Origin of the sequence: Paenibacillus sp. FSL k6-2145 (genome assembly GCF_037976585.1) — a bacterium.
GTDB lineage: Bacteria > Bacillota > Bacilli > Paenibacillales > Paenibacillaceae > Paenibacillus.
The window spans coordinates 4,152,119-4,209,789 of the sequence record NZ_CP150267.1 but is presented as its reverse complement, the minus strand read 5'-3'; the positions used below and the strand labels follow the sequence as shown (position 1 = coordinate 4,209,789).

The following is a 57,671-nucleotide window of genomic DNA, read 5'->3' as shown; positions in this document are numbered from 1 at the left end:
TCCCTACACCCAAGGAAAAGAGCAACTTATTACACTAAGAGATGAACTTGCTGCTTTAATTTCGGATAATCCGGCTCAACTTGCACTTTTGGAAGACATACATACTAATATGGAGAACTGGGTCCAAGTCGCTGGTGAACCTATGGTCGCCCTTCGCCAAGCCAATAATACGCAGGCCATTCGAGATTTTTTCGCAGATGATCCAGGTAAAAGAGACATGGACCAGATTCGGACTGCTCTCGATACGTTTCGAACCAACGAGCATACGTTAACCGATAACCGCACAGAAGCACTGAAGCAAAAAAACACACTACTGAATCTGGAACTGTATGGCGCACTTATCGTTGTGGCCATTATCTCGTTCATTACTGCATTGGTCCTGTCACGTGCCATTGTTAGAAACATTCGTACCGTAAAACAGGCATTAAATGACATCGGTTCTTCCAATGGTGACCTGACACTGAGAATCGCTACGCCAATGAAAGACGAAACTCGTGAACTTGCGGAGGCAGCCAATACAATGCTCACTGGTTTGCAGCAAATGATGCTGGACGTTCAGAGCAATGCCATGATTCTGAGCACAGCTTCGGATCGATTGGATAAAGGGGTTGCCGATAGCCATCTTGCAGGAAAAGAAGTTGCCACTGCCATGGAACGCGTCGCTGAAGGCGCTGATGAACAGGTTACTCTTACGCAAACCATGGTAGCTGCGATGCAGCAATCCCTCAACGGGCTTAATCGTGTCGCCTCCTCGGCAAGTGACGTGGCAGGCCGTGCAGTTCGTACCGAATCCATTGCCGTGGATGGCCAACAGCGCATTGATAATGCTGTAGGTAAAATGAGTTCCATTGAACAATCCTTCCGCTCTGTACAGGAAGCCATTAATGAAATTTCGAAGATGTCTGATCAAGTGATCAACATTGCAGATTCAATGTCGGGTATTGCGAGACAAACCAATCTGCTTGCACTTAACGCCGGAATTGAAGCTGCCCGCGCTGGGGAAAATGGACGCGGCTTCGCTGTCGTTGCCGCGGAAATCCGTAATCTTGCAGACCAAAGTGCAACATCAGCCAAAGAGATTACAAGTATATTGGAAACCGTGGTAACAGGTGTTCAAAGTACGGTGCAGGTGGTTGATGAGAGCACTCTACATGTGAATGAAGGATTGCGGACCATTGAGGATGCAGGTAATGCTTTTTCAACCATTACTCAGCATATTCATAACCTTAGTGGTGAAATTATGGAGGTATCTGCTGTTGTCGAAGAGTTAACTTCCGGTAGTGAGGCTGTGATGAAGTCCATCAATGAAGTATCGGCTGTTGTGGAGGATACTGCATCAGCCACGGAAGAAGTATCTGCGATGACGGAGGAACAGCTTGCTTCTCTGCAGGAAATGTCTGACACGTCCAAGCAGTTGAATGAAATGTCCGATGCACTTGATCAGCTGGTTAAGCGATTCAAGCTTAAGTAAAACTCTTGCTGATACGGCTGAGTTGAAAGAAAAAGATGATTTCTGTATTTACAGAAATCATCTTTTTTCATTCCATTTCAGAAGCATATAGAAACACCCTCAGAGTGAACGCTCCTCAACTCCAAGGGCGTATTTGAAGAGGAATGCTCGTTATTTTTATTTTTGCAAAACAAGAAAATCATTAAGCTTGTTATTCGTGCCTGAATCTACAGGCTTCGTAATCCACTCCGATAACAACCCCTGTAAAGTTTCTACCTCTGACACAGTCAACTTATGCTGGTAACGTGGGTAATCTCTAAAAAATCGTTCAAGATTCATAGAAACATTACTTACTAACGACTGCTCACGATAATAGGTTGTTCCTGTAGCTACCGCATTTAATTTGGAAGCTTCCGCTTGATACTGGTAGATTTCTTCCTCCAAACCCCGTTCAGCATTTTTTCGCAATTGATCCTGAATATTCTCCGCATACGTTGTGAAAGATTGATTCATTTTGTCCTGAAGTCGATCATACTGAGTGTTCGAATTCCAAAGCATATAGGTTACAGTCAAATTTGAGAGAATGAGTAGGATGATGATATAGAAAGGCCATTTTTTTGCCCCCATCTGCTTCACTCCCTTGAAAGTATATTATTTATATTGTAGTTGAGCGAAACTATCCACTTCTGAAAACATATCTTGTTGATTTAAAGACAAAGAACCTCCTTTTGGAATAGAAACGCTAATGGAGTTAGTCACATTATTTAATTTCGCAACGCTTCCAGTATCAATTGTGCCTGATACCCATCGTTAAAGTCATATATTTTAGCTGGTTTGCCTTGTATACGGGCAATGACATGTTTCAGAACTGGCAATTCACTGGCGGATTCAAGCACTTCTACTCGAGACAGTGGCTGTCCCACCCGACCCGTCTTCAATTCTTCCCAATTTTCCAGAGCAATCGTGCCCTTCGTACCGTACACCACCATGGATACACGTTCTTCCCCCGCAAATTGAGAGATGCCGTTTAGCTGAATTCGAGTCCCGTCTTCCAATTCCATTGCAGCCTGTACTTCGAGTTCACAGTCTCCATTCTCAGGATATTGAACCTGAGTGCTCACTACCCGGATGGCACCAAACACCTTTTGAATCATATGAATCCAGTGAATTCCCACTTCAAGAATAAATCCACCCTGTTCCCGGCTCGTAATCCATGCATTCTGTTGCCATGATCGTGGCCACTGCGGGAATTGCAAAATGAGATCTATTTTGCGAATTGCCCCCACAGTACCCTGCTCGATCATCTCTTGCAACTTCAGCACAGAAAGTTCATGCGGCATCGAGAAGTGGATGGCATGAACAATGCCCGCCTGCTCCGCTGCATCCAGCATCTCTTTGGCTTCTTCTACACTATTGGCAAGCGGTTTCTCGCAGAACACATGAATTTTGCGCTCCAGCGCTTCCATGACAACCGGATAATGAAATTTCGGCGGAACTGCAATATACAACAGATCAATCTGATGTTCATTCATCAATTGCTTGTAATCCGTATACGTCCTAACTCCCCGATGAGAAGCTGCAAAAGACGCCAAACCGTCCTCATTCGCATCACACACCGCTACAATCTCAATCTTTGTATCCATCTTTGTATTCTCGATTAGATGAACCATATGTAGTCCCATTTTACCCAGCCCAATCAGAGCCATCTTGATGATTGTCATTCCATCCCCTCCCAATTCCTTTCCAGTATAGCAGAAAGCAAAGAAATGCGAATGCGATGATGCGTTGATACGAAAAAAGATAAATCTCAAGCTTTCAAGTCGCTATTTGTGGCTGAAATTCATCATTTACAGTCATCATTTTACATTATTTGTAACTTTGTTGCGATTGGGTAATTCGTTGCAGGGATATATAACCAATTATTTTTACTTTATCCAGCAACACTTAAAGCGTTACCAACTTAAGAATCAGGAATTTAGACTCACAAAAACAGGTTGACAAAAAACCACAAAAAAAGATACTCTTCCTAATAACAATGAATATTTCCTCTTACAACCTTAGACAGTAACTTGCATTCAACAAATGGAATATGCGTATGGTTCTAATAACCTATTTCATGAAGCGAGGTGTCCCGCATGAGAACAGTTGCGGACTATTTGGCAGAAACTCTGCGTAATCTAGGCGTTACTCATGTCTTTGGTATTATTGGTAAATCCATCTGTCCTGCTGTACTGAAAATGGTGGATTACGGATTAGAGTTCATTCCAGGCCGTCATGAATCCAGCTCAGGTTTTGCCGCATCCGGTTATGCATTACAGACGGGTAAACTCGGCGTTGCCTTTGCCACATCCGGTCCAGGCGGAACCAATCTGCTTACTGCAGCAGCCCATGCAAAGGCCAACAATCTGCCGGTACTGTTTATTACGGGCCATCAATCCATTCAGGAACTGGGGCTACCCCAGTGCCAGGATTCCTCTTCCTATCTGGCTGATCTGGCTGAGATGTTCAGGCCTGCTACGCTATTCAGCAAACTGGTTGAGCGTGGAGATCACTTCGGCACACTTTTGAATCACGCCCTTTCCATTGCACTCGGCCCTAATAAAGGCCCTGTTCACCTCTGTATTCCTTTTGACGTACAGACCGAGTTGTTATCCCAATGCCGGATTGTCATTCCCGAACCGGAACCTCTGCTTAGCGTATCTAATCTGAATCGCATTCTTCCTCTCATTGAGCAATCCAACCGTCCCTTAATTATTGCTGGTAAAGGTGTAAGTCGCGCCAGAGCCCATGATGAATTGCTTCATTTGGCTGAATCGTTCAACATTCCCGTCATTACTACTCCTGGTGGAAAAGGAGCGATTGCGTGGGACCATCCCCTATACCATGGACCTTGTGGTGTTGGAGGTTTCCCGCATGCAGACGACATGTTGAACCAAAGTGACCTTTATATCGTACTCGGTTCACGTCTGAGTGACATGACCCTCTGCAATCTGAAGCCTGAACATCATCCGGTACACCTCATTCAATTTGACGCTGATCCTACGTTTGTAGGCAAGATTCTGAGCGCTCAAACCTTACATATCACCGGTGATTTGAAGGACAACCTGCAATATTTGCTGGGCACATTAGAAGACCTCCCTACTTCTGAGAGAACCACGACACCCATGGATTACACTGTCCCATTACCAGATTTGCCCCGCCTGTCTCTGGCTTCTGTACTGGACGGGATGAGCGAACTTCTTCCTTACGATCATAAGCTGTTTGTTGATGATGGCAGCCATGGATTTCATGCGGTCCAGCGATATAAAGTCAAAAAACCAGGCAGCTTTGTGTTTGACGCGTACTTTGCCTGCATGGGTAACGCCATTGGTATGGCGATAGGTGCAAAGGCCGCTTCACCTGAAGAGACCGTTGTATGTATCACCGGGGATGGATGTTTCATGATGCTGGGGACGGAGATCAATACCGCGGTATGCAACAATCTGAATGTCATCTTCATTGTCGTTAATAACAAACAACTGGACATGGCACTCAAAGGAATGGAAAAAACAACAGGCAGAATTGATGGCACATTATATGAAGTTCCTATGGATGCTGCCAAATTTGCCGAATCTCTCGGTGCGGTTGCGTTTCGAGCAGAAACCCTTGCTGAATTCTCATCTGCGCTGAACACAGCTCAGACGTTGAATCAGGTAACGGTTATTGAGCTTCTGACCGATCGAGATGAAATTCCACCCACGGCTCACCGCACCGTAACTTTGAATTAGGAGGAGCATATCATGAGTGAACATGTAGCTCAGGGACTAGACCGTTTCGCAAAACTTTCTGGTGAGTACGGCGCAAGAGCCCTTGCCCCCATCAAAGAACATTTTCCCGAATTGTCGGAATTTATTATGGGGACAGCATACGGGGATATTTTTCAGCGCACCACGATTACGGATCAATGGAAGGAAGTTGCTATCATCTCTTCGTTGATCACCCAAGGACAGTATGAACAATTGGGGGTACATTACACGATGGCTCTGAGCGTGGGAGTAACGGTGGATCAGCTCAAGGGAATATTGCTACATCTGGCACCCTGTGTGGGTGCTCCACGCATTATTAGCGCATTTAATATTTTGCTTGCTACCTTGGAAGAAATACAGTAATTCACTTTTCTACATTTTTATACATGATTCGACTTTTTTATTGATCTTTTTACATTCCTACCTTTATAATATGGTTAAATTATCCTTCGAACCAGCTCTCATCTTAGAAGCTTTCAACAGAGGTCCTATGGGGCTGTGTATCCATTAGCAGGATAGCCTTAACTCATTTAAAGGAGAGAGATCAAACATGGGAAATTTCATTCTTAAGACTGACGTTCCGAACAAGGTGTTAAACATTGAACTGGAGGGTTCTTTCTCTCAAGAAGACGGTTTGCGTTCCATCTCGGCATATCAGGATACGATCGCTCCTCTTAACACCAAGGAGTATGACCTGAACATCGATTGCAAAAAGTTGAATGTTACTGCTCCGGAGATTGTTCCTCTTCTGGAAGGCTGCCTTCAAATGTTCAAAAAAGATGAATATAAAAAAGTCGTGTTGACCCTCGAGAACAACGCGATTCTAAAAATGCAATTGTCCCGACTTGGTCGGTCTGTTGGCCTGGACAATCTCGAAATCATATCTACCGTTACCACTTAATAAACCAGGCGGACAAGCTGTGAATTCACCCTTCCGCTCAAGAGGAGAATGAAGATGGCCGGAATTCGTATTGTAGATATCGATATCTATCATCCTGCAACCAAGGTGCACAATGATTTTTATATCGAACATTTTGATGCAAGAGGTGTAGATATTCGTGGATTGTTAAAGGCACTTGGTCGTGATACACGTTATAAAATTGACAACGATGACGAAAATTCACTAAGCATGGCCTTTGAGGCAGCCAGTAACCTACTGGAAAAAACCGGACTTACCGGTGCAGATATTGATCTGATTGCTTATGCAAGCCAAACGCCGGAATACATCTTTCCTACGAATTCCTTGATGATTCATCGCCTGATTAACGGAGCTTCTCACACGATCTGTATTGACAGTAACGCGAACTGTGCAGGCATGACCGCTGCTTTCGAACAGGTTAGCCGGCAGATGCTGGGCAATCCTCGAATTCGCCGGGCATTAATCATCGGCTCGGATTACGTAGCTCCTCACGCCAGTCCCGATGATCCCGTATACTTCGCCAATTTCGGTGATGCAGCAGCGGCGGTTATTGTAGAGCGGGATGAACATGCTGTCGGTTTCATTGATTCCATCTATCAGACGGATACCTGTGTGTATGGTAATTCTCTTTTTCCTGCAGAAGGCTTGGCGAAATTGGGCAAAACAGGTGTGGATGCAGGTGCCTTTCATGTGAAATTCATCCCATTTGATGATTCGATCTGTGTGGACGCCGCTTCGGAGTCCATTCGTACCTTGCTGACACGCAACGAGATTGGACCAGACGAGATCAGAGCCGCCTGCTTCTCTCAGCTATCCATTAGTAACATTCGGGCTGTATCCGAGAACGTTGGCATTGGTGATAATATTGCCGTCTATATCGGAGATGAGTTCGGATATACCTCAACCAGCAGTCCGTTCATTGCATTACATCGAGCGGTTACAACCGGTCAGATTCAGCGTGGTGACAAAGTTCTGTTCTGGACCGTTGGAGCCGGGTGGCAAAATGTTGCCATGGTGCTTGAATATTAGGCCATAATTCACCAAAATAATAACCAGGACGATCCCTTTTATTTTAAATTCAAAAAGGATCGTCTTTTTATTTGAAAGCAACCCTCAATACATCACGTACACTGCTTCGGGCTTTATTAACTCATAGCAATTAACTCAAAGCAAAAAGCAGCCCTATCGGACTGCCAGACTTCTGCTTTTATACCAAACGTTCAGAAAATCTTCTTTGTCTCCCGATCATCTTTCAGGATCTCTACAGCCTCCCGGAAGCGCAAAGAATGCACGATCTCGCGTTCCCTTAGAAACTTCAGACTATCCTGCAGATCCACGTCATCGGTCAGGTCGATCAACCATTGATATGTAGCCCGGGCTTTCTCTTCTGCTGCAATGTCCTCGTACAGATCCGCAATTGGATCACCCTTTGCAGCAATGTAAGCAGCTGTAAAGGGTACACCGGAGGAATTGGTATAAAACAAGGCAGAATCTCGTTGAGCATAGTTCGGCCCAAGTCCCGCTTCTTCCAGTTGATCCACTGATGCGTCCTTGGTCAACTTGTAGATCATGGTGGCAATCATCTCCAGATGAGAAAATTCCTCTGTAGCAATATCCGTCAGCAGACCGATAATCTTGTCCGGAATCGTATAACGCTGATTCAGATATCGAAGGGCAGCGGCCAACTCCCCATCGGCACCGCCATATTGTTCCATCAGCAATTTCGCCATACGAGGATCACATTTACTAACCCTTACGGGATATTGCAGTTTTTTCTCATACACCCACATGTAAGACGCCTCCCTCTACGTTATCAAAATACAGCTCTTCTTCTAACCCTCGGGCTTCCTGTCCCTAAAGTCCTGCAAGGAAGCCTGAGGCTGATGTGTCACACTTGCCATGGCCAGGGCGTCTGAGACCATTCCCACGGATACTTGGAGAAGGCATGACCAAAGTTCATCAGGGGTCCATACAATTGTTGAAACTCCTGCGCCACCCGCGTACGTTCTTGCGTGAATTTGTTATATTGCTCTATGCTTTGATAATCCCCAGGATGGGTGTCCAGGTACAGATTCAGCTCCACTAATACAAAATCCAGAGCCTGAAGCTCCTCCAGCAGCTCATAGTATTGGGTATCGCACGCTTTTGCTCCTTCAGGTTCCATCCACATCCACCTTCCTTCCCTTCGATCTTGCTGGTGTATAAGGGCTGTATAATGCAGGCCATAACGTCCCCACTCTTAATGCTTCTGCCGGACTGTACTGTGGCCAGCCCATAGGCTGAAATGGAATAAATAATTGCGGAGGTACCAGATACGTCCGAATCTCTACTGGCGGACAAGGATCAAACGGCCCCACAAAAGGGGCGTAAGCACGAAGTTGCGGATCTTTCACAGAACAACGCCTCCTATAATACATCATTGGTGCAACTGAATATTACTGAGGTCCTTCCAGTTTCCCGTCTATATAACCATATGACGCTGTCCCCAAAGTTAATCCGAAATTCGTTTCAACTATGTGCAGAATTTCTCCAAATTCTTCTTTAAAATGAAAAAAGACCTTCGGTTCGTTCCCCTTTCAGGTAACTTCCAAAGGTCTTATATCCTGGCAGATTTTCATAATCTGCGTCATTTCATACTTTTGCTCGTCTTATCTTGCTCCTGCAACGAGTTCTATTCTGCTGGATTTTCTTCCGAATTCATGTCTTGAGGAACAGATTGCTTGTACACTCGAACCCGAGTAATTCGCAAACGAGTGGACTCTTCCACTTCAAAGACGTATCCATTCAGCTCCCGAGTTTTGCCCTTGGCTGGAGTACCTCCAAGCTCTTTAAACAACCATCCGCCAATGGTATCCACTTCTTCATCCTCAATGATGGCTCCAGTCCACTTATGAACTTCTTCAATAAGCGAACGACCATCAATGGAAAAGGAATCTCCACTGCGTTCCATATGCGGACGCTCATCCTCAAACTCGTCATACAAGTCTCCAACGATCTCTTCCAGAATTTCTTCCGCAGTCAGCAATCCAGCTGTGCCGCCATATTCATCCACAACCAGCGTCATCTGAGAATGTTTCTTCTGCATGAGACGCAGCACATGGCTGATTTCCATGGATTCAGGAACGTTTAAGATTGGACGAACAAGTGAAGCCAGATCATGTTGTTGCTCCGGTTTAGCCAGCAACAGATCGGTGATGTGTATAAATCCAATGATCTCATCCTTGTCTTCTACTGCTACGGGATACCGGGAATGTTTGGTTGCATTAATGATCTCCAGGTTCTCTTCCAAAGACATATGCGTGTACAGACAATCCATGTCTGTACGTGGCAACATCACTTCACGTGCCAGCATATCAGAGAAATCAAAGATGTTGTCCATCAGTTTGATCTCATCTTTATCGATGACACCACTTTTGGCACTCTGCTTCATCAAAATTCGAAGTTCATCTTCCGAGTGAGCTTCTCCTTCACTGGCAGGTTCGATACCCGCCAGACGCAGCAATGCATTAGCCGATACATTCAGTACCCAGATGAACGGGAAGAAGATTTTGTAGAACAACAGCAAGGGCGCAGATAAAAACAATGCCACTCCGTCTGTTTTTTGAATTGCCAACGATTTAGGCGCAAGCTCACCCAGCACAATATGCAGAAACGTAATGATACAGAAACCGATAATGACCGACACGGTCGAAATAAGCCCTGTATCTCCTACACCGAGCTTAAACATGAGAGGCTCAACGAGCAATTCAGAGATGGCTGGTTCTCCCAGCCACCCGAGTCCAAGCGATGTCAATGTAATCCCGAACTGAGTTGCCGATAGATAGGAATCCAGTTTACTATTCACCTTCAGTGCATAACCAGCCAAACGGTTTCCTTCACTCTGCAATTGAGTTAAGCGCGTTTGCCTTACTTTAACAAGGGAAAATTCCGCTGCGACAAATACGCCATTCAAAAATACGAGCAAAAAGACACAGACCAGATTAAATACCAGCTGTCCAAGATGAAATTCGGTATGAATATCCAAGTTGAAACTCCCCTTTTCTATCTATTTCAGGAATACACCTGGAATATCAACGTGTGATTGCCTTTCTCGATTTGAAATCCACACCCTTGTAATACATATCTGCCACTAGCAGGTTTGGTCCGCAACAGGATGCAATATCGCAATGGCAATTGACCGTTTGATTCAACGGATGTTCAGCTGACCATTCATGGAACACATCATCCAGTTTACGATCACGAATGTTGCCAAATGCCGGGATGTCTGCAAAATCCGTCACATACACATTACCCGTGAACATGTTGACATTAACGCGGTTGCGTCCGTCCGGATCGTTACGTACCGTCACATTGGGTTCGCTGTATAAACGGTTGATCAGTTCCCGATCCTGCTCTGCTGCACTGCACGCGAAGAATGGCAGGGTACCGAAGAGCATCCACATATCCTTGTCACGCACATCAAGCAAACGATGAATCGCTGCTCTCATATGGTCCAGTGATAACACAGGCAACGACGAAGCAAAGTTCGAATTATACATCGGATGCACTTCATGACGGACACAGCCCATCTCACGAATTAATTGGTGAATACCATCCAGCTTGTCGTGCGTACGGAAGTTAATCATCGATTCCGCAGAGATAAACATGCCTGCCTCACTCAGTTTGCGTGAATTTTCAATCATTTTCTCATACATCTTTACCGCTACTTCACGTTTCACAGGTCTGCCACTATTCGCAAATCCAACTTGATGGAAATCGTCAGCATTCAGATAGTTGAATGAGATATGCATAACATCCAGATAAGGTAAAAGTTGCTCATACCGGCTGATATCCAGCGTTAAATTCGAATTGATCTGGGAACGAATTCCACGTTCCTTGGCATATTTGAGCAGCGGGATAATCATCTCATCCACTGTTTTCTGGCTAAAGCTTGGCTCGCCACCCGTCAGACTAATCGTCTGCAGATGCTCCACTTCATCCAATCGTTTCAGCATCAGAGGGAGCGGAAGAGCCGGCGCCTCACGCATCGTAAGCATATCTCCCACGGCACAATGCTCACACCTCATATTGCATAGATGTGTCACGGTCATTTCTACACTGGTCAGCACATGGCGTCCATATGTACGCAGAGAGCCGATCGGATCCCACGGATCATTCGTTGGCGATAAAGGCATCGGTTGTACCGATCCTGAGTTTAGCATGGTCATTGTTCTTCACCTTATTCCTTTTATTAACCTAAAAAGTTTTATTTACATCATACCTTGTGTTTCTCTTTTTGGAGTTATCTTTTATCATAGCACAATTTTGAATGCTCCGGCATACGCAGACCCTGTCCATTACATGACAAAAAACGCTCAGGCAACTCTGGACCGAATTACGAAACGGCCCGGATATTACGACATGAGCGCTAATCAACTTTCAATTAGTTCAGCTTTCCACCTGTTCACTTTGAGCCGCTGAAAGTGTATCCTCCACACCCTCTACACCTGTGATCATCACAGACAGAGCTGTCAGCAGGTTAATTTCATAAGGCGAAGATAAAGTCTGACCGTCCGCATCTTTTAGAACACGGATAAGCGGACGTTGAGGAACACGTGAATGAATTGATGCAACTACCCCAACCTCTCCCGTGCTGAGCTTGACTGAAATACCTACTGGGTATATCGCGACACAATCCCTGAACTTCTCCAACATCCGTTGTTCATAGAGGGTTCCTGAACCTGTATACAACACCTCTACTGCCTGATGCGGCAGCAAAGCTTGCTTGTACACCCGATTCGTTGTCATGGCATCATACGAATCAGCAAGCGCAATCCATTTGGCATATTCATGAATTTCCTTGTCTTTCAAACCAAAGGGATATCCACTGCCATCAATTCGTTCATGGTGCTGCAATGCACAATGCGCAGATAGAAGCGGTATACCTGGTTCATCTTTGAGAATACGGTGTCCATATGTAGTGTGCTGCTGAATGATTTTGAATTCCTCGTCACTCAATCTGGAGGGTTTATGCAAAATTTCTGGTGCAATCTGTGTTTTGCCGATATCATGCAACAAAGCGCCCAGACCAATCTCCATTAATTGCTGGCGTGTGTAACCCGAAGCGACACCAAGAACCAGCGTGTACACACATACATTCAGAGAATGGTTATACAGGTCAAAATCGCTGGAGTTCATGTCCATCAGCATAATCATGGCTTCCTTCTGACTGCCGATGTCTTCCAGAATCGCATTCATCACACCACTAAGCGCTTTACCGAAATGAGGAATCTGATTTTTGGTTTTCAGTCCTGACATACTCTGAAATTGCTGTTTGATCTCTACCAGTGCCTTCCTCCTGGTCTCTTCCTGCAACATTTCAGGAACGATGATGTCCTCTGTCGCAGCATCTTTAATATACACATAACCGACTCCGAGATCCTTAAGGCGTCCAATCAATCGACTGGTTAGCTCTACATCCTCACTAAGTAATACAAGGCCTTCTTCACTATAAATACGTTTCCCCAGCTTCATGCCAGGCTGCAATAAGTTTATATGTACTAAACGCACAGCCTATCCTCTCCCGCTCCGTAGATGTAATTACCACTAGCCGCCGCTTCAGCAGAAGGCAAGTACTTTTAATTTAGCTTTGATGCCAGCGGGCTCGCAGGCTGTCGTCCAGAGCCCCTGGTCGTTTTATTTCCGTTTCCAGCAAATCGCGTATGAATTCCGGAAGATGATAGAGCGTACGGGTTCCATGAGCCAGAGGAGGATACCCCACATTGAACGTAAACATGTCCAGTGTTCCAACGATATACTCACATTGTTCGTCCATAGGCTCCCCATTGATGGATATGGTCTCGATCTTCTCATAGGCTGGCGCATGTGGATTGTATTGAACTTCCATTCCGTCCATACATAATGTGCCTAGAATATGACCACGAAAACCAAATCCCACAATGGGCTTACCTGAAAACTCGTCCAACAAGGACTGCTCAAGTGCTTCACGAATATGACTTCCACTCAAGCATATTGTACAAGCATTTATAGGAGATGGACATAGGGAATGCAACATTCCTTTTGTAATATTACCTTGTGGAAGATCTCCCAGAAGCTGACCTGCATTCACCAGAGACAGCTGTGCCCCCGTGAAATGACGAACAGCTTGTGCAAGCAAGGTTGCAAACGGGGATTCCCGGTCATACGCGATGGGCAGCACCCGATCCGTTATCACTGCCGTCTGATTGAGTGTCCTTTCGGCTTCCGTACGATTCGTAGCGATTGCCAGCGCGACCTGATCATCCAGTAATATACTCTTGGCAGCCATACAACCGCTACTTACCAGTTGGAGAGGTTTTCCCACACTTGTTCGTTCCAGAACCACTTTCCCAAGCCATTGGCCAAATTTCCCAGCTGCACCCAGCACGGTCTGACCAATGACTAATGGTTCTTCGAGAACATGATGGGTATGTCCACCGAGAATAACATCAATTCCAGTAATCTGCTCCGCCAGTCTCCGATCTGTCGAAAGTCCCAGATGTGAAAGAACAACCACCACATCCACTTCATCACGTAATGCTTCCACTTGAGTTCTTAGTGACTCCACAGGGTCCAGAACATCCCACCCAAGCAGTTCGTAAAACGTGGTAAAAGGGGCAGTTGCCCCCAGCAGACCAACGCGAAATGGACCTTTCTCCACAATCAGAGAAGGTTTCATCCACACTGGTGGAAGTCCAGTATCTTGCTCCACAACATTGCCGCATACCACAGGACACAGAAGTCCAGCGTAGGACTGCGAGAGCTGATCTGGCGTAAAGGTTAGTCCTTCGTTGTTACCGATTGTAATGGCATCGTAGCCCGTCAGGTTAATAACATCAACATTAGCCGTACCCAGTGTTCCTTCTGTTTCAACGGCCATCCGGTCCATATGATCGCCGATATCCAATACAAGGAAGTTGCCACCTTGGTCACGTTCCTCATTGATCATAGCGGCGATGGTGCTCATGGAGCCGAAGTGGCTATGGATGTCATTGGTGTGTAGAATCGTTAACGTTTGCTTCTCCCTGGTGCTCATCACACCGCCTCCCCTGCTCTTCAATAAACGTTCATTCTTCTAATGGATAAGCATAACATTTTCCGCGTCGTTATGATATATTTAAAGGGTTTAGAGATCAAAAAGAGGTGAGTCATATCTATGAAATTGACAATTCAACTATTTGCAGGCATTGCAGAACGTTTAAATACATCCCTCCTGGAGTTTGAGTACATTGGAGACCTTCCAACCGCTGCCAATTTAAAAGAAAAACTGAGTCTGGCCTACCCAGAGGCAGCTTCTCAGATAAGGACATCCTTTTTGGCAGTTAACCAGCAGTACGCTCCTGCCGATACTATACTTAGCTCAGAAGATGAACTTGCGTTGATCCCTCCCGTCTCTGGAGGCGATGGTACGGATATATCCGATGAGAAGCATCGCTCTACCGTTCCAGAGCATCGGACTGAAGATGGCTTATTTCTGATTACAGAGTCCACCTTGTCCGTGGAAGCAACAACGGCGCTAGTGATTACCCCGAATCACGGGGCAGCTCTTACTTTTGTAGGTACGACTCGTGAAATGACTGGTGAACAACGTACCGTTCATCTTGAATACGAGGCCTATGTGCCGATGGCTCTTTCTCAGATGGCAGCCATTGGTGTGGAAATCTCCGATCGCTGGCCTGGTGTGTTATGTGCAATCAGTCACCGAATTGGCAAAGTGGATGTGGCAGAGATTAGTGTAGTCATTGCCGTTTCCTCGCCTCATCGCAACGACTGTTATGATGCAAGCCGTTACGCCATAGAGAGACTCAAACAGACCGTTCCGATCTGGAAAAAGGAAATTTGGGAAGATGGATCTGAATGGAAGGGACATCAATTAGGACCATGGAACCCCATGGAGAACTAAATAATGAGCCTTTACACCTTTTAGACAGAGTGGGTTAATAGTAAATAAGTCGTTGTCAACCCATTTTTTTCTTGTTATTATAATTATATGTGTCGATATTAGTCGAGAAAAGGTGGTTTATACGTGAGAGTGCATGTTACTGATCTTAAACCGGGTGACCTGTTAAAAAATGATGTATACAACAGTTCGGGTCTCCACATGCTGATGAAAGGTTCCACCCTCAGTGAAGATGACCTATCCAAACTGTTGCAACATGGAATCGAGTACGCAGATGTAGAACACACAACATCCGACCTACACTCTGATGCACAAACCTTACCTTCCGATCAAACCCGTCTGTTAACTAACTTGTTTAACGATACGATCAAAGGTACTGAATCTCTATTTCAACAAGCGATGGAGAAGGGTTTTATTGATGAGACACAGGTCGATGAGATTTTGTTTACCCTAACAGAACAGTTGGAAAAACAAAAAGATGTTGTCTCCTTGTTGCTTATGCTGGACGGGGATAGCGATTATACGTACAACCATTCATTGCAAGTCGGAATGCTCGCTTTTTATATCGCCGGCTGGATGGGTTACAACCCCGAGGAATGTCTAACGGTAGCCAAAGCAGGATATCTTCATGATATCGGCAAGTCCAAGATTCCTTCTGAAATGTTACATAAACCTGGTAAATTGACCACGGAAGAATTTGACGAAATGAAGAAACACACATTCTATGGGTACGATATCATTAAAGAATCCACGCAGGATGAAATTCTGGCAACGGTTGCACTTCAGCATCATGAGCGCGAGGATGGAAGTGGTTATCCTCATGGACTGCGAGGAGACGAGATCCACCCATATGCCCGTATAACTGCTGTAGCAGACGTTTACAGCGCCATGACGACGAATCGGGTGTACCAGACCAAACAGGAACTGATCTCTGTTCTATGTGAACTGTACAGCCTCAGCTTTGGTCAGTTAAATGCTGAAGCAACGCAGGAACTGATCAAGCACATGCTGCCTAATTTTATCGGTAAAAGGGTTCTGCTCACCACGGGTCAGACGGGACTCATTGTCATGAATAATCCTGCGGATTATTTCCGACCACTCGTTCAGACCTCTACGGCCTTTATCGATTTAGCGAAAGAAAGAGATATTGCTATCGTTGAGATCTATGTACAGTAACTGTTCATTGTACACAGCATGTATACGAAGAACTCCATAGTAACTGAAATAGCCAACTCATAGGTCGGCATATGACAAAAGGGAAGCCGTAATCGGCTTCCCTTTTGTCTATTCCGATTCGATCATGTTGGAATTACACGCAGAATGCTTTTGTGATGATAACCAACAGAATGAACAGTACCAAGATTGCACCAGTGTTTGTGAACATATTGTATCCACCAACGCCGCCTACTCCGCCTACGTTGCCACCACAGCCATATCCTACTTCGCTCATGTGATTGCCTCCTCTTCATCAGGTATACCCTAACATATGACGTTTCCGTTGGAATGAACCGGGCGAACAGGCAACATTCGATAAATGGTTGTCTGTCTGCATCTACCTGAGTGGATCAGCCTTTTGCTACTCCCTGTTCTTTGCAGAGATCTATATGTCGGAATCCGAATGAACCTGAATGCCTTTTTCCTTGCGGTGCATAATAACAAGTAATCTCCAAAATTCATAACTGCCTTTGTCGTTCATAATAAACGGTCGATAATAATCAAACGCTTGCTGCGCCCATGCGGGACAATCCATATTGGAAAGTTGCTCCTGTTGCTGAATCCATCCCCCTTGAATCTCCAGCGTTTTCTGCATGGCTTCAAACATTTTCTTCTGCTCAGTGGTCATCGGCGGAGCCTCCTGTTCCTGGGATGCAGTTCCGTATTCGGCCTGTAGATACGCACCCGGTTCCGTCACACCATCTTCGCTGGCTGTATACCCGTAAGATGGTGCACTTGTTTTACGAATCTCATAATGTACGTGCGGGCCAGTACTCTGACCCGTGCTTCCCTGATTACCGATAAGCTGCCCTCGCTTCACACGCTGCCCAACGGTTACGGCAATCCGCGAAAGGTGAGCATAACAATGCAAGTAGCCACGATGATCTTGAAGGGCAACTGTAAGCCCGTAACCGCCGAATCCGGAGCCTGTAACTCCTTCGGAAGAAAAACGTACCCTACCTTCCATAAAGGCATAGACGGGGCCATTCCAGGGCTCTGTCACGAGATCAATTCCGCGGTGAAATGTCTGTCCACCATGAATAGGATGAATTCGATAGCCGAATGAACTTGTAATCCGATAGCCCTCGAAAGGGTTTACACTCATACACTCACATCCTTTTCTATCATTAAATGCTTAAATCTACGAAATGGCTTGTGCTATTGGTCTTATTTTATTCCACAAAAATACCACTCAGAATAGCATTGGGAAAACCTTGTGGTCTTTCCAACGTATATTCCAAGCGGCGCGCTATGTTTCTATGATTACTCTATCAGTTACATATACTATGTTTTTAGTTCAACCACTACACACTCCTAATTCAGAGGTCTGTATATGACCCCTAACTGATCGAGTTCCTGTCCTGCTCTTCCATAAAATCCGGCTATATACCACCCTGCTGGTGCCTCAAGTTTAATTTGATCCGATGTCTTTTGTCCGCCTTCAATCTTATTTCCAAGATTGGTCGACAACTCCACGTAAAAGATTCGTTTATCTCCATTACGTGTCCCCTGACCAATTGTTGCCTGAGTTAAGTACTCTCCGTCTGCCAAGGTAAGTGTGGCATTGTTGGATTGACCACCATGTGCCAGGTTCGTTCCATCCCTGTACAACGTTGAAATGCCGTCTACACGGTTGCCCGAGTTAAGCACCACTGAGCTAGGTCTGGACTCCGGAATATGATTTAGATCATTAAACCCAGTTCCTCCAGACCCTCCGATTGTTGAACTTAGTTGGTACTGAGAAGATGTGCTGTACACAAATTCCGCTGTAATCGGATAATGATCGGAGAGTTGCTTCCCACTCGGGTCAACAAATGTTTGATTTTCTAATCGATAGCTCTGTGCATTCAGGGACAATGCTTTACTTCCTCGATACAAAATTTTGTCCACTATCTCATAGTTTGGTCCATTTAAATTGGTTGCATCCATAAGGGCGTCTCCATCAGCGGGAATACTCCCACCTCGAATCAAATCGATCCACGGATCTCTTAAACCATTCTCAGACATGAGCAACTCTATATTGTCAGCCGCACGGGTGTACCGTGTATTGGTATCCCCAAATACGATAACCGCGTTCCCGTCCGAGTGCTCCTTGATGTAATTGGAGAGTTGTCTGATATTATCTCGTCTGGCTTCAAGCGATTTATCATCGCTACCTGCGTCCGCATGCAAGTTGTACACGTCCACTTTCACCTGAGGTGTGATCTCATATGTAGCTGCTGTAAATCCTTTTGGAGTCAATTCATCACTTCCATTGTCAAAAAGACCTGATCGCTTATCCCAGGTTACACGCTTCAAGTCACGGAATGGATATTTGGACAGACTGTTCAACCCACTACCAAAACCCGCAATTCCGCTTGTTGTCGTCAAATACGGCAGAGTGACTTGGGATATCAGCTCATTATGATAATTAAAATCCTCTTGCACATTAATGATGTCATAGTCATTTAATTTTGGGGATATCTGAACGGTGTACTCCTTGGGGTTGGAACTGGATACCAGATCCGGAAGACCACCTACATTGTAACTAAGTACGTTGAATGAACCGGATACCGTACCACCTTCTGCTGCACTGGCCGAGGATAAAAATAAAGGAGAGCTCGTAAAGACAACAACAGCAGACAATACCAAGGCTGCTCCTTTTTTAATTATACTTCTTCGCATTATATACCTCCTCATATTTGAATCAATTCAAATATATGTAATATTCGTTAATGGAAGAATAACTCTGGTCTATTCATTTGTAAATATACAAATTGGACTAAAGAATATTTTCACTCGCACTCCGATGACAGAACAACCTTCTGAACGCTGTTATCACCAGATTTTCGAAAAAAAAAACACCCCCTAGAGAGACTTTTCAAAAGTCTGCTCTAGAGGGTATTCGATCACATGAAACTATATCTACTGCTTAACATCAGCAGCTAAGTTTAGCTTTACGGCTTCGAAAGGCGCTGCATTGGATTAACCAATGGAGCCCTCCATTTCGAATTTGATCAATCTATTCATCTCAACGGCGTATTCCATTGGCAATTCCTTCGTGAATGGCTCAATGAAGCCCATGATAATCATCTGTGTTGCTTCTGCATCAGTCAGACCGCGGCTCATCAGGTAGAAGAGCTGATCCTCAGACACTTTGGATACTGTAGCTTCATGCTCCAGCATGATGTTATCATTCATGATTTCATTGTAAGGAATTGTATCCGATGTGGACTCATTATCGAGAATGAGTGTATCACACTTGATGTTGGATTTCGCGCCCTCAGCTTGACGTCCAAAGGAAGCCAAACCACGGTACGTTACTTTACCACCATGTTTACTGATGGACTTGGATACAATCGTAGATGTTGTATCCGGAGCCAAGTGAATCATTTTCGCACCTGCATCCTGATGCTGGTTTTTACCAGCTACAGCGATGGAGAGTACGGAACCTTTAGCTCCACGGCCTTTCAGTACAACCGCTGGATATTTCATTGTCAGTTTGGAACCGATGTTACCATCGACCCATTCCATTGTTGCATTTTCTTCTGCAACCGCACGTTTCGTAACGAGGTTGTAGATGTTTGGTGCCCAGTTTTGAATCGTTGTGTAACGAACACGGGCATTTTTCTTACAAATGATCTCAACGACCGCACTATGCAGTGAGTTCGTGCTGTAGATTGGAGCTGTACAGCCCTCTACATAGTGAACGAAGCTATCTTCGTCGGCAATGATGAGTGTACGCTCGAATTGTCCCATATTCTCGGAGTTAATCCGGAAGTAGGCTTGCAGAGGCACTTCACATTTAACGCCCTTAGGCACGTAGATAAAGCTTCCTCCGGACCATACCGCACTATTCAATGCAGCAAATTTGTTATCTGCTGGCGGAATAACTGTTGCAAAATATTCACGCAGGATTTCCGGATGCTCTCTGAGAGCCGTATCCGTATCCATGAAGATTACACCTTGGTCTTCCAATTCCTTTTGCATGTTGTGGTATACAACCTCGGACTCATACTGAGCCGATACACCTGCAAGGAACTTTTGCTCTGCTTCAGGGATCCCCAATTTATCAAAGGTTTCCTTGATTTCAGAAGGAACCTCTTCCCATGTTTTACCTTGTTTTTCAGAAGCACGCACATAATACTGAATATCGTTGAAATCCAATCCGTCGAGATCTCCGCCCCATTTCGGCATTGGCATCTTCTCGAATTGTTTCAAGGATTTCAGACGGAATTCCAACATCCATTCCGGTTCATTCTTAATCTTGGAAATCTCGGTAACCACTTCTGCAGTCAGACCTTTACCGGTTTGAAAGATGGATTTGTGCTCGTCGCGAAAACCATATTTGTACTCTTCCATTTCTGGTGCTTTTTTAGCCATCTTGCTCTACCTCCCTATCGTTATTGTACTTTGTTCTCTTCGTCAATCCCTTTGCGTAATGCATTCCAGGCCAGAGTGGCACATTTGATGCGTGCAGGGAACTTGTTCACACCGGATAGGGCTTCGAGATCTTCATAATCGTCGAAATCGACTTCTTCACCTTTCATCAGTGAGGAAAAACGGTTAGCGATATCGAGTGCCTGTTCCATCGTTTTGCCTTTGACAGCCTCCGTCATCATCGATGCAGAGGACATGCTGATGGAGCAGCCTTCACCCGTATATTTGGCTTCCTGAACGATTCCGTCTTTCAGCAAAATTTGCAGTGAAATCCGGTCGCCGCACGTTGGATTGTTCAAATTCACCGTGACAGCGTCATTATCAAATGTTCCGCGGTTACGCGGGTTTTTGTAGTGGTCCATTATAACACGTCTGTACAGATCATCAAGTTGCATCGCCAAAATACTCCTTTGTCTGGATTAAGGCGCTGACAAGCCGATCTACATCTTGTTCGTTATTGTATAGATAGAAGCTGGCACGAGCTGTTGAGCTAACTTCAAGCCAGCGCATTAGCGGCTGACAGCAATGGTGTCCGGCACGAATGGCTACGCCACTCGCATCCAGCACTGTTGCCACATCATGCGGATGAACATCCCCCAGATTAAAGGTAACAACACCCACATGCCGCTTGGCTGGGCCATAGATGGTTAGCCCATCGATCTCGGCCAGTCGTTCTGTTGCATAAGCTGCCAGCACACTCTCATGATGTGCGATCTCATCCATACCAATCTGCTCCAGAAAATCAATGGCAGCTCCCAACCCTACCGCACCTGCGATAATCGGGGTTCCACCTTCGAACTTCCAGGGAAGCTCTTTCCAGTTGGATTCGTACAGACCCACATCATCAATCATTTCACCGCCAAACTCAATGGGTTCCATGGACTCCAGCAGCGCCTTTTTGCCGTAGAGTGCACCGATTCCGGTTGGTCCGCACATTTTATGACCGGATAATGCATAGAAATCACAGTCTAGATCCTGCACGTCCACCTTCATGTGAGGTGTGCTTTGTGCGCCATCAACAACGATGACAGCACCATTGCGGTGTGCAATTTCAGCAATTTGTTTCACAGGATGGATCAGACCCATAACATTGGATACATAAGCGATGGCTACAATTTTAGTATTGTTCGTAATCGTCTTCTCGACATCAGCCAATTCAATATGACCGTCAGGCTGAAGCGGGATGTATTTCAATGTTGCACCTGTCTCCTTGGCAACCTGCTGCCAAGGAATCAGATTACTATGGTGCTCCATTTGCGTGATAACAATTTCATCGCCTTCTTTGCAATTGGCGCGGGCATATGATGAAGCCACCAGATTCAGGGCTGTCGTTGTCCCGCGAGTAAAGATAATCTCCTGTGTACTACGAGCATTGATAAACTTGGCTACCTTCTCACGTGCGCCTTCGTAAGCGTCGGTTGCACGGCTTCCAAGGGTATGAACACCGCGATGTACGTTGGAGTTCTCATACTCATAATAATGTTTGACTGCTTCGATCACAGCACGAGGCTTCTGTGAAGTCGCAGCACTATCTAAATATACGAGCGGGTGTCCGTTAATTTCCTGGTGGAGGATCGGGAACTGCTCGCGAATGGACGGGTTCATTGTCCCAGCTTCTTCTCAATCAGGGACTGCAATTGGGTGCGCAGTGCTTCCAAAGGAATATCCGCCACCACCGGAGCCAGGAAGCCATAGATGATCAGGCGTTCGGCATCCGTACGGTTAATTCCGCGCGACATCAAGTAATGAATCTGCTCGGCATTGACTTGACCAACAGAAGCCGCGTGACCTGCTGTTACATCATCCTCATCAATCAGAAGGATTGGGTTGGCGTCTCCACGTGCTTTAGGACTCAACATCAACACTTTCTCTGTCTGCTGTCCATCGGCTTTGGTAGCGCCTTTCTCAATCTTCGTGATCCCGTTGATGATTGCAGAAGCTTCTTCACGCATAACTGCACGTGTAATCATCTGACTTGGTGTATTCTTGCCGAAGTGACGAGCTTCTGTGGTGTAGTTGATTTTCTGTGAACCGGAACCTACAGCGATGACTTTGGAATCAGAACTTGATCCATTGCCTTTCAGCACGGTCATCGTGTTGCTCGCTGTATCGCCGTTATTCATTTCGCCTACAATCCACTCGATCGAAGCATCATTCTCCAACACTGCACGACGGAATGAAACATCAGTTACATTCACACTCAGTTGATGAACCGATGCGAAACGTACTTTAGCACCGGATTTTGCGAATACTTCCACAACACCATTATGGAAAACAGGTGCGGACAATTCGCCAGATACATAGTTATCAACATAAGTTACTGAACTGTTTGCTTCTGCAACCACAAGCACGTGAGGTGCAAACGTTGCAGATGCGTCATCCGTAAGTAACACTGCTTGCAGTGGTACTTCGATTTCGACATTTTTCGGAACATACAGGAAGACCCCGCCATTCCAAAGTGCCGCATGCAATGCAGCGAGGGAATGCTCATCCGCTTTCACCGCTGTGTTCAGATATGGTTTTACCAGATCGCCATGTTCGCGAACCGCTGTAGCCAGATCCGTGAAGATAACTCCTTTTGCCGCCAGATCAGCAGACACCTTGGAGTATACCGTACCGGAATTGCGCTGGATAACCAGACTGCCTTCAGCTTGATCCTGAACCAGATCTTTGATAGAAGCAGGTACTTCTGTCAAAGAAGAAATAGCTTCACTTGTTTTATATGTTCCGTACTCGCTGACATTCCAGCGTTCGATTTTTTGTTTTTCCAGTTTAGGAAGCGCAAGCCCGCTCGCAAGCTTTAAAGCTTCGAGCCGCTGTTCGGTCAACCAGCCGGGTTCATTGTTGCTTTCCGACAAGGCGCGAAGCGCTTCAGATTCAACCGGAAGAATTGTTTGTGTAGTCATTGATTAATCCTCCTCCGTTTTGTCTTTACGCTTCTTGACCTACAGTTTCGTCTGTAATTCCCAGCTCTTCCTTAACCCAGTCATATCCTTCAGCTTCCAGACGGTGTGCCAGTTCAGGTCCGCCGGATTTCACGATACGACCTTGCATCATAACGTGTACGTAGTCAGGAGTAATGTAGTTAAGCAGGCGTTGATAGTGAGTGATGATCAAGAAACCACGATCTTCGCTCTTCATTGCATTTACACCGTTTGCTACGATTTTCAGAGCATCGATGTCCAGACCGGAGTCAATTTCATCAAGTACTACGATTTTCGGATCAAGCAGCATCATTTGCAGAATCTCGTTACGTTTTTTCTCACCACCGGAGAAACCTTCATTCAGGTAACGGTGAGCGAACTCAGGGTTCATGTCGAGTTCTTTCATTTTACCTTCCATTTGACGAATGAACTTGATCAGGGAGATCTCGTTACCTTCGCCGCGACGTGCGTTAATTGCACTACGCAAGAAGTCGGAGTTTGTAACACCTGCAATTTCACTTGGGTATTGCATAGCCAGGAAAAGACCTGCACGTGCACGCTCATCTACTGCCATATCCAATACATCTTCACCATCAAGTGTAATTGTACCGTCAGTTACTTCATATTTCGGATGGCCCATCAATGCAGAAGCCAGAGTTGATTTACCTGTTCCGTTCGGACCCATGATTGCGTGGATTTCTCCACCTTTCATTTCCAGGTTGATGCCTTTCAGGATTTCCTTACCTTCGATCGTCGCTTTCAGACCTTCAATGACGAAATTCGTAGCCATGTGTATTGTTTCCCTCCATTGATTAAATTGATGTTTACTGTCGAAAACGAAAAAGCGCCTATTATATCTGAACAGGGCTTCCCCTGAATTTCTCTTGTACTCGATTCCTTAAAGCAAGAACACTTTAGAATAATTCTAAACTGATTCTCAATGATAATCAAGCTATTTCCTCAGAGTGTATATTCCTTGCAGGAAACATTATTCTTTCTGATTCTATAATAAATACCAGATTGAATCAAATGAGAAAACATCTCCCGCCAAGATGGACAGTGAGAAAAATCACAGAAAATCAAGCTTTTATCGTATCTGCTATACACTAATCCAAAAAAAGGACTTATCCATATTATGGACAAGCCCCTTCATTAATAATATTACAATTTGAGCATCTCGTTAATCTTCTGTACCTGTTCGTCAAAATCCGCAACGTCCACCACCGGCGTCATTTCGCGCGGCACCGGACCATTCGGAATAGAAATCCATGAACGACAACCGTTATATTCAGGCAGTACGGGGATTTCCATCGGTTCTTTCAAAAGGTACACACGTAAAATCAATACATGGAGCGGATCTTTCCGTTTCCATTTCAAACGGTCTTCGGCAAAATCCGCTGTCCACATATGAAAGTCAAGAAGTCGATCCAGCATCTCCTGATCTCGTATCTCCAGATCCTGCGTTACTTCGGCATATGCAGTAATAGGGATTGTCGAAGCTTCGGGCACCCATTCGGCCAGTGATTCTTCAACATAGGATTGATCCGAGGACTTAATCAGTTCTTTACGCTGATGTTCATAAGTCGGATACAGGTAAAACGCCGGACTTTTCAGCTCAAAATGTCGGGTTTCCTCTACAATACCACCTTTGCGCATCACCATAATTTGGCGACCCGTTTCCAGTGCTTTGATTGCAGAAGCCCATTCTTTTAAAGCCGGTATCGTTGGTTCTAACATAAGCGGTTCCCTCCCCTATCATTCTTGTCAGCAGTATAGACGCTCAGGGCGTTTCTGACAACAAAGATCCGAGCTCAGAAAGCTTACGTAAGAGAACCACTTGTATTAGGCAAAATCTTGGCTATATTAACCTAGGAAAGAGCGAAGCATCCACATGTGTTTCTCCAGGTCGGCCTTGAAGCCTGTCAGCATATCGGATGTTGGTTGATCTTCAGCTGCATCTGCAACTTCGATACCTTCCTGATATTCATTCGAAAGTGTAGCGAAGTCCTCGATGAGGTTTTGCACCATTGTTTTTGCGTCTTCTCCGCCTGCTGCTTCCTGGATAGAAGAAAGCTCCAGATACTCTTTCATTGTAGCCGCTGGGCTACCTTTCAGCGTTAGGATACGCTCTGCGATTTCATCCATTTGTACTGTAACTTCGTTGTAGAACTCTTCGAATTTCACATGCAACGTGAAGAAGTTAGGTCCTTTTACGTACCAGTGATAGTTATGGATTTTAACATACAATACGTTCAGGTTAGCTACCTGACGATTAAGTACTTGTTCCACCGATTTTGCTTGATCTGTTTTGTTTTTTGTAGCCATATTAATCCCATCCTTTATTTAAAATTAGTCTGTCATGGCATGATAAGCAGGTTGTCCCGCAATGCATAACAGAGAGTTAATAATGTGTCACCGCTTGCTAGCGGAGAGGCTTATGAACAGTGTTTCTCTCAACTGTCCGGCCTATTTGTTTTTACCCTGGAACAGGAAGTTCGAATCAGGATCAACTTGGCTTGTCTCAAAAAAAAGTTCAAAAACCACGCTATTTCCGATATACTGACATATACCAAGCAAAGAAGTGGGTTTTCCTGTTTCTTCATATATATGGAGGTGGCACCTTTGTCCCAATATCGCCCGTTTACCCCCCAGGATGCAATTGAACTGGCCAAAACATTACCGGGTCCATTTGCGGCAGATGCAAATCTGGATTGTCACGAGATCGGCGACGGTAATCTGAATTTGGTTTTCCACATCACGGATCTGAACTCCGATAAAAGTATCATTATCAAACAGGCGCTTCCTTATGCGAAAGTGGTTGGAGAATCATGGCCACTGTCTCTGGTACGTGCCCGCATTGAACGTGAGATTCTTCAGGAGGAGTATCGTCTGTGTCCAGGGATGGTACCCGAAGTGTATCATTACGATGATGACCTCGCCTTAACGGTTATGGAAGATCTGAGTGATCATGTGATCATGCGCAAAGGCCTGATTGAAGGTGTTTCCTATCCTCTTTTTGCACAGCATATTGGGGAATTCATGGCAAGAACGCTGTTCTTCACATCCGACTTGGGCATGGATCAGCAATTGAAGAAGGAACAACAGGGCAGATTCATTAATCCGGACCAATGCAAAATAACGGAGGATCTGATCTTTGATGAACCCTACCGGATCGCCGAGAAAAATAATTATGATGCTTCTATTGAAGACGAAGCTGAAGCCCTGCGCACAGATGGAGAGCTTCACCTTGAAGTGGCCTTGCTGCGGGAAAAATTCCTGACATATGGGCAGGCATTGCTTCATGGAGATCTGCATACAGGCAGTATTTTTGTTACACCTGAATCGACCAAAGTCATCGATCCCGAATTTGCATATTACGGACCCATGGGATTCGATGTTGGTGCAGTCCTCGCGAACCTGCTCTTGAATTACGCATCCCTGCCAGGATGGATTCAGGATGAGACTGCTTTGCGTGAGCGTGAGACGCTTTTGCTGAACATGGTTCGTGATGTATGGACTGAATTCGAATCTCGTTTCCGTGCCCTCTGGGTTAATGACCTCGTTGATCCGATGGCAAAAACGCCAGGCTATCAGGATCTGTATGTACAACAATTGTTCAGAGATTCCATTGGCTTCGCAGGTGCCAAAATGGTTCGTCGTATCGTTGGACTCGCTCACGTGGCGGATATTGATACCATTCCAAATGCGACTGAACGTGAACATGCTCAGCGTAAAGCATTGTCCATTGGTAAAGCATTGATCAAGAACAATCGTCGCTTGAATACCATCGGCGAAGTACTGGATATTGTATCCACAGCTGTTACTACTACTAAGGCTTAACATAAGGAACGGAGGAACCACCCATGACAACCCCTGAATATCAGCCTCTGTCCTCTCTCATCTGGAAAAAGGACAAGCTTGAAATGCTTGACCAGCGTCTGCTGCCCGAAACGATCCTCATGTTGAAACTGTATACACCCGAGGAAGTATGGGAATCCATCCACTCCATGAAAGTACGCGGTGCTCCGGCGATTGGTATTGCTGCTGCATTTGGTGTTGTATTGGGTGCCAAATCATATGACGGAACGACCATTCAAGGTTGGTTGGACCACGTGAAATCCATATGTGCTCATCTGGCCACTTCCCGTCCAACAGCGGTGAACCTGTTCTGGGCATTGGATCGCATGATGCAAAAAGCAAATGAGGTCGTTGAATCCGGCCTGAGCCTGGATGAGGGCAATGATGCTCTTGAAGTAGAAGCTCTGTTAATTCAGAAGGAAGACGAAGAAGTATGCCGCATGATCGGCGAGAATGCACTGCCTTTATTCGAAGATGGTATGGGTGTTCTCACTCACTGTAATGCAGGCGGACTGGCTACTGCGAAATACGGTACGGCAACTGCTCCAATGTATCTCGCACAGGAACGTGGCATTCACCTGAAAGTATTTGCAGACGAAACTCGTCCTGTACTTCAGGGTGCACGCCTGACTGCATTTGAGTTACAGCAAGCCGGCATTGACGTCACGCTGCTCTGTGATAACATGGCAGGCATGGTGATGTCCAAAGGCTGGATTCAAGCTGTTATCGTCGGAACAGACCGTGTGGCAGCGAACGGTGACGTAGCTAACAAGATCGGAACCTACAGCGTAGCCGTGCTTGCCAAGGCTCACAATATTCCGTTCTATGTAGCAAGCCCATTGTCGACCATAGACTTGTCCACTCCATCCGGCGACCTGATTCCAATTGAGGAACGTGCCGCGGAGGAAGTGACCGAAGGATTTGGTAAACGCACAGCACCGCGAGGTGTTAAAGTATTTAATCCAGCATTTGACGTAACGCCTAACGAATATGTAACAGCTATTATCACGGAAAAAGGCGTTGTTCGCGCACCTTTCCAAGAAAATCTGGCTGCCTTGTTCGCGAAGGAAGAAGTTTAATTAAATGGAAAGCGTTCGTGTGTATAGAGGTGGGAGCTACGATGTGCCAGGCTCTGTATTACGACGCTAAAGAAGGGCTTCCCATATGGGGAGCCCTTTTGTTAGTGATTAGATCATTTTCAACAAAGCTTCTACACCCGTCATGCCAACCGTAATGCCCATGGCCTCGGCTTCTGTTGTTACCGACTCCATAGGTGCATGCAACAATTGCTCCAGTGTACGCACACCAACCGCCCGAGCCGCAATAATCTTGCGATCCCCGAGCTTCTCATTAAGTAATCCCACATCGAGTGCTCCGCACATGATATATCCTTTGGATGTATTAATGGTCAACAACGTTGTTTTGGGCAGCTTGACTTCTACCCCAACCAATACATGCTCTCCAACTACAATGGGCTCCATCGTCACCATAATTTCCCGATCCACCTCCTCTTCCACAGGTCACGATAATTGTATGCCTCATTCTGGATTGTCGTGTGGACACCTGCCGTGTTTGAGAAAATGTAGGTACTTACAGTTCAATTGTTGGTAATTCTCCTCGCAGACTTTAGTAGAAATATGCTTTCATTGAAATAATCATACCACCTCTCCAACATGTGTTTTTTTGTTTTGCGCGTTTCACGCACTCAACTGGTTAACGTCATATTAAAATAGACGCAATTATGAGCGCCTTCACTGTATGTACTTATAGGGTAATAAGACAGTTGCAATTTATCATCTCAAATTTATTCAGTTTATTATCATGTTACTTTTCAATTTTTTTCTGTAATTTAACAAGGGGATCAATAATCCCCTTGCATTTATCACCATGCCATTTTTAAAAATTATTATTAAAACGCTACCCAACCATTGGTAGGTGTCATATTAGAATGACTGGTAGTGAAAGAGTAATATCTATGTGATGGCGTTGAAGCTTTAATGTTTATTCCTAATGTATCGCTTAAAAAGCCAGCAGCCCCTGTTGCTCTCATAGTCCAAGTGCCCGATGCATTGAAGTAGCCCTCAGAAATGAAACCCGGACTATTGTTTGATGTTTCGCTCAAAAGATATAATGGATTCTTATTCGTATGACCTTGTATAACTTGAAGAGGTTTTACTGCCACGCTTCCATTGTGCTCCCAACTGACTGTCAGAGTGATAGTGGTTGTATCAATGCCAAAAGCTGCTAATTTAACAGAGCGGCTAACTGATGCATGTTGATTGGCTTGTGCGGCTAAAGCATTCGTTGAAAATTGATTTGCTTGACTATCTTCTGTTGTGATAGTCTCAACTTCAATAGAAATTTCCTTATACTTGTCTTCATATAATGAACCCTCCTTACCAGATAACATATCGCCTATCGCATTTACATAATCTTCTGATGCGATAAAGTTCAGGAAAGCATTTTGCTTAGAGGGCCCTAAGTTGGTAAACTGTTCCAAAGTCTCAGTAGCTTCTGTATCTCCCTCACTAATAAGTTGATTTAAATAATTCACATATTCCTCAGCAGTATATTTTACTGGTTCAGATGAAGCATCTGCTAATGCCGTAGATGCAAATAACGTTGTTACTAGAACTAGTACTAGCGAACTTTTTGATAATTTCCTTAACATTGAATCAATTCCCTTCAATTGGTTATATAGTAGTATAGGCAAGGTGATATTAATATGTTACCATTAATTAGGAAGTTTGAAACAGTTATTCTAAATTTTCTCAAAAGGTGATGATAACTTGAAAAAAAATGGACTTATGTGGATTGTAATAGTTATAGTAGCTATAATGGTCGTTATGGGAATTTTATATTTTTTCGTTGAATCTGCATAAAGAATAAGGGAGATCTCTGAGATAATTATCTCTGATCTCCCTTTTGATTCTATAGTCTAAAGATAGTTTTTCTTACTTTCACCCAAAGATATGGTTTTTATAAATACCATCTATGAACACAAAATACCGAAGTAGAAAAAAAATCAGCTTATTGCTTCTTTTACTTATCTTTGCCTTCTTGAGAAATGATTGAAGTGACTACGCTACCCATCAATCCCTTTTTCCCGGCATGTCTGCAAACCTCCGTAAAGATATCTTGGATTACAACGTCAATCTCCCATACTTCTGTATAATCTCTTGAGAGCGTCATTCCCATTCCCAATATCCTTTTGCACACTATGAGTATTTATGGTTACTGGACTATCCCCAATCCATTTGCGACTCCTTACACAGGGAATAAACACCCACAAAAAAAGACCCCCTCATCCAAGGAAGGTCAAAGTGGGCCTACCTTAAAACGCATGCTCATCATTCTTTAATCGCCTTATCTCCGTTAACTCTCTTCTAATTCCTAGTACACGTCTATGAAGTACACTGCGGTCTATTGATTCAGCTACCGACTTTTTGAACTGGACATCCAAATCACTTAATTGCTCCTGAGCTAGTTTCTTTTTATGTATTAGTTTAACTTGAACTTTTGTAGTTTCAGGCTTGATAGGCTTCAATCTTTTCTGCTTCATAATCTGTTCAAATACACTGTCCTCTTGATGCATGGTCTTCATTCCTTAATGTGTGATGAACACATTGTATCATAACGAGAAGACGACTGTTACACAATAAAGTACAGATGCTTAGGGATGGACATGAGCCTAAACGCAAAAAAAAGAGGGCCAACGCCCTCTTTGATGATGTACTCATTTTATAAAATGTAAAAATACGCTTGATTTCCTGGACTCTTCACAATTACTGTGGTCACTAAATCACCGGCATCCAGTTTACGGATACTTGTGATCGAATCCAATTCTTCATTTGCAATAACTCTTGGTCGGATATACGCAGCCAGATCAGGCTTGGAAATTGTCATTTCAGTAGCCATATCGACAATCTGTCTCACATCTACTGTAGACTGCATATCCTTCCACTCTCGCACCTGAAGATAGCTATCCAAGTATTCTCTTTCCTTGATACTAATGTGGCCATCCAAAACATCCATATACTTGACCTCAATGCTGGAAAGCACATCAGGTCTGGAGATATATAATTGCCCAAGCTGTTCTTCCAAATAAGGAATCTCAAGACTGCCTGCCCTCTCATCATGATTTAATGCTCTGACTTGAAGAACACTATTCAGATCAGGCTTATTAACCTTAATCTCCGAAATCACAGTCGAATCACCATCGTACATGACCGTAAGCAAAGACCCCAACGTTGAAGTTGCTTTTATATAATTGGAGACTTCCAATGAAGCATGAAGATCTGGTACGGATACAATTAGACTCGTATCCCGTCCATCATCGAGCAGTTGTGATATCGTTAACGTACTAACTAGAGACATTTGTCTATCTACCGTAATAACTGAAGGCAAGTCAGGATGAGACACTGCGATTTCTACAGTTTTTTCATCGTCCAGACTTGTTCTAACGGCAAGATTACCGTCTCTATCCTTAGTTGTTCGTATGGCGGTAATGAACTGCGAATGAAGCTCGGGCTTAGAAATAGAAACCAATGTTTCCTTCTCTTCTGTCCTACTTTCAGCAATAGAAATGTTCGAACCTAGTTCTGCATCTATACGTTTAGCTATTGTCAGATCTACATCCAGGTACGGACGGCTGACCGCGATTACTTGAGGTATATCATGATGCATGTGATCCTCATAACGGTGGACGTACAACTGAGATTTGAGCCAGTCCAGCCCAATATCACTGTGTACAACTAACGTTGAAGCTATATCCTTGCGACCTGCACCATAAATAAAAACTTCACTTTCAATTTCGGTTCGACCGATGGAATAGATCTGAGAAGTGATATATTTGATCTGCAAAACAGGTGGTTTGGAAGACTCACGAGTGTTGAAATAGATCGGCGTGTTACCGCTAGACTGAATAATCATTCCAACATTCGAAATAATACCTTCTCTCCACATTCGAAGCAATGCCATCATATCAAACTCAACATAACGTTCAGTCGTATCCAGGATATAACTGGACGATAAGAGCTGAATGGACTGAGGCCTGTTCGCATACGTAATCCCGTACTCACGCCACAACGTATCAGGCTGATGCAACTCAATGTGTGCTCCAGGTGCCAGGGTTCCTGTGTAAGATAACCTCAATTTAGCGTCTTCCAGATATAAAAGATCAGGTATTCTAGTATCCAAATCACCGAAATGTATAAACGATTCGAATTGCTCTATCTCGTCTCTACCGATCATCATACGCTGTGTATCACCAAAGTTGAGCGTCTGCAGGTGAGTTTGGCTTCGTGTGGTCGCATCAGCAACAGGCTTAAGATTAACAGTTACACGCGGCGCTTCCAGTAATTCATATTTGCCGTGTGCACGGTTATGTGGGCGAACGTACAACATGCCTTCAAGATCAACTTTGGATGCCGTTTGAATGGTTGCGCCCAGATCTCCTTGCGACCTGTACATCACCGATAGCGAATTGCTCAATTCCTGTGACCGTCTGACGCGTACGGATACATTGGAGACGATCTCGCTAACTTTTCTTGTAGCAGCTATTAGGACCGAAGGCAGTTCTTCATCCACCTGATTGTACAGGATATACTTTGCTGCAAAACGATTTTCCGGACTTTTAATATGTATAAAACTATCTAATAGAGTCTCCCCGTTATTAATTTCACTCACTTCCTGTCTCATTGTATTGAGAGCTATACACGGTCTGCTGTGACCTTCATTTCAAAATTACCATTAGGATTCGGCTTGGCATGAATATCCGTTGCGATACGAATATAAAAATCGATGCTATCCTCCGTTTGGATCAGACCATAGGTCAGATAATCGATCGGAAGAAACGGGTCGGCCTGTCTGGATAATTGGACTTCAACACCATCCGTTTCGAATTTCTTATCCATCTCCAGGTATACATGATCCACAGCATAACCAAGCAAGTTTTTGATTCTGACTTTCTTTGTTAACGTCGTCTGTCCAGCAATGATCACCCCATAATCAAGTTGTTTCAAAATACCGCCAAAGGTATCTGACAGAAAGTCTCCAGACTCATCCATAAACATTAATCCTGAATACGATCCGATAAACTTGGTTTCCCGAGAGTCTACTGCACCCCAATAGTCCTGAAATTCAACCTTCAATATATTCTCTACGCCAAAATTAACATTTCTCTCGTCAATATTGAGTTCAATATTGAATGGTGAAGCTGCTAGTCGCGTAAAATTGCCATCCGCCGGATAATACGTTTTACCGTTCAACAACACGCGGTACTTAACCTTGCCTTGATCTGCATCATCAAGCACACCTGTAAGTTTGTTGCCAGAGAAGGTCAGGTCGATTGTGGCAGTGGTGTTTAACAATTGCAGTGACATATCTCTAAACTCCACCGCATTACGCGGTGCATCAACGATCATCTTCACTTCGTCCAGCGAATAGCTGTTTTCATAGTGCTTACTGCTATCGAAGTAATAGGCGATTCGTGTTAAAGCTATTAGATCCTTTTCAGGGATGGCGTTGAGTGTGTCCAGATTCATTCCTTTTCTTTTGAATAAGGTTGTATCCTTGATATCCAGATCAAGCCACTTGTTGAAACGGTATGTCTTCCATGTGAGCCCCGAATCGAACGAAGCAGCCATTCTTAATATACCTTCCGGACTGTTCTCCGTTACTTTCGTAGCGACAACCTTTTTCACGTCTCCATATAAAGCTATGTCTGTTGGTTGCACAATTAATTGTTCAAACGGTAGCGCGTCATACGTTAGCATCATGTCCCGATTCCCTGCAATTACCTCTTCATCATTCGTCCACGTAACCACGTCAAAATCTCCCTCAAGTTCATCCAATGGGGAGTAGTTAGCCGTGATATTCAGTTCCGCTGAAGTTTTGGATGGATCATCCGTGTAGTATAGAACATCCACACTTTCGCCCAACTCGTCGTATATTGTAAAAGGTTCGGTTTCGATTGTAATCGTAGATTCAGTTTGGTTGGGGTCATCGGTGTATTCAATGATTTTGATCTCTTTGTCTTCCCATTCTTCGGCTAGGGTGAAGGGATCAGTTTCAATGTTGAAGGATGCTTCTGTTTTGGTTGGATCGTCCGTGTAGTAGCATAATTCGACTTCACCAGTGAGTTGTGACCATGCAGATTCAGGTACTATGGAGATGTCGTCCATCCCATAGTTTAAATAGTCCTGCTCGGTGGGTGAACCTGAAATCACTTGCCATTGTTCACTTGCGTAATACTTGTAGGTTGAGCCATTTTGCACTAAATACTTATTGTCATAGACCCAATCCATGAATTCAATCTCATGGATATTGATTACCTCAGCAGTGTTATTTCTTGTTACCCGTACTCTATAGTTGAGATAGGCTTTAGTGGGAGCGATATTGAAAGTGACTTTTCTATTGTTTGTCCATGACGCGACTACATAATCATTTCTTGTGTCAATTATATCCCATGTAACTGCATCATTACTTGCTTCCAGAACCCAAGATCGAGGTGGCGAGTTGTTTTCCAAGCAATATATCGAGTACCCTGCCAATTTTACAGAGGTTGGAAACCTGTAAGAAACCCATGTATTAGTGACGCGATAGGTTCCGTAGAACGTACCTTGACTTCTATCAAAGGCTTTATAAGCGTAATATGTACCATTTTGACCATTATAGCTTACTGCTCCTGAAGGTGAAGTATACGATGTCATAGGTGGTACAATATTCACAAGCTTTGCCATAATCCCATCTCCTTTCTAAATATAAATAGAACAATTTCATTCAACTTATTCAAATAATTGATGCTTTTTTGATTGACACTTTGTCAGTGTTAATCTTTTGTTTGAAGACTTTTCCTGAACCGATTTTTTCACTATCTTTAACCAATGACCTTCTTTCGCTGAATTCATCCTCCAAATCAATAATCATTCCTTTGCTTATCCCATGTTCAAGAATACTTACTTCCGAAATTCCCACTAAAGTTATGTACCTTTCGGATTCATACATGCCAAAATCACCAATCGCCAAGAAGTCTCCAGCGCCTTGGTTGGCAGTAACATTAATTCTATATTTTTTGAACCCAACTTTATTCTTAAACCCGTAGAGACGGAACTCTTCGACAGTAAAGTTAGGCTCATTTATTCGGGTGTCAAGGATAACCCATTTCGTACCATCCCATCCCTCAAATGTCCACGTTTTTGGAGGTCTGTTGACTGGAGTTGCTCCAGATTTAATAGAATATGCAGTTATCAGTTTGGCCTTTGGAAACTCATAGCTTAGCCATCCCACCAAAATTCCACTTGCGGCAACCCATCCATTTGGATCAACAATTCTATCAAATGCTTTCCAAGGATAAAATGTTGTGTAAGTCGAACTTGCATCAACAACACCTGATGGAGTAGTGTTAGATGTCATTGCAGGAATAGCATTATCTTTGTATTTATTTGTAATGCTATAGTGCTTGTCTTCTGATGAAAATAAAAATTTATTAGAGTACACTAAGTTATAAGCTTTAAATCCAGAAGGAACATTATGTACAAAGGGTCTTACACCAAAATTAATTGTGACTGTTTTACTGTTTGAACTAAATGAGCCTAGAGTAGGATAAACTTCTCCTAATTCCTTTACATTAGTGTGACTAATGCCCATACTAACACCATTCTTAAAAAACTCTAATGTTCCATTGTCAAGATCAAGTGCGACACCCACAACTGTCCCAATATCCCAGACTGTACTGTATGCTGTATTTTCCGGATACTTGTTCCCGCTATTACCATAATAAGTTCTCCACATTGAGCTATCTGCAACAATATTCCCTGTTAAAAAGAATGATTTGTTGGATACCCCAATATGAACGTTTTTTACTCCAGCATCATATTTAACCTCCCAATACCATTTTCCATTTGACTTACCGTGTGTAGCACGAATAGCACGATAATCAGTTGAGGTGACTACGGTAAGGTTACCATTAGAAAAAGTGAACCCTGAACCCATATCGTTTGGGTTTAATGTAACTGGGATTGTTTCCATAAATGGAGCATCTCCTTCCCAAAAATAAATAGAACACATCTTATAGAGGTGTTCTCGATTAACCGAGGGTAATTTTATCTACTCGGCGTTTTGACATATCAACTGTGTGTTCAAAGGTTTTACCTGATCCTAATGAGTTGTACTCATCCTTATTTTTTTGAACCTTATTAATTAAATTGAATGGCACTGAAGAGTCTCTACCATATTTAAGAAAAGATTCTTCATTCAGTTTTGGCACACTAACCAAGTAAGACGGGGATAAATGTAATAATTCGAATTCAGCTATAGCCCAAGTTATGTTCAATGTTCCTCGGATTCTATAGTATCTGTATGATAATTCATTCTTAATAATAAATTCCTTTGTTTCCCCCTTAGTCCAACTGATACCAGTTTTTGTGTCTAGAATAGTCCAAGTTGAATTGTCATTGCTTGACTCAAAATACCAAGCAGTCGGAGGTGTGTTACTAATACTTGAATGGGATGTTAATCGATAACCAATAATTTTTTTCTCAATCGACCAGTCAATTCCGATATAATATCCAGATGAAGCACTAGACCATCCAAAAACTTTTTCTTTATCTCCGTCAAATGCATTGAACGCTGAACCCGCTCCAGTCTGAATACCATTTGTCCACTCTGTTGAGAATATAGGAACTATGGGCGAAGCAGAAGTGTTGCTGGTCATTTTTGGGATTGCATTCTCATATTTTATTCCACCTACTGAATAAAACTTATCGCCTGATGAAAGCAAGATTTTATTATGATGTACATACTCTAAAAATTCAAACTCTTTGATTCTCATTGAGTATGTTCCAGAAGTGAAGTTAACCCTGTAATATCTATATGAATTTGAATTGTTTGTATCATATTGATTTTTACCATCTGTATTCCACACAACAGAATTTCGCGAATCTAATATCACCTGTTCTCCTGAAAATAAACCAGTCTCACTTGCTTCTAAGTTAAATCCAGTAGGTGGTACTGTTGTATCTATAGATATAGAATATCTAGCAACTTTAACTTTATTGCCGAAGTCAACCCTGAACCAACATGATGGAGCTTTCGCATTTGTACTCCAAAAAGTAGAAGAGTTTTTATCTACTGCATACCACAACAATCCATTTGTTACTTGTTCGTTAGCTTGAACAGCATATGGTTGCGGCACATTTGCCGCAGTCATTGCAGGGAGCAAATCTTTATAATACCCCATAAACGATTCTCCTTTCTAAATAAGATCATTATTTCAACAACAAAAAGAAGTAGAGCATTCAAGCCCTACTTCACACTTACGTTCGTTATTTCAAAATACTTCTTCAGATCGATTCTTTCTTTGAACAACTTGCCTGATCCTAGTGAGCCATTTGCATTCATGGTCTGTATGAAAACTTCGTTTTCCCTGTCTAATACAGATAGATCATCCATTCCTTCATTAATAGAAGTGTCTTCTGATGGTAAAGTTGCTGAAATTGTATTCCATTCTAAAGTTCCAGTATCAAGCCTTTTATAGGCTCCATCATGTTTGACGAAGGATTTAAACATTGGCAAAGTTTCTAGTTCAAATAATGGTCTATATCCACTAGAAGATGTAGATGAAGAAGCCACCGCACTAAATGTTGCAACCGTAGTTGCCCCTCTTCGAACCCTGTTCGCACTATTAGAATTTGTTGTGCTTGCTAAGGAATATCCTGCGCTCCAATTCCATACTCTATCGTCTCCAGCAATAATATTACCATTTAACGTTGAGTTGACAATGTACTGATCCCATTCATTGTCTTTGTCTGCCGCCGAATATCCACCAGATAGGAGTCTTGCAACGAACATATAATTCTTCTCTCCTAAATCCTTTTGAACGCTAAATACAAGACCATTACTATTTAGTGCATCCCATGTGATACCCGCTTGAATATTCCTGTCTGTAATCAATATCTTCTTCTTATTGTATTCGTCAGCAACAATAAAATAGAAATCGCCATTAGGCACACTTGGAATAGATGTTGTTGAGATAAAGTCAGATGTTTGTTTTCCTATATTTTTAAACTCTCCTGCCGCACCAGAAGCTAAAGCAACATAGTTACATCTGATACGTTTACCAACCTCAAGTTCTGCAATGCTTGTTACTTCATCTGGATGGTATAATCGACCATCGGAATCAATATCGATGGCATCGAGTGAAATATATGTTCCAGACACATAGGATATGGTCACACTATGTTTCTCCCGAGGTAAGTCAAGCAATTCAAAAACAAGACGCTGAAAATTCCCACTACTTGAGTCAGTAGATGAATATGTATATTCAGCTCCATCGACTTCAATCTTTGAAATACCACGATTTTGATGCATTACATCAATGACTCTAATTTTAGTTCCAATAAAATCAAAGCTTATTTTAGTTTCGCCACTTGGTTTGGTTGCATATAAAAATGATCCTTTGTAGGCGCTAGAGTGGGAGTAGAGTGTCCAATCAGAGGTATTGTCACGAACAAAGTAGACATCTTGGTCATCATACCTTCTCCAACCCTCATCTGGTGTAGTCAATTGGGTTCCAATAAGTCTTACCATGCGTCCAGTTACATTAATGTCTATTGCATCAATATGAAAATTACCTGTGCCACTAACTTTTTTAACTATAACCTCATGACCCCCATCAGTTAAACCTAATTGTTCAAAAGCGATCCTTTGAGGTTGATATTGAATAGAAGAAGATGAAGTTGTTAGGTCGATATATTTTATTACTCCATCAATGCTAACTTCAACATTTGTATCATATGCGCTACCATACTCTGCAATGAGTCTAAGCTTGTCTCCTGTAAAAGAAAATTTTATATAATTCCCAATTACATTGCTATACCTAACTGAGCCACCTTCAAATACACGCCCCGTGGAATTCGTTACTGTCTTCCAATCTGTACCCAAATACAGTGCGTAGTTATCCGTGTCATACCTCTTCCACTCTGGCTCTGGTGTTGTCAGTTGTTGTCCGACACGTGCTACCAAATAACCGTTATCATCAATATCTACAGCATCAATATCCAACCTCCAATCTCCGTTCGTTCCGCTGATAAGATTAACTTCATGAATACCTAATGGTAGATTGGTTTTTTCATAGGTTACTTTCTGTCTTTCGTCTGCTGTTGTTGGCATTCTTGGATTAAACTTCTCAGTTACTCCATCAATGACCACTGAAATATCATTTGCAAAAGCCGGACCTATGCTTGAAATTAGTCTAAATTTGGTTCCGTAAAATTTAAACCTAATTTCAGTGTCACCTTTTCCTTGAGATGTATAGTGATGACTATTGTTGTAAATACCTTGATTTGCCCCTGTATAAGCAATCCAATTCGCTCCAAGATAAGCAAAAGCATCGTGTGTATCATCAAATCTTCTCCATCCTGTTTCAGGGGAGGTTAGAGCGTGTCCATACAGATACCCCGTTTCATCAATATCTATAGCATCTAAAGTGAAATTTATCCGATTATGACCTGTTGCAATAGTAACCGTGTGAAATGCAAGAGGTAATCCCGTCTTTTCATACACTATGGATTGCTGAAGGCTAGGGGAACCTACTGCACGAAACGTACTATACATCTCTGTTACACCATCTATCGTGATAGAGTTATCAGAATGCCTATCTGAGTAAAAGTCAGAGATAATCCTAAGCTTTGTTCCGAAAAAAGAAAATGTAACATAGTTATTGTCGACAGCTCGGCTAGTTACTCTTATACTGCCACCATAATAAACTGTATTGGATGGGGATGGGGTGGTCCAAGTTCCTGTATACTTTAAGCCAACATGTGTATCATCATAGCGTCTCCACCCTGATTCGGGTGCAACTAATTGATCTCCTAATACTGCCATCATTACACCTCCTTATATTCAAATACTGGACGAAAACCAATATAGTTTTGTGATGCCGAAGAACCTGTAAAAGCTACACCTCGATTGTCTGACCTTGATTCATATCCACGTACAATTCTTGAAGTATTAGTTGCACTTAATGATGTTCCAGCATTTGTAGTCCATGTGCCAATAGCTGGAGATTCTTTAGTCCAAGAAAAAACATTTAGATGATGCCAAACATTATCGTCATTGGGCTTTACCTTTCCACCCAAACGACCATTTTTGATATACACATCCCACTCATTAATTGTAGGGAATGCTCCCAATCCTAAGTCCTTCATACTCAGTTTTCCATCCTTATCTGCATATCCTACTCCACCAGATATACTACGGACAATTCCTGAGACACCACCAAAGGTTTTAGGCAACCCTTCGATAATCTTATTTGCATTCATTGAATCCCAAGTGACAGTATGATGTCTAATGCGATCAGAGATTAAAAGACCTTTATCTACTTTAATAGCGTACCAGTAGTAGTTGTTTAAACTTGTAGTACCAACCAACCCATTTACAGGTATTTCGTTTATTCCTAGAGTGCCATCTATAAATTGCTCTCCAGAAGAATCATATCTCCATACAATATAGTCGCCAATCTCCATATCACTTATATTCGATCTCAATACGCCTATAGTCGCTGGAACTGCCATAAAATCACCCCTTACTCACTCTGATTCTATCTACTTTCTTAAATTTTGCTTTTTCAACCTTCTGACGTAACACCATGCCTGTTGGAGTGTCAGATGCTTGTTCCATTTTTAATTGATATATTTTCTTTAAGCTTAGTGAACCCGAATCACTTTCAATAAAAGGATTACTGAATTTATCCTTCTTGTTAAAATCGTCTATGTAAAAGTTCGAATATTTCTTTTCTGCAAAAATCTCAATTTTCACCTTCGCATACTTTGCAGGCGATTTGGACACAGCGCTATTAGCTGAGACTTCCTCATACTCCAGCCACTCAAAGCCGTCTTCAGATGTACTCCAGTAGATCTTGTATTCTGCGCCCCCCGCGACATCTACCTTTGCAGCCACACCTTTAAATGATGCGATCTTATCCTGAATTCGAATCACGGTGGACTCCCAAGATCCAGTAGCAGGATAGATTGAATTCCCGTCCGCATCATGACCCAGTTCTCTTAATTTCAACCTCTGATCCTGATATATCGTATCTTTGAAAACACCAACAGATAGATCTATATCCAGTGCAATTTCTTGAATTGCCATACTATCACCACCTATCTCATCTCAAAATCCAACTCAACGAATGTCCCAGTTTATGATTCCTGCATGATTTGCCTTCAGAGGAGCTACGATTTGATCTATAACAAATCCATTTTTACGAATAACCAATTCCCCTGGCAGGTCCTGATCTGAGGTGATTTTAATTTGGAGAAAAGCATTTCCGCTGAGCGGCAGAGAACACACACATTGAAAGTTAATCTGCACATCATTCAAATTCATCATTTTTTTGTACCCGAAGTTAAAACATTCAATCGTATTATTGAAAGCCCCCGAGCTCCCAGGACCTGAATGTCCACTCATATTCACATCTGAAGAAACATTCTTGAATTGAATGATGTCTCTGTATAGAAAGGTCCTACCCGTTAGCGGGTATTCTTGTTCTTCACATACGTAAGATACAGAGTACCGATCCGCATTAATATGAAACACACCGTTGGCAACATTGTGATACACGTGAGATCCTTGCCCGATCAATCCAAAAGAGACCAACTTTTCCTTGTTAATTGTATAAAAACTGTTTGATTGTTGTGTCTGCAAATCAAATTCGCTTAAATAAGTACCGTCATAGTAATCAGCAATCCATATGTAAGCTTGAGATACTGGTGAGCGCGTAAATTGTGTATTACCTAGAATCACAGAACTTCCCCCTTTTAATAAAAAGGACAGGCTGCAATAGCCTGTCCACATGATTGGTTCCTTTTACACGTAACGGTAGGAGATACGTTTCTTGAACTGTTGCTTGCCACTTTTTGCATTCAGCGGTACTACACATTGAATGGATAGGGTCACATAGTTACCGGCCGCATCTTGAGGATTTCCATTGTTACTAACGCCTAGGATTTCTTTCGGTCCCGGTGCAAATGGTGTTGCATAAGCGGTTCCTGTATGATCTTTGGTTGTCTTGCCTGTTGTTCCGATGGGTTTGGAAAAATCCCTGCCAATACGAGAACTTTCCTCTTCCAGGTCTGTCTCCCCCAAGGAATCAACCTGAACATGGAACCAGTTATTCTTCACCACTTCTACATCATGAGCCTCCGTGTCACCAGTACCACCAGTCATATCTCGCGTTGTAATCGTGCAATCTTCCATTTTAGATACGTCCGAAGCACCATTTTTATTGTTCCATACATTGAAAATAAAAATATCACTTTTGCTATCCGCATCAATAACCTTGTAGTCAAAAGGGGTGATAATCTCATTATTATGTGTTGCGTCCATCCATGTAATAATTGGTTGTGTCATTATATTCTATCTCCTTTTTTATGTTCTGATCGTTAATTGAATCGTAAGATGTTGAATGTTTGAAGCTGCTTCGATGATGTTGATTCTGAAGATATCTCCAGCCTCCACTTTTTTGATCTCAAATGCAGCCTTACCGTCATCTTGATGTTGAAATGCTTCAAATTTCAGTGGATTCCCCATCACATCCTGCCAGTGAATGAGATCCTTGGATCGTTCAATTCTTATTTCAGTTGCGCTATCTCCAGAAACTCCGCAGTAGCCCTTTACATGTAAAATCTCGCCATTGAATGGAAAGGGAGCTAGAATCCCCAGTACTTCCGGGTACACCAGTGATTCTTTGCAAAAGACCATTACGCGATCCTGTACTTCCAACGGAATCTTATTTAATTTCAGGTGTTCAGCTCTACTCATGAGCCCATCCATATCGGAATTAACCACCTGAAGGTTTTGACCAAATACATCAATCTCTACCCATGTCTGTCCATCATAACGATATCTCTTGCCATCCTTATACGTCTGTACCGTCCAGCCTATTTCAGGAGAAGGGTACTGGTTACTTAACTCTTCAAAATCAGCAACTGGACTCTGGTACACAAGTCGAGTCGTCTGATAAGCCTCTTTTGCTTTTCCGGCAGCCTGTAAGGCTTCGCCAGCAGCCTCCAGTGCACGTTTGATGGCGAGTTCGGTTTCCCCAGGATCTCCAGGCTGTCCAGGACCGCTATGTTTCACCGCTTCTCTAATTAAAGACTCTACATGTGCTAAAGTTATCCCATTTGACATAATTCACCTACCTAAGCGTTATGTAGCGTATTTTCTTTATAAGATGGCTTCCAAGTTGATACCTCCCCCTTAACTAGGAAACCTGTCCCTGGCTTATCATTAAAGAAATTCTTGAACAACCATGCAAAGCATTGCTGTGTCTAGCTTTAGAGAAGTTTTCTAATGGGATTACTGCCGGCTTTTTTTGCATTCCTTGCAGTATTTCATTCGGTTCGATTTTGCAAGCATCCGTTTTCCGCATACGGTACAATTTTTGATGTTTTCTCCTTTCCAGCGAGAATACTCCAACACAAAGTCATCGAAGCGAACTAACTGGAAGGCAACCTCACCATGCTCCACAGCGAACAAAACCTGTACGTTAGTTGAATCGACGCGTTTACTTTCTTTGAGGTACCCTGACTGAATAAGTTTGTGCACCAATAACCCCTGATCTTTTTTGCTTACTGCCATTTGGGTATCGCCATAGATTTCTTTCCATTCATTATTAATCCAATACGTATCATTTTCATTGATTCGATTGTTAATCTTGCTGTAGACCAGCAAAACAAAGGCCAATTTCTCAAGTCGTTTACTTTTAAGTTGTTTGATCTTTTGAAGTTCTTCGTGTGTTACAGGTACATGATCAATCTCGATTAGCGTACTCTTGCCCGCCTCCTCCCTTATCTTGATATACTTCTGAGACTGCTTAATGATACGATTGAGAAATGTTTCCCATTGGACAGCATTGTAGTCTGGATAATATTTGGACATAAACTGATTTAAAAACGCATACGCATCCTCGGCGTTCTTCCCCTGTTCAAGCCCGTATTTGGCTAAACAAATTAACGTTTTGGTTGGCTTCTTATCCATTTTCCCATGTGTAATGGCCTGCTCGGCATGATGACGTTCATTCAGAATGATTTTCAAGGGCGTTGCTCCTTCACATGCATTTGGGTCATTTTAAAGGTTCTTCCCGCGTATTCAATATCGCCCTCCGGGTCTCTAACCGGATAATGGATGATGTGATCATTGCTGAGCAATAAATTGCGAATAATTTGATCCCCCGAGACATCCCATACAAATTGCTTGGATTTCTCCGCATTTCGATAACACATGTCCACAATCATATTGCACAGATCTTCTTCGTTATTGCAGATCTCCAGTGCCTGCTCCTTGAAACGTGAAACAAACAACTGCCATCGGGCTGATCTTTCTTCCTTTTTCACCTTACTCTTGCGCAAGTTAGTCATATAGCTACGTAGCTCTTCGTTATGCATCTGATATAAACGTTGAATCTCTTTGTAACGAGCTTGTGAGTATTTTTTGGTACTCATCAATATCGTATGATCAAAAGGACTCTCGGACTGTTTTAGCTTTAACTTGTTGAACTCGTCTTCCACTTGATGGCATAACCGGTTCATCACAGAAGGTGCCGTGGATACAGGCATTCTCTGTGCATACTGTGCCAGGAACTGTTCCTGATCGGGAGATAGCTCCTTCTTCGAATACAACTCATCAACAGTCATGCCAAATAACTGCAAGCACTTTTGACTCGTTTTTTCTACATAGGTTGTATATTCTTTTTTCTGTTCCGGGTCATTGTATATGAAAAAATATGGCTTCTTGTGTGCTACCATTTTCAAGGCAGACTCGTCCGTTACCGCAGCGCGAATATCATACCAGTGCTCCGGCATCTTTTTACATTCAATCCCTTTAGCCTGATCAATAGCATTTTGTTGATAATGCTGACCACATTGAATTCGGTACATCATTTCCTGATATTCTGCACTATGCTCCTCATAATTGGCTAATACATCAAACATTGATGTAATTTTGTTCGTTGTAAAACCGATCAGATCACCAAAGCTGTCTTTGTTGGCCTGAATCAGATCCTTTTCATCCGGAATTTTTTGGGCTGAGGTTTTCTGTACACATACAATCGCATCAAGCTCCTGAATTGCCCCAAGAATTGTGTGGTTGTCTGTAGTTAAGACCTGATCACTATCCATATCTGCACCATTTAAAGAATGTGTCGTCGTATCCCATGAATTTAAGATCGTGACCGTGTTCATATAGCGATACCAATGCTGCATCTCATCTGTATTTTGAAAACGAAGCACCTTGATATTGTTATGACAAGTCATCGGAGCTCTGAAGCAAGCTACGCGGCCCACATGGCGTTCATTCCAATATCTGGAGTAGAACTGACCCGAGCTCAGCAATCCTGTTAAAGGTAAGCCAAATATGCTCTGACACAATGTATAGGGATCGCCAGATATAATGCTGAAATTGCCTTTTACTCTTAAAACTCCGATCTTGGCTTCATTCATTCGCTTGCGTATTAATGTATGGATTTTGCTCCGCACAAAAGGATCATCTATAAGTCGTGGGTCTACCATCAACCCTTTAATATAATCATCTGGACTATTTCTATAATCGTTCTCATGGATGTGAATTCCTTTGAGAAATAAAAGTGCCTTGCGATAGTCTTCACCTAGCACATCTTTAATCGAGTCTACCGTGGGACGAATAAGTTCACCAATCTCGTTATCATCTAATTGGAGCGACTGAATAAACTGGTAGTTTAAATGACGCTCATCCTCCAATTCTTCGGGTGTAACTTTCGTAACGCTGAACGTGTAGCCATAATAACCGCAACATAACAGATAATCGTCGATACTGTTGTACGAGCTCCAGAGTTTTAGCATGGACGTTGTGATGATGAGGTCTACCTCTCGAATATCCACAGGATTACCCCAGGCATCGTCCACCATATATTTGCCTGCAACTCGATCAGCAAATTCGTGATAATCAAATGTAAAGACCATACCTTTACAGAAGCTATTACGGATACAGAAGCCACTTGGGATATATTCATGTCCAAGCTCGGTTGCCCATCGTTCACTAAGTGCAGGAGAGATAAGACCGAACCCATCACTCATATTCATCTGAATAGGCTCATTTTTCCTACTCTCAATGCGAGGGTATTCTGTCTCGGTATCATCAATCTGAATAATGTCTGCGCCAAATTGGGTTATACAATCCTGAACAACCAATACGCGTTCGGGATGTGACACAGGTGTGCTCGTGCTGCAAGCTAGGGCCTTATATGCCTCCAGTTTAGCAGGAACCAACTCCTTATTCGGATCTCTGCCGTTATTTAATCTTTTCTCCAACAACGGATGAATATTCTCACTCACATAGATGACCGTTGAACTTTTGGCTCCACCTGTCGTAGCCAATAACCGCTTGTATTTCTTGCCGTTGATGGAGAAAGCTTTCGATGAATTCAGCCGGTCATAGTCTTTATTATTTTCAATGACCACCAGCAAGTAATCATCGGCAAACTTCAGATTTTTCAGTTCTTCATGCAATTTCTTCATTGCTCTTTTATGTTCAGCATTGGTTTTCAAGGCTTTTAATCGCTCTATTTCCAGCTTGATTCTAGCCAGATCTTGTTCCCTCTCCTTGTAGCCTCGAATACGATCTATAAAGCGAAACACCTGATGGTTTCCAATAGATGCCACTTCTCCATTTACTGTCGCTTCTTGATAAGTAAGATGCAGATCATAATCCGCTTTTCTAATTCTGGAAGATGTAATTTTATAAACGTATCTCAATCGATCCTGATATGCATTGCCCATTCCCGATTCCCCCTGTTGCTTCCTGTCCTGATTAAATAAATTATAGATTAGACCCGCACGACTAGCGCAGGCAAACAGGATGATCAGGGGATGAAAAAAGAAGAATATTTGTTCTATTCTGGGGAGAAATTTAGGGGCACTCCGGGACTAGATTCATTTCGAATCGGCATATTTCTGCGTCTCTAGCACTATGATAATTTCCTTTTTAATGATATAGTGAATTGAAGCGTTTTTTTGAGCTGACATACTTTTTAACGGGGCTGGGATGAATGAAAGAAACCTTATCCAATCAAGAGGACATCGGCTTTTTATTTAATGTCGATATACTTATTAAGAGCCGCTCAAATGCATTGGCACTGCAGTCCCTGTTGGAGTTCATAAACAATGAAGAACAAATTGCGGACTTTCGGATTCAATCCGGCATAGAGCTAGGCAAAATTATTGAAGCGACACTCCAGTCCAAGAAGGACTCTTTCGTCACACTTCACAACGAACGCAAAAAAGCCAACGCAGCACAGAAGGCGTCCACTGCAGCTCAGACACCTGCCTCACCTGCTCCAGTCAAAACACAGAATCAGCAAGAAAAGCCGGTTAGCGAGAAAAAGCCTGCCACCCAAACATCCAATGTTTCCGATGGAAACTCGTTTGACGCGTGGATTGACACGCTCATTAAAGAGAACAAACTCACCCGTATTGTTGTTAATAACAAGAACGGTAAACATCAGAGCATTCCTTGCCGCATTCTGAATTTTGATCGAGATACCAGTATTGTGAGCATCTACCATGTCGATGAAAAACAGGTGTATACGTTCCGAACCAATGAAATCGATGAGTTTCTGTAACTAACTTCATCGGATTAAAACAAAAAGCAACTTGCGTTAGAATGACGGGACATTCTAACGCAAGTTGCTTTTTTAGTTCTATGGTTCATGTAGGATTGAACCCTCCGAGATTTGTTTGGACCGATCAGGAGCGATCCTTACCTCGCTGCCATACATCTAATGCCAATAACAACCATCCGGCAATGAAGGCTACCCCACCAATCGGTGTGATGGCACCCAGAATCTTGATGCCAGAAATACTAAGCACATACAGGCTGCCCGAGAACACGATAATTCCGATAAACAACAGGCGCGCTGCCCACTTCAGTTTTGTAGATGCTCCAAGTTGACCAGCCGTCAAACCAATAATGAGCAGGCCCAATGCATGAATCATGTGATATTGCACACCCGTCTCATATGTAGCTATGGCCGCGGGCCCAATCGTATCCTTGAGCATGTGAGCACCAAAAGCACCTATCGCCACCGACAGCATGGTCATTACAGCTCCAAGCATCATCCATCTTCGTTGCATATAAGTTCTCTCCCTTAATTCAACTACACTTCACTCCTATTATTGTAGCGAATCCACTCCTCCTTTACCAGTCGGGGTGGAGCTTCATAGATCATATGTCTGTTTATACTTACTAATCCTATCTTTACCCTATATATCGTAGAAAACTGGCGTAAATCCTTGATTTTTATCGATAATTATGGAAAAGTAACAGGTATGTAATCGTTGTATTGTAAGTGCAAGTTCAAAAAGATTGGTTTTCAGTACCGAGTTTGAACAACCTCTAAAAGGAGAATCATTACTCATCGATTAGGTTAATAACACTCAGTACGATGATTAAGGGAGGCAAGTCAAGATTATGGATAATCGCGATTCCTATAATTCAGGTTATAACAACACGGATCAGAACCCTGGCCATGCAGATCCATACAATAACAATGGGTATGAAGCATACCCGCCAGATTATGAGAGGCAACCAATGGCACCACTGAAACATTCCGGACCTGGAATCGCCAGCTTTGTCATTGGATTGGTTGCAATCTTGGGTTATATTCTGATATTCTTTATTGCCACCATGGCTGTAAACGAGTCCATCGGAGTTCTCACCCCGTTGCAGACAGAAGAGATAGCCTTGCATCCAGCCGTGGTTCTGGCTTCATTAGCCATTCTGGTCTGCCTGATTCTCAATCTGGCCGGAGGCATCGTCGGAATTATTGGTCTTGTCCTCAAGAATCGAAAGAAAGTTTTTGCCATTATCGGAACCATATTAAATGGGATCATGATTCTGTTATTCGTTGCACTTATTTTGGTAGGTATGACGCTGATGTAACGCTTTGCACCAGCGTCATGTTTCCTTATAATTAAAATGAATGGGTTTACACATAAGTATAATCTATATTTTTTGCCAAAATCATTGTTTTCAAAGGAGATTGACATGTCACGAATCAAAATTTTTGCGGACAGCACAAGTGATCTGGCTCCAGAATGGATCCAGCAGCACGATATCGGTATCATCCCCTTATATGTCGTGTTCGGTGATGAATCACTGAAAGACGGTGCTGAGATTAAGCCTGAACAGCTATATGAACGTGTCAGCCAAGATGGGCGTCTTCCCAAAACAGCTGCACCTTCCCCCGCTGATTTCATAACGGCATTTCAACCTTACATAGATCAAGGGGATGAGATTTTATATATCAGCTTATCTTCTGAACTTTCCTCTACCTATCAAAATGCACGACTAGCGAGTTCCGAGTTCCCGGAAGGTCGCATTTCGGTCATTGACTCACAGAATCTCTCATCAGGAATTGCGCTGATGGTGATGAAAGCTGTACATGCTGCTGATAAAGGACAAAACCTGACTCAGATTACACACCTGATTGAGGCGATGAAATCAAATGTACGCACGGAGTTTGTCATCGATACACTGGAGTATCTGCATAAAGGCGGACGCTGTTCGGGCATGCAGAACCTGATTGGAAGCCTGTTGAAGATTCGTCCTGTCATTCGGGTAACGGATGGCAAGATGGCACCTGCCTATAAAGTCCGCGGCAAACGGGAGAAAGCTCTGGAACAAATGCTGAATAATACGCTCAGCCAGAAGGATCAGATCGATCCAGACCTGCTGATCGTTGTGCACACCATGGCTGAAGAGGATGCGCTTGACTTGCAGAAGTCTTTGCAGGAACAAACGGGTGCCCGTGTGGAACTGACCACTGCTGGTTGTGTAGTATGCAGTCACTGCGGCCCAAAAACGATTGGAATCATCTATAACACTGTTTTATAGTATTACACGTTACATTGTATCGTATTACCCAATCCTTTCTTCTTAATCTGTATGTGGTACATCCAATACTTGGATTGGCATACCGTTATAACTAAAAAGGGCATTCCGAGCTTAATCGCTCAGGATGCCCTTTAATATTTTGCCAAACTCAAGAGTAACCTTGGTCATTACGATACAGATCAATAATTTTTGGTCCGCAGATCATCCAGACTTTTGAATGCGTATCCTTGCTTGCGAGCCTCATCAATGATGGAACCCAGAGCTTCCGTGTTATCTTTGGATACCGAATGAAGCAAAATGACAGCGCCCGGATGGAGTTGTTTCAACACCTGTTGATGAGCATATTGTGCGCCACGCTGCACATTGGTATCCCAATCTTTATAAGCAACAGACCAGAACACATTCACATAACCCTGAGCATGACTCTCTGCGAGCGTACGATTGTTAAAAATCCCGCGCGGTGGCCGTAAAAAGGTCGCTTGTTGACCCGTCAGCCGATTGACCTCCGACTTGACCTTCTCGAGTTCCTCTCTAAGCTTTTCATTGGAGATGCGGGTCATATCCGGATGACTCCATGAATGATTACCGACAATATGACCTTCAGCCGCCATACGTTTGACCAACTCAGGCTGATCTTTCAGATAATGACCTGTCACAAAGAAAGCAGCTGGCACCTTCTTGGTACGCAAAACATCCAGTATGGCAGGTGTGAATCCATTCTCATACCCGTTATCAAACGTGAGATACAATTCCTTCTGTTTTGTATCCCCCAGGAAAATGGCATCGTTATGTTGTAAGATCGATTTAAAGCCTTCCTGATCAATGGAGGGCAGTTGACCGTTTTGACTTTTTTTGAAGCCAAAGTGATACGCTCCGGTAACCGGTGATGCTTCAGTCTGTGCCGGTATCATACTGATGGATAACAGTCCCAACAGTATATATAGAACCATTCGCTTCATTCTATCCGCTCCTGTTCCTGAAAAATTCGGTTAGTCGTTTGCACACACGAATACCTTCAGGTAATATGCCACAGGAACGGCTAATGTATGTAAATCATAAACGATCGAAACGTTTATTTTCAGGTTGTGGCGGAGATTGATGGAACAATTCAAGCAAGGTCTGAGGTTTGCCACTGGAAGCAAGCCATTCCCTCACGGTCTGTATGGCACGGGTCTGTCCATCTCCCCGATCACGCCATGTAAGCAGCTCGATAACTTTGATAATCAAGGCCGACATATTGTGATTATCCAGTTCAGACCGCTCTGCCCTCAGCTTGTGATACAAAGCCTCCTGCTCCCAATCCAGTAGAATCTCATCACCGATGGTTGGCTTCAAAAGTGTATACGCTCTGTCACAACCTTTACAACGAACCGTACTGACCTGTTCATCTATAAATTCCGCTCGGATATCCTGCTGGCAATCCGGGCATTTGAATCCAACTTGTATGTTTTGTATGTTTTCGTTCATGACATTGTTCCTCCTGCGATGTGGGCATTTGCATCATTCAATGCAAAATACTCCTTGGATATATGCATAATGCTTATGTATGTACTACATCTATACCCGATATTTTGTCGATTCACGCTTATTTTGAAGAAATCTGTAAGGTGCTATAATCTTGTAAATATGTTAAAATATTATACATATCATGGTAGGGAAAAGGCGGGATACTCATGTCGAAGGAAGAGCGCAATATAACCTGGCAATCATCCAGCATCAACAGACAAGACCGGGAGAAGCATAATGGGCACCGTAGTCGTGCCATATGGTTTACCGGGTTATCAGGTGCAGGAAAGTCATCCCTTGCATTTGCCCTGGAGCAGTATCTCTACGATCAAGGCGTACGCTGTTATGTTCTGGACGGGGATAATGTACGTCATGGCCTGAACCGTGATCTCGGTTTTACAGCAGGGGATCGTCAAGAAAATCTGCGGCGAATTGGTGAAGTATCGAAGTTAATGGTAGATGCCGGGTTGTTTGTACTTTCGGCTTTTATCTCTCCTCATGAACAGGATCGGGAGATGGTCAGACAGTTATTTGAACCAGAAGATTTCATTGAAATCTATGTGAGCTGTTCAATTCAAGAATGTGAGCGGCGTGACCCCAAGGGGCTTTATAAAAAGGCACGCAACGGTGACATCCCGCATTTCACAGGCATTTCCGCCCCCTATGATGTACCAAAATCTCCTTCATTCATCATTGATACGGAGCAATCTTCCATTGAGGAAGCCGTGCAAGAGATCGTACAACATTTGGAACAGATCGGCGCTCTCCAGCTTCCGCGCCCTTCCAATACAGAACTGGTCCATTAATTCTTGCTCATTATATTAACCTACTTACATGAAAGGCGCGCCCATAGTGGCGCGCCTCTTTACGTGATACATTGCTGGTTATACCAGCGATAAATGAATATACAGAAGAAGATACAATACTCTATCATCGCGGTTTAACGTCTTTTGATGTCCCCTCACTCACTCACTTTACTGCCCCACAACACCCGCTTGCATATTAAGAAGTTTGCTGAACGTCCCTACCGGATCAGTAGATAACTGCTGGTACCCGCCCTCTTGAATCACCCGGCCTTCATCAAGCACAATTACACGATCTGCCGTCCGAATTGTGGACAATCGGTGCGCAATCACGATAATGGTCACATGTCCTTTCAATCGTTCTAACGCCTCATGAATGTACTGTTCATTCTCACTGTCGAGTGCACTTGTTGCTTCATCCAGTACCAAGACCGAAGGATTCCGCAGCATGGCCCGGGCGAGCACCAATCGCTGACGTTCACCCCCAGATAAACGAATACCCCGATCACCAATAATCGTATCCAGACCCTGAGGCAACCTCCGTACAAATGCCGCAGAGGAGGAAAATTGCAAAGCCTGCCACATCTGTTCTTCACTTGCATTTGGATCAACCAGACGCAGATTCTCACGAATACTCGTATGAAACAGGAATGGGTCCTGGGAGACATATCCGATGGAACTTCGCCAGCTCAATAATCGTTCTTCTGACAGAGGCACACCGTCAATCAGAATACGACCAGTTTCAGGCCTTACGAGGCCCATAATCAGATCTATCAAGGTGCTCTTGCCTGCTCCGGATTTACCTACAATTGCGGTCATACCCCTTGCTGGAATCGAAGCTTGCACATTTCTCAATGAGTACGTATCACTTCCCTCATAGCGATAGCAGACATCCTCACAGGTAATAGATTCCTTCAGTTCCATAGGTTGAATCCCATCAGTTCCAACGTCTCCTGCCGAAGCAATCTCTGCACTAATCTCACGACTTTTCGCCGTCTGCGCTTGCAGTTCTCTGACTATCCGAAATGCAGGCAGCATGGAGCTGATGTACTCCAGATTGGACTGAATTGCCGTAAATCTTGGCCATAATCGGGAAAAAATAAGGATGATGAGCAGCAGACTTGCAGGTGGCACGGTCATTACACGTAGAGAAAGATAGATGAATGCAGCGATAATGATTGCCGCGGACATCCGGTGAATCAGCTGTGTTCCACTGTTCAATTGACTAAATTGAATGACGTTGCGTTCAATCTGTCTGCACATACGCTCAAACCAGTTCATGTGTGAGCGCTCAAGCATGTTGCTCTTAATATCCTTAATGCCGTTAAAATGCTCGGTAATGCCGTTATAATAACTTTGCGAGAATTCAGAGGTCTGGTCTCCGATCTGCTTGGCCCGCTTGACGAATTTTCTCAAGACAAAAAATAATAACAATCCACAGACCAGCACAAGTGCCGTCAGCTTGGCGGATAACCAGAAAGCAAGACCGATCTGAATGCCCGTAAAGATCAGAGAGGCTGCCATTTGCAGCATAATGCTCGTTCCCTGGCTCACACGTGCAAGTTCAGTCGTTAATATATGGTTAAAATCGGATTTTCGTTTTTGGAGAAAAAATGACCATTGCGCCATAATAATAGCACCATAGGTTTCCATGCGCAGCGTTCGTACAAATTGCTGCTGGATTCGAGTATTACGGATCGTTTGGAGACGCTGCATCCAGGCCTGTCCGGAGACAATCAACACAAAGGTGAACAATACGAATAACAATTGGCTATTTTCAGAAAAACGATTCAACATTTCGCCAAGCCAGGGAATGTTTAAGCCTGTGGAGCCCATCTCAAATATGCCAATCAGACTCAGCATCGGAACAAGCATGTAGATACCGATCCCTTCCATGAGACTGATACAGATCATCCCTAGCAGATTCCAATATAAAATGGGCCCCGTGACATGATGCAACTTTCGCATGAAATACCTTAATTCCGAGATCATACTTTACCCCTTTCCGTCACCGTATACCTTTTAATTCGCCGCCAGAACCAGAGAAACGGACGTAACGGAAAGTACAGAAAAAACAAAGAACGCGGAAGCGGCAATTGATCCACATCCCATGTACTAGGATATAAACGTTCAATAAAGAAAAACCATTTCTGTTTTGTACTTCGAAGTTTAAACAAATACGATTGATAAGACTTCATATCAGCCGGACTTTCCAGCATGTCGTTCATGAACTTTGCGCCTTCGTTGGCTAATCTCTTGCCTGTACGGTCACTTAAGGACATCAAGGATCTGTACTCTACATCCAGCGGCGTGTTCAGCAGCTCCGAGGCCAGATAAAGAGCCTGTGAACCGATTGATAAACGTCCCTCCGCTTTCAGACGTCTCTCTACTTTCTTCACATCGAGTGGCATGCTGCGGATCATCTGGTCGATATCCAGTAACCAGCGCAGTCTGAACCAGCCGTGTCGTGCACCATGGGTTACGAGATAAGCCCATAGGTCTTCTTGTTCGAGCATACGGACAGGTGTCTGTGTGTATGAACTGAACCGGCTGCGTTTCCACAGCAATTCAAAATCGGTTTCTTTGCCCGAATCCGGGTTCAGGCGCCAATGGATCTCCACTTGAGTCCTTTTGACCGGATGGGTGTAACAGATATGATGTTCCCGCCATTTCCAGCTGCGCACCGTAGGTGCCCGCTCCCCTTCCTTGGATATATATCCGAGGGTAGCCAGAATGCCTTCAGCCGCTTCCACATCATCAAACGGAATCAGGATATCCAGGTCTTTGGAGGTTCGCATCGATACATCGCCATAGAGATCATGTGCGAGCGCTGGTCCCTTTAGTGTAATATTGCGGATGCCGCGTTCACGAAAAGCTCCGCACACCTGCTCCATTTCAGCTGTCAGATGTAACATGCGGAACGTATTGACCGTATATTGTTGTCTCAGACTCTCCATAACATCTGCAGGAATGATTGCAGAGTTCAATTCTTTCATTTTCAAATAAAGGACAGAGTATAAGCGGTGATGATAGACAAGCCGCAGAAAGAGCTGCCAATCGGTTCCTTGCAAACCCGCCTTAAGTTCTTCAGGGGATAGAGCCGTCAGATCACCTCTAATCATGCTCAAAATCAGCTTAAGCTCCTTCGGAAACCCTGATGAATAGAGTTCACTTTCATGTATCATAGACAATCTCCCCAGATCCCTTCTCCGGACACCGTTTGCCAAACACACCGACAACCGTATATTGGTCCATAGTATCAGCTCCGGTCACGATCAATTTACCACTTCGTAGCCAGGCATGAGCCATCATATGTCCTTGCTTATTCCGTGCAGTCCCCATGTATAACGTACTCTCTATCTTGCGTCGCTCAAGCATCTTCATCCCAGCAATCGCCATTACAAGGCAGCGGCTTTCCCATAACGTATATTTACTGGCGAGCGAAATCGCTTTGGAAATATTCCTTATAGTGATGACCTCGCTGCGTTCGAGTCCTGTCATCGGTGTTTCAACCATGGGTGTACCCAGCCCTGGCGCGATTTTGGCAAATGGCATAGCCTTCTGAATGCGTGCCCAGCCAAGGAGGATATAGGCCTCCCATACCAGTCGACGCATCGACCGCGGGAGCGAGAGATAAACCTTTATTTTTCGCAACATGATTCTACACTCCGCGAGTAACGTCGATTAAACCTTCACGGGACAGATGTTCCAGGAATTGCACCACCTGCTCACGACATACATCTGGCTCAATCTCATACTCCGCTGCAAGTACCTCAACAACCTCACCCAGCGTGCGTTCTTCTGCGATCAGATCCCAGATTCGTCCACCGGTACTCCCCAGATTATAGTATTTTCCAGAGCTAATGCTCATCATAACTTTCTCACTGCCCATATCACTGACCAGATTGCCTTCCTTCCGGGTTACCCGGTCTTCCACATTCATCGGCGTAGTCGCTGTCATTGTCCTGTATGCACTCCTTTACGTATATGATCTGTGATCCGATCCACCATCTCAAATGCTGTAAACTCCGCACCCGTTCTGACCAATCTGCCAATCTCCACACTTGCTGAAAGTCTTGAAGCCGTCTCGAACAACCACTGTGCCAGCCCCTGTCTTGCAACGAGTCCACCACGGAACGTATGCGAGCATAACAGATGCAGTCGTTCTAGCCCCGTCACTTCAACCAGTTGAACAGATGTATGGTTTTCCTCCGGTTGTGGAGCCAGTTCGAATATTCCACCTAGTGGCACAGCCATCTCATGAAAATAGTGCTGAACAGGTATCGCATACTTTGTAATCTCTGCGTGAACCGTTGCATAATCCTGCTCCTTCATGCCGAAGCCGTCCAGACTGGGCTGCCATAACTTCTGTTGCGGGTAACCGGGTGATACGATAGCTCTTCCTCCGGCATCCCAGGTCAGTGCAACAACATCATCGGTGAGAAGCGGATATCCGCGTGATGCCAGTGCGGCCGACAACGTCGACTTGCCTGCTCCCGAATGTCCGACAAATGCGTAAGCCCAGCCATCAATAACAACTGCACTACCATGCAGTGGAAGAATGCCACGCTGCATCATAATGACCGCCATACATGTGCCCAGAATGAATAATCTGACCTTTTTCTCATCTGCACCCGGTATAGGGGATACGACAATGCGCTTTCCTTGCTCCATTAGAAACAGACCTGTATCTTCGATTTTGAAAAAAAGACTGCCCTCTCGTGCCACAAAGTTGTCGTTGCCTACATCCCAATCCTCCCACAATAGAGCCAGATCTGAAGACTCGATGTGCACATCCACGACATCAAAATCAGTCTCTGCATCCTTGGGTGCGATCTGTAGTTCAGGCATTCGAATTTGGCTCGACCAGCGTAGACCATACGCCACATAATGCACAGGCAACAATGAACGACGCCTCCTTCGTAATAAAATGTAAAAAAAAGCCC

At 43.7% G+C, this 57,671-nt stretch carries 56 protein-coding genes (1 of these 56 cut by a window edge); 13 read left to right on the top strand and 43 right to left on the bottom strand.

The window, feature by feature from the left end:
* A protein-coding gene (locus NZ043_RS18795) for a methyl-accepting chemotaxis protein (RefSeq protein WP_339309048.1) crosses the window boundary here: on the top strand, window positions 1-1,471 show its 3' portion. It extends 248 nt beyond the left edge of the window; 1,471 of the gene's 1,719 nt are visible here — the last part of the coding sequence; the start codon falls outside the window, past its left edge; it ends in the stop codon at window positions 1,469-1,471.
* A gap of 156 nt (window positions 1,472-1,627) precedes the next feature.
* On the opposite strand, the gene NZ043_RS18790 is transcribed toward NZ043_RS18795, so the two are convergent.
* Window positions 1,628-2,077 (bottom strand): hypothetical protein, encoded by a 450-nt coding sequence (locus NZ043_RS18790; protein ID WP_133384179.1) that lies wholly within the window; start codon window positions 2,075-2,077, stop codon window positions 1,628-1,630.
* Between the two features lie 137 nt (window positions 2,078-2,214).
* Window positions 2,215-3,171 (bottom strand): Gfo/Idh/MocA family oxidoreductase, encoded by a 957-nt coding sequence (locus NZ043_RS18785; protein ID WP_133384178.1) that lies wholly within the window; start codon window positions 3,169-3,171, stop codon window positions 2,215-2,217.
* Between the two features lie 414 nt (window positions 3,172-3,585).
* Here NZ043_RS18785 and NZ043_RS18780 point away from each other — a divergent pair, with 414 nt between their 5' ends.
* The 4 genes from NZ043_RS18780 (at window position 3,586) to NZ043_RS18765 (ending at window position 7,183) form a co-directional block, all read left to right on the top strand.
* Window positions 3,586-5,217 carry a thiamine pyrophosphate-binding protein gene (locus tag NZ043_RS18780; RefSeq protein WP_133384177.1) on the top strand — a complete coding sequence of 544 codons (1,632 nt, stop codon included), beginning with the start codon at window positions 3,586-3,588 and terminating at the stop codon, window positions 5,215-5,217.
* A 12-nt stretch (window positions 5,218-5,229) separates the two neighbouring features.
* Window positions 5,230-5,598, top strand: a complete 369-nt coding sequence (locus NZ043_RS18775) for a carboxymuconolactone decarboxylase family protein (protein WP_091032589.1) — start codon at window positions 5,230-5,232, stop codon at window positions 5,596-5,598.
* A 187-nt stretch (window positions 5,599-5,785) separates the two neighbouring features.
* A complete protein-coding gene (locus NZ043_RS18770; protein ID WP_091032592.1) occupies window positions 5,786-6,136 on the top strand; it encodes a hypothetical protein in 351 nt (116 codons plus the stop codon).
* Window positions 6,137-6,190: 54 nt separating this feature from the next.
* Window positions 6,191-7,183: a 3-oxoacyl-[acyl-carrier-protein] synthase III C-terminal domain-containing protein gene (locus tag NZ043_RS18765; protein WP_133384176.1), complete on the top strand. Its 993-nt coding sequence runs from the start codon at window positions 6,191-6,193 to the stop codon at window positions 7,181-7,183.
* A gap of 191 nt (window positions 7,184-7,374) precedes the next feature.
* Here the strand turns inward: NZ043_RS18765 and NZ043_RS18760 are convergent, their stop codons facing one another.
* From NZ043_RS18760 to NZ043_RS18730, 7 genes are all read right to left on the bottom strand, one after another.
* Window positions 7,375-7,944, bottom strand: a complete 570-nt coding sequence (locus NZ043_RS18760) for a manganese catalase family protein (RefSeq protein WP_036669914.1) — start codon at window positions 7,942-7,944, stop codon at window positions 7,375-7,377.
* A 98-nt stretch (window positions 7,945-8,042) separates the two neighbouring features.
* The gene (locus NZ043_RS18755) at window positions 8,043-8,318 is read right to left on the bottom strand and encodes a spore coat protein CotJB (RefSeq protein ID WP_036669913.1); all 276 of its coding nucleotides are present in this window, start codon (window positions 8,316-8,318) and stop codon (window positions 8,043-8,045) included.
* Window positions 8,308-8,547: a spore coat associated protein CotJA gene (locus NZ043_RS18750; RefSeq protein WP_017689526.1), complete on the bottom strand. Its 240-nt coding sequence runs from the start codon at window positions 8,545-8,547 to the stop codon at window positions 8,308-8,310. The genes NZ043_RS18755 and NZ043_RS18750 overlap by 11 nt, the downstream gene beginning before the upstream one ends.
* A gap of 278 nt (window positions 8,548-8,825) precedes the next feature.
* Window positions 8,826-10,178, bottom strand: a complete 1,353-nt coding sequence (locus tag NZ043_RS18745) for a hemolysin family protein (RefSeq protein WP_091032598.1) — start codon at window positions 10,176-10,178, stop codon at window positions 8,826-8,828.
* Between the two features lie 46 nt (window positions 10,179-10,224).
* Window positions 10,225-11,361 carry a radical SAM/CxCxxxxC motif protein YfkAB gene (yfkAB, locus tag NZ043_RS18740; RefSeq protein WP_091032604.1) on the bottom strand — a complete coding sequence of 379 codons (1,137 nt, stop codon included), beginning with the start codon at window positions 11,359-11,361 and terminating at the stop codon, window positions 10,225-10,227.
* A 220-nt stretch (window positions 11,362-11,581) separates the two neighbouring features.
* On the bottom strand, window positions 11,582-12,703 hold the full coding sequence (locus tag NZ043_RS18735) for an HD-GYP domain-containing protein (protein WP_091032607.1): 1,122 nt from the start codon (window positions 12,701-12,703) through the stop codon (window positions 11,582-11,584).
* A 73-nt stretch (window positions 12,704-12,776) separates the two neighbouring features.
* Window positions 12,777-14,207 carry a 5'-nucleotidase C-terminal domain-containing protein gene (locus NZ043_RS18730; RefSeq protein WP_091032610.1) on the bottom strand — a complete coding sequence of 477 codons (1,431 nt, stop codon included), beginning with the start codon at window positions 14,205-14,207 and terminating at the stop codon, window positions 12,777-12,779.
* Between the two features lie 120 nt (window positions 14,208-14,327).
* Here NZ043_RS18730 and NZ043_RS18725 point away from each other — a divergent pair, with 120 nt between their 5' ends.
* Both NZ043_RS18725 and NZ043_RS18720 read left to right on the top strand, forming a co-directional pair.
* A complete protein-coding gene (locus NZ043_RS18725) occupies window positions 14,328-15,074 on the top strand; it encodes a molybdenum cofactor biosynthesis protein MoaE (protein ID WP_091032613.1) in 747 nt (248 codons plus the stop codon).
* A gap of 123 nt (window positions 15,075-15,197) precedes the next feature.
* Window positions 15,198-16,247 (top strand): HD-GYP domain-containing protein, encoded by a 1,050-nt coding sequence (locus NZ043_RS18720; RefSeq protein ID WP_091032616.1) that lies wholly within the window; start codon window positions 15,198-15,200, stop codon window positions 16,245-16,247.
* Window positions 16,248-16,380: 133 nt separating this feature from the next.
* On the opposite strand, the gene NZ043_RS18715 is transcribed toward NZ043_RS18720, so the two are convergent.
* From NZ043_RS18715 to NZ043_RS18670, 10 genes are all read right to left on the bottom strand, one after another.
* On the bottom strand, window positions 16,381-16,521 hold the full coding sequence (locus NZ043_RS18715; RefSeq protein WP_017689533.1) for a hypothetical protein: 141 nt from the start codon (window positions 16,519-16,521) through the stop codon (window positions 16,381-16,383).
* Between the two features lie 150 nt (window positions 16,522-16,671).
* Window positions 16,672-17,391, bottom strand: a complete 720-nt coding sequence (locus NZ043_RS18710) for a M23 family metallopeptidase (RefSeq protein WP_133384174.1) — start codon at window positions 17,389-17,391, stop codon at window positions 16,672-16,674.
* Window positions 17,392-17,600: 209 nt separating this feature from the next.
* On the bottom strand, window positions 17,601-18,950 hold the full coding sequence (locus NZ043_RS18705) for a jacalin-like lectin (protein WP_206105724.1): 1,350 nt from the start codon (window positions 18,948-18,950) through the stop codon (window positions 17,601-17,603).
* 300 nt (window positions 18,951-19,250) lie between these two features.
* Entirely contained in the window at window positions 19,251-20,648 is a 1,398-nt protein-coding gene (sufB, locus tag NZ043_RS18700; RefSeq protein WP_091032622.1) for a Fe-S cluster assembly protein SufB, read from the bottom strand.
* Window positions 20,649-20,668: 20 nt separating this feature from the next.
* Window positions 20,669-21,100 (bottom strand): Fe-S cluster assembly sulfur transfer protein SufU, encoded by a 432-nt coding sequence (gene sufU / locus NZ043_RS18695; RefSeq protein WP_017689537.1) that lies wholly within the window; start codon window positions 21,098-21,100, stop codon window positions 20,669-20,671.
* A complete protein-coding gene (locus NZ043_RS18690) occupies window positions 21,090-22,310 on the bottom strand; it encodes a cysteine desulfurase (RefSeq protein WP_091032625.1) in 1,221 nt (406 codons plus the stop codon). The genes sufU and NZ043_RS18690 overlap by 11 nt, the downstream gene beginning before the upstream one ends.
* On the bottom strand, window positions 22,307-23,611 hold the full coding sequence (gene sufD, locus NZ043_RS18685) for a Fe-S cluster assembly protein SufD (RefSeq protein WP_091032628.1): 1,305 nt from the start codon (window positions 23,609-23,611) through the stop codon (window positions 22,307-22,309). Before sufD ends, NZ043_RS18690 begins: the two co-directional genes overlap by 4 nt.
* Window positions 23,612-23,636: 25 nt before the next feature.
* Window positions 23,637-24,419 (bottom strand): Fe-S cluster assembly ATPase SufC, encoded by a 783-nt coding sequence (gene sufC, locus NZ043_RS18680; protein WP_062833524.1) that lies wholly within the window; start codon window positions 24,417-24,419, stop codon window positions 23,637-23,639.
* A 371-nt stretch (window positions 24,420-24,790) separates the two neighbouring features.
* On the bottom strand, window positions 24,791-25,366 hold the full coding sequence (locus tag NZ043_RS18675) for a DUF1802 family protein (protein ID WP_091032630.1): 576 nt from the start codon (window positions 25,364-25,366) through the stop codon (window positions 24,791-24,793).
* 126 nt (window positions 25,367-25,492) lie between these two features.
* Window positions 25,493-25,954: a Dps family protein gene (locus tag NZ043_RS18670; protein WP_017689542.1), complete on the bottom strand. Its 462-nt coding sequence runs from the start codon at window positions 25,952-25,954 to the stop codon at window positions 25,493-25,495.
* A gap of 297 nt (window positions 25,955-26,251) precedes the next feature.
* On the opposite strand from NZ043_RS18670, the gene mtnK reads away from it, so the two are divergent.
* Both mtnK and mtnA read left to right on the top strand, forming a co-directional pair.
* Window positions 26,252-27,469 (top strand): S-methyl-5-thioribose kinase, encoded by a 1,218-nt coding sequence (gene mtnK, locus NZ043_RS18665; protein WP_176872713.1) that lies wholly within the window; start codon window positions 26,252-26,254, stop codon window positions 27,467-27,469.
* Window positions 27,470-27,492: 23 nt separating this feature from the next.
* Window positions 27,493-28,566 carry an S-methyl-5-thioribose-1-phosphate isomerase gene (gene mtnA / locus NZ043_RS18660; protein WP_133384172.1) on the top strand — a complete coding sequence of 358 codons (1,074 nt, stop codon included), beginning with the start codon at window positions 27,493-27,495 and terminating at the stop codon, window positions 28,564-28,566.
* Window positions 28,567-28,674: 108 nt separating this feature from the next.
* On the opposite strand, the gene NZ043_RS18655 is transcribed toward mtnA, so the two are convergent.
* The 16 genes from NZ043_RS18655 to NZ043_RS18580 form a co-directional block, all read right to left on the bottom strand.
* Complete coding sequence (locus NZ043_RS18655) at window positions 28,675-28,977, bottom strand: DUF1805 domain-containing protein (RefSeq protein WP_017689545.1); 303 nt, start codon at window positions 28,975-28,977, stop codon at window positions 28,675-28,677.
* A gap of 419 nt (window positions 28,978-29,396) precedes the next feature.
* On the bottom strand, window positions 29,397-30,158 hold the full coding sequence (locus tag NZ043_RS18650) for a hypothetical protein (protein ID WP_133384171.1): 762 nt from the start codon (window positions 30,156-30,158) through the stop codon (window positions 29,397-29,399).
* 371 nt (window positions 30,159-30,529) lie between these two features.
* Complete coding sequence (locus tag NZ043_RS18645; RefSeq protein ID WP_339309047.1) at window positions 30,530-30,685, bottom strand: hypothetical protein; 156 nt, start codon at window positions 30,683-30,685, stop codon at window positions 30,530-30,532.
* A gap of 136 nt (window positions 30,686-30,821) precedes the next feature.
* On the bottom strand, window positions 30,822-31,082 hold the full coding sequence (locus NZ043_RS18640) for a hypothetical protein (protein WP_133384170.1): 261 nt from the start codon (window positions 31,080-31,082) through the stop codon (window positions 30,822-30,824).
* Between the two features lie 146 nt (window positions 31,083-31,228).
* On the bottom strand, window positions 31,229-33,175 hold the full coding sequence (locus NZ043_RS18635; RefSeq protein ID WP_339309046.1) for a DNRLRE domain-containing protein: 1,947 nt from the start codon (window positions 33,173-33,175) through the stop codon (window positions 31,229-31,231).
* Between the two features lie 23 nt (window positions 33,176-33,198).
* Window positions 33,199-34,794: a hypothetical protein gene (locus tag NZ043_RS18630; RefSeq protein ID WP_339309045.1), complete on the bottom strand. Its 1,596-nt coding sequence runs from the start codon at window positions 34,792-34,794 to the stop codon at window positions 33,199-33,201.
* 484 nt (window positions 34,795-35,278) lie between these two features.
* A complete protein-coding gene (locus NZ043_RS18625) occupies window positions 35,279-36,517 on the bottom strand; it encodes an SPRY domain-containing protein (RefSeq protein WP_339309044.1) in 1,239 nt (412 codons plus the stop codon).
* A 58-nt stretch (window positions 36,518-36,575) separates the two neighbouring features.
* A complete protein-coding gene (locus tag NZ043_RS18620; protein ID WP_133384166.1) occupies window positions 36,576-37,727 on the bottom strand; it encodes a discoidin domain-containing protein in 1,152 nt (383 codons plus the stop codon).
* Between the two features lie 65 nt (window positions 37,728-37,792).
* The gene (locus tag NZ043_RS18615) at window positions 37,793-40,375 is read right to left on the bottom strand and encodes a hypothetical protein (RefSeq protein ID WP_339309043.1); all 2,583 of its coding nucleotides are present in this window, start codon (window positions 40,373-40,375) and stop codon (window positions 37,793-37,795) included.
* Window positions 40,375-41,061, bottom strand: a complete 687-nt coding sequence (locus NZ043_RS18610; protein WP_036609950.1) for a hypothetical protein — start codon at window positions 41,059-41,061, stop codon at window positions 40,375-40,377. Before NZ043_RS18610 ends, NZ043_RS18615 begins: the two co-directional genes overlap by 1 nt.
* 4 nt (window positions 41,062-41,065) lie before the next feature.
* Window positions 41,066-41,638: a hypothetical protein gene (locus tag NZ043_RS18605; RefSeq protein ID WP_339309042.1), complete on the bottom strand. Its 573-nt coding sequence runs from the start codon at window positions 41,636-41,638 to the stop codon at window positions 41,066-41,068.
* Window positions 41,639-41,671: 33 nt separating this feature from the next.
* On the bottom strand, window positions 41,672-42,292 hold the full coding sequence (locus tag NZ043_RS18600) for a hypothetical protein (RefSeq protein ID WP_339309041.1): 621 nt from the start codon (window positions 42,290-42,292) through the stop codon (window positions 41,672-41,674).
* Between the two features lie 63 nt (window positions 42,293-42,355).
* Window positions 42,356-42,898 carry a hypothetical protein gene (locus NZ043_RS18595; protein WP_339309040.1) on the bottom strand — a complete coding sequence of 181 codons (543 nt, stop codon included), beginning with the start codon at window positions 42,896-42,898 and terminating at the stop codon, window positions 42,356-42,358.
* Window positions 42,899-42,916: 18 nt separating this feature from the next.
* Window positions 42,917-43,678, bottom strand: coding sequence for a hypothetical protein (locus NZ043_RS18590; protein WP_339309039.1), 762 nt, complete (start codon window positions 43,676-43,678; stop codon window positions 42,917-42,919).
* Window positions 43,679-43,846: 168 nt separating this feature from the next.
* Window positions 43,847-44,584: a hypothetical protein gene (locus tag NZ043_RS18585; RefSeq protein ID WP_339309038.1), complete on the bottom strand. Its 738-nt coding sequence runs from the start codon at window positions 44,582-44,584 to the stop codon at window positions 43,847-43,849.
* Window positions 44,581-47,301, bottom strand: a complete 2,721-nt coding sequence (locus tag NZ043_RS18580) for a hypothetical protein (protein ID WP_339309037.1) — start codon at window positions 47,299-47,301, stop codon at window positions 44,581-44,583. The genes NZ043_RS18585 and NZ043_RS18580 overlap by 4 nt, the downstream gene beginning before the upstream one ends.
* Window positions 47,302-47,570: 269 nt before the next feature.
* Between NZ043_RS18580 and NZ043_RS18575 the strand changes: the two genes are divergently transcribed.
* Entirely contained in the window at window positions 47,571-48,143 is a 573-nt protein-coding gene (locus NZ043_RS18575; RefSeq protein ID WP_091014625.1) for a hypothetical protein, read from the top strand.
* Between the two features lie 124 nt (window positions 48,144-48,267).
* Here the strand turns inward: NZ043_RS18575 and NZ043_RS18570 are convergent, their stop codons facing one another.
* On the bottom strand, window positions 48,268-48,654 hold the full coding sequence (locus NZ043_RS18570) for a DUF423 domain-containing protein (protein ID WP_091032639.1): 387 nt from the start codon (window positions 48,652-48,654) through the stop codon (window positions 48,268-48,270).
* 337 nt (window positions 48,655-48,991) lie between these two features.
* Here NZ043_RS18570 and NZ043_RS18565 point away from each other — a divergent pair, with 337 nt between their 5' ends.
* A complete protein-coding gene (locus NZ043_RS18565; protein ID WP_249911238.1) occupies window positions 48,992-49,462 on the top strand; it encodes a hypothetical protein in 471 nt (156 codons plus the stop codon).
* Window positions 49,463-49,567: 105 nt separating this feature from the next.
* Window positions 49,568-50,416 carry a DegV family protein gene (locus NZ043_RS18560; RefSeq protein ID WP_091032645.1) on the top strand — a complete coding sequence of 283 codons (849 nt, stop codon included), beginning with the start codon at window positions 49,568-49,570 and terminating at the stop codon, window positions 50,414-50,416.
* 179 nt (window positions 50,417-50,595) lie between these two features.
* Here NZ043_RS18560 and pdaA read toward each other — a convergent pair whose 3' ends face one another.
* Together pdaA and NZ043_RS18550 are read right to left on the bottom strand one after the other, a co-directional pair.
* Window positions 50,596-51,375 (bottom strand): delta-lactam-biosynthetic de-N-acetylase, encoded by a 780-nt coding sequence (gene pdaA, locus NZ043_RS18555; RefSeq protein ID WP_339309036.1) that lies wholly within the window; start codon window positions 51,373-51,375, stop codon window positions 50,596-50,598.
* 94 nt (window positions 51,376-51,469) lie between these two features.
* Window positions 51,470-51,883 (bottom strand): hypothetical protein, encoded by a 414-nt coding sequence (locus tag NZ043_RS18550; RefSeq protein WP_249911240.1) that lies wholly within the window; start codon window positions 51,881-51,883, stop codon window positions 51,470-51,472.
* A 206-nt stretch (window positions 51,884-52,089) separates the two neighbouring features.
* On the opposite strand from NZ043_RS18550, the gene cysC reads away from it, so the two are divergent.
* On the top strand, window positions 52,090-52,728 hold the full coding sequence (cysC, locus tag NZ043_RS18545; protein ID WP_249911241.1) for an adenylyl-sulfate kinase: 639 nt from the start codon (window positions 52,090-52,092) through the stop codon (window positions 52,726-52,728).
* Between the two features lie 168 nt (window positions 52,729-52,896).
* Here cysC and NZ043_RS18540 read toward each other — a convergent pair whose 3' ends face one another.
* Genes NZ043_RS18540 through NZ043_RS18520 form a run of 5 tightly spaced genes read right to left on the bottom strand, consistent with a single transcriptional unit; the run spans window position 52,897 to window position 57,630 of the window.
* Window positions 52,897-54,714, bottom strand: coding sequence for an ABC transporter ATP-binding protein (locus NZ043_RS18540; RefSeq protein WP_176872847.1), 1,818 nt, complete (start codon window positions 54,712-54,714; stop codon window positions 52,897-52,899).
* The gene (locus tag NZ043_RS18535) at window positions 54,714-55,847 is read right to left on the bottom strand and encodes a nucleotidyltransferase family protein (protein ID WP_240768101.1); all 1,134 of its coding nucleotides are present in this window, start codon (window positions 55,845-55,847) and stop codon (window positions 54,714-54,716) included. The genes NZ043_RS18540 and NZ043_RS18535 overlap by 1 nt, the downstream gene beginning before the upstream one ends.
* A 52-nt stretch (window positions 55,848-55,899) precedes the next feature.
* On the bottom strand, window positions 55,900-56,382 hold the full coding sequence (locus tag NZ043_RS18530; protein ID WP_074094340.1) for a lasso peptide biosynthesis B2 protein: 483 nt from the start codon (window positions 56,380-56,382) through the stop codon (window positions 55,900-55,902).
* 4 nt (window positions 56,383-56,386) lie between these two features.
* Window positions 56,387-56,686 carry a lasso peptide biosynthesis PqqD family chaperone gene (locus tag NZ043_RS18525; RefSeq protein ID WP_017689560.1) on the bottom strand — a complete coding sequence of 100 codons (300 nt, stop codon included), beginning with the start codon at window positions 56,684-56,686 and terminating at the stop codon, window positions 56,387-56,389.
* Window positions 56,683-57,630 (bottom strand): aldolase, encoded by a 948-nt coding sequence (locus NZ043_RS18520; RefSeq protein WP_133384154.1) that lies wholly within the window; start codon window positions 57,628-57,630, stop codon window positions 56,683-56,685. Before NZ043_RS18520 ends, NZ043_RS18525 begins: the two co-directional genes overlap by 4 nt.
* Between the last annotated feature and the right edge of the window lie 41 nt (window positions 57,631-57,671).

What these genes read in the sequence shown, in the direction of transcription:
- NZ043_RS18575 (WP_091014625.1), top strand. Translation starts at nt 47,571, where the DNA reads ATGAAAGAAACCTTATCCAATCAAGAGGACATCGGCTTTTTATTTAAT.
- NZ043_RS18675 (WP_091032630.1), bottom strand. Translation starts at nt 25,366, where the DNA reads ATGTTAGAACCAACGATACCGGCTTTAAAAGAATGGGCTTCTGCAATC.
- NZ043_RS18580 (WP_339309037.1), bottom strand. Translation starts at nt 47,301, where the DNA reads ATGGGCAATGCATATCAGGATCGATTGAGATACGTTTATAAAATTACA.
- NZ043_RS18610 (WP_036609950.1), bottom strand. Translation starts at nt 41,061, where the DNA reads ATGGCAGTTCCAGCGACTATAGGCGTATTGAGATCGAATATAAGTGAT.
- NZ043_RS18650 (WP_133384171.1), bottom strand. Translation starts at nt 30,158, where the DNA reads ATGTTAAGGAAATTATCAAAAAGTTCGCTAGTACTAGTTCTAGTAACA.
- NZ043_RS18525 (WP_017689560.1), bottom strand. Translation starts at nt 56,686, where the DNA reads ATGACAGCGACTACGCCGATGAATGTGGAAGACCGGGTAACCCGGAAG.
- sufU (WP_017689537.1), bottom strand. Translation starts at nt 21,100, where the DNA reads ATGCAACTTGATGATCTGTACAGACGTGTTATAATGGACCACTACAAA.
- NZ043_RS18625 (WP_339309044.1), bottom strand. Translation starts at nt 36,517, where the DNA reads ATGGAAACAATCCCAGTTACATTAAACCCAAACGATATGGGTTCAGGG.
- NZ043_RS18530 (WP_074094340.1), bottom strand. Translation starts at nt 56,382, where the DNA reads ATGTTGCGAAAAATAAAGGTTTATCTCTCGCTCCCGCGGTCGATGCGT.
- NZ043_RS18535 (WP_240768101.1), bottom strand. Translation starts at nt 55,847, where the DNA reads ATGATTAGAGGTGATCTGACGGCTCTATCCCCTGAAGAACTTAAGGCG.
- cysC (WP_249911241.1), top strand. Translation starts at nt 52,090, where the DNA reads ATGTCGAAGGAAGAGCGCAATATAACCTGGCAATCATCCAGCATCAAC.
- NZ043_RS18790 (WP_133384179.1), bottom strand. Translation starts at nt 2,077, where the DNA reads ATGGGGGCAAAAAAATGGCCTTTCTATATCATCATCCTACTCATTCTC.
- NZ043_RS18605 (WP_339309042.1), bottom strand. Translation starts at nt 41,638, where the DNA reads ATGGCAATTCAAGAAATTGCACTGGATATAGATCTATCTGTTGGTGTT.
- NZ043_RS18590 (WP_339309039.1), bottom strand. Translation starts at nt 43,678, where the DNA reads ATGTCAAATGGGATAACTTTAGCACATGTAGAGTCTTTAATTAGAGAA.
- sufB (WP_091032622.1), bottom strand. Translation starts at nt 20,648, where the DNA reads ATGGCTAAAAAAGCACCAGAAATGGAAGAGTACAAATATGGTTTTCGC.
- mtnA (WP_133384172.1), top strand. Translation starts at nt 27,493, where the DNA reads ATGACAACCCCTGAATATCAGCCTCTGTCCTCTCTCATCTGGAAAAAG.
- sufD (WP_091032628.1), bottom strand. Translation starts at nt 23,611, where the DNA reads ATGACTACACAAACAATTCTTCCGGTTGAATCTGAAGCGCTTCGCGCC.
- sufC (WP_062833524.1), bottom strand. Translation starts at nt 24,419, where the DNA reads ATGGCTACGAATTTCGTCATTGAAGGTCTGAAAGCGACGATCGAAGGT.
- NZ043_RS18630 (WP_339309045.1), bottom strand. Translation starts at nt 34,794, where the DNA reads ATGGATTGGGTCTATGACAATAAGTATTTAGTGCAAAATGGCTCAACC.
- NZ043_RS18760 (WP_036669914.1), bottom strand. Translation starts at nt 7,944, where the DNA reads ATGTGGGTGTATGAGAAAAAACTGCAATATCCCGTAAGGGTTAGTAAA.
- NZ043_RS18620 (WP_133384166.1), bottom strand. Translation starts at nt 37,727, where the DNA reads ATGGGGTATTATAAAGATTTGCTCCCTGCAATGACTGCGGCAAATGTG.
- NZ043_RS18730 (WP_091032610.1), bottom strand. Translation starts at nt 14,207, where the DNA reads ATGAGCACCAGGGAGAAGCAAACGTTAACGATTCTACACACCAATGAC.
- NZ043_RS18565 (WP_249911238.1), top strand. Translation starts at nt 48,992, where the DNA reads ATGGATAATCGCGATTCCTATAATTCAGGTTATAACAACACGGATCAG.
- NZ043_RS18645 (WP_339309047.1), bottom strand. Translation starts at nt 30,685, where the DNA reads ATGGGAATGACGCTCTCAAGAGATTATACAGAAGTATGGGAGATTGAC.
- NZ043_RS18785 (WP_133384178.1), bottom strand. Translation starts at nt 3,171, where the DNA reads ATGACAATCATCAAGATGGCTCTGATTGGGCTGGGTAAAATGGGACTA.
- NZ043_RS18550 (WP_249911240.1), bottom strand. Translation starts at nt 51,883, where the DNA reads ATGAACGAAAACATACAAAACATACAAGTTGGATTCAAATGCCCGGAT.
- NZ043_RS18770 (WP_091032592.1), top strand. Translation starts at nt 5,786, where the DNA reads ATGGGAAATTTCATTCTTAAGACTGACGTTCCGAACAAGGTGTTAAAC.
- NZ043_RS18710 (WP_133384174.1), bottom strand. Translation starts at nt 17,391, where the DNA reads ATGAGTGTAAACCCTTTCGAGGGCTATCGGATTACAAGTTCATTCGGC.
- NZ043_RS18725 (WP_091032613.1), top strand. Translation starts at nt 14,328, where the DNA reads ATGAAATTGACAATTCAACTATTTGCAGGCATTGCAGAACGTTTAAAT.
- pdaA (WP_339309036.1), bottom strand. Translation starts at nt 51,375, where the DNA reads ATGAAGCGAATGGTTCTATATATACTGTTGGGACTGTTATCCATCAGT.
- NZ043_RS18765 (WP_133384176.1), top strand. Translation starts at nt 6,191, where the DNA reads ATGGCCGGAATTCGTATTGTAGATATCGATATCTATCATCCTGCAACC.
- NZ043_RS18670 (WP_017689542.1), bottom strand. Translation starts at nt 25,954, where the DNA reads ATGGCTACAAAAAACAAAACAGATCAAGCAAAATCGGTGGAACAAGTA.
- NZ043_RS18705 (WP_206105724.1), bottom strand. Translation starts at nt 18,950, where the DNA reads ATGCGAAGAAGTATAATTAAAAAAGGAGCAGCCTTGGTATTGTCTGCT.
- NZ043_RS18560 (WP_091032645.1), top strand. Translation starts at nt 49,568, where the DNA reads ATGTCACGAATCAAAATTTTTGCGGACAGCACAAGTGATCTGGCTCCA.
- NZ043_RS18570 (WP_091032639.1), bottom strand. Translation starts at nt 48,654, where the DNA reads ATGCAACGAAGATGGATGATGCTTGGAGCTGTAATGACCATGCTGTCG.
- yfkAB (WP_091032604.1), bottom strand. Translation starts at nt 11,361, where the DNA reads ATGACCATGCTAAACTCAGGATCGGTACAACCGATGCCTTTATCGCCA.
- NZ043_RS18715 (WP_017689533.1), bottom strand. Translation starts at nt 16,521, where the DNA reads ATGAGCGAAGTAGGATATGGCTGTGGTGGCAACGTAGGCGGAGTAGGC.
- NZ043_RS18595 (WP_339309040.1), bottom strand. Translation starts at nt 42,898, where the DNA reads ATGACACAACCAATTATTACATGGATGGACGCAACACATAATAATGAG.
- NZ043_RS18615 (WP_339309043.1), bottom strand. Translation starts at nt 40,375, where the DNA reads ATGATGGCAGTATTAGGAGATCAATTAGTTGCACCCGAATCAGGGTGG.
- NZ043_RS18755 (WP_036669913.1), bottom strand. Translation starts at nt 8,318, where the DNA reads ATGGAACCTGAAGGAGCAAAAGCGTGCGATACCCAATACTATGAGCTG.
- NZ043_RS18775 (WP_091032589.1), top strand. Translation starts at nt 5,230, where the DNA reads ATGAGTGAACATGTAGCTCAGGGACTAGACCGTTTCGCAAAACTTTCT.
- NZ043_RS18640 (WP_133384170.1), bottom strand. Translation starts at nt 31,082, where the DNA reads ATGCATCAAGAGGACAGTGTATTTGAACAGATTATGAAGCAGAAAAGA.
- NZ043_RS18690 (WP_091032625.1), bottom strand. Translation starts at nt 22,310, where the DNA reads ATGAACCCGTCCATTCGCGAGCAGTTCCCGATCCTCCACCAGGAAATT.
- NZ043_RS18655 (WP_017689545.1), bottom strand. Translation starts at nt 28,977, where the DNA reads ATGGTGACGATGGAGCCCATTGTAGTTGGAGAGCATGTATTGGTTGGG.
- NZ043_RS18780 (WP_133384177.1), top strand. Translation starts at nt 3,586, where the DNA reads ATGAGAACAGTTGCGGACTATTTGGCAGAAACTCTGCGTAATCTAGGC.